Origin of the sequence: Sphingomonas sp., assembly GCF_031372575.1 — a bacterium.
Taxonomy (GTDB): Bacteria; Pseudomonadota; Alphaproteobacteria; order Sphingomonadales; family Sphingomonadaceae; genus Sphingomicrobium.
Map to the genome: position 1 here is coordinate 1 of NZ_JANMLM010000092.1, position 43,708 is coordinate 43,708.

The 43,708-nt window shown below is 63.0% G+C and carries 47 protein-coding genes; 5 read left to right on the top strand and 42 right to left on the bottom strand.

What is annotated here, in order from left to right; translation table 11 throughout:
• From nuoG to RMN73_RS09405, 21 genes are all read right to left on the bottom strand, one after another.
• Positions 1-1,712 (bottom strand): NADH-quinone oxidoreductase subunit NuoG (gene nuoG, locus RMN73_RS09305; RefSeq protein WP_309603045.1); only part of this gene is annotated, 1,712 nt, incomplete at its 3' end.
• The gene (locus RMN73_RS09310) at positions 1,712-1,903 is read right to left on the bottom strand and encodes a hypothetical protein (protein WP_309603046.1); all 192 of its coding nucleotides are present in this window, start codon (positions 1,901-1,903) and stop codon (positions 1,712-1,714) included. The genes RMN73_RS09310 and nuoG, both read right to left, overlap by 1 nt.
• Complete coding sequence (nuoF, locus tag RMN73_RS09315) at positions 1,900-3,204, bottom strand: NADH-quinone oxidoreductase subunit NuoF (RefSeq protein ID WP_309603047.1); 1,305 nt, start codon at positions 3,202-3,204, stop codon at positions 1,900-1,902. The genes RMN73_RS09310 and nuoF overlap by 4 nt, the downstream gene beginning before the upstream one ends.
• On the bottom strand, positions 3,201-3,344 hold the full coding sequence (locus tag RMN73_RS09320) for a hypothetical protein (RefSeq protein ID WP_309603048.1): 144 nt from the start codon (positions 3,342-3,344) through the stop codon (positions 3,201-3,203). The genes nuoF and RMN73_RS09320 overlap by 4 nt, the downstream gene beginning before the upstream one ends.
• Positions 3,341-3,496, bottom strand: coding sequence for a hypothetical protein (locus RMN73_RS09325; RefSeq protein WP_309603049.1), 156 nt, complete (start codon positions 3,494-3,496; stop codon positions 3,341-3,343). Before RMN73_RS09325 ends, RMN73_RS09320 begins: the two co-directional genes overlap by 4 nt.
• Before the next feature lie 151 nt (positions 3,497-3,647).
• Complete coding sequence (locus RMN73_RS09330) at positions 3,648-4,313, bottom strand: NAD(P)H-dependent oxidoreductase subunit E (RefSeq protein ID WP_309603050.1); 666 nt, start codon at positions 4,311-4,313, stop codon at positions 3,648-3,650.
• Positions 4,306-4,602 carry a hypothetical protein gene (locus RMN73_RS09335; RefSeq protein ID WP_309603051.1) on the bottom strand — a complete coding sequence of 99 codons (297 nt, stop codon included), beginning with the start codon at positions 4,600-4,602 and terminating at the stop codon, positions 4,306-4,308. Before RMN73_RS09335 ends, RMN73_RS09330 begins: the two co-directional genes overlap by 8 nt.
• Complete coding sequence (locus tag RMN73_RS09340; RefSeq protein WP_309603087.1) at positions 4,599-5,813, bottom strand: NADH-quinone oxidoreductase subunit D; 1,215 nt, start codon at positions 5,811-5,813, stop codon at positions 4,599-4,601. The genes RMN73_RS09335 and RMN73_RS09340 overlap by 4 nt, the downstream gene beginning before the upstream one ends.
• A gap of 14 nt (positions 5,814-5,827) precedes the next feature.
• Positions 5,828-6,622 carry an NADH-quinone oxidoreductase subunit C gene (locus RMN73_RS09345; protein WP_309603052.1) on the bottom strand — a complete coding sequence of 265 codons (795 nt, stop codon included), beginning with the start codon at positions 6,620-6,622 and terminating at the stop codon, positions 5,828-5,830.
• A 130-nt stretch (positions 6,623-6,752) separates the two neighbouring features.
• A complete protein-coding gene (locus tag RMN73_RS09350) occupies positions 6,753-7,226 on the bottom strand; it encodes a NuoB/complex I 20 kDa subunit family protein (protein WP_405051558.1) in 474 nt (157 codons plus the stop codon).
• A 98-nt stretch (positions 7,227-7,324) separates the two neighbouring features.
• Entirely contained in the window at positions 7,325-7,702 is a 378-nt protein-coding gene (ndhC, locus tag RMN73_RS09355) for an NADH-quinone oxidoreductase subunit A (protein WP_309603054.1), read from the bottom strand.
• A 95-nt stretch (positions 7,703-7,797) separates the two neighbouring features.
• Positions 7,798-8,610, bottom strand: a complete 813-nt coding sequence (locus RMN73_RS09360) for an inositol monophosphatase family protein (RefSeq protein WP_309603055.1) — start codon at positions 8,608-8,610, stop codon at positions 7,798-7,800.
• Entirely contained in the window at positions 8,610-9,173 is a 564-nt protein-coding gene (gene efp, locus RMN73_RS09365) for an elongation factor P (protein ID WP_309603056.1), read from the bottom strand. Before efp ends, RMN73_RS09360 begins: the two co-directional genes overlap by 1 nt.
• A gap of 71 nt (positions 9,174-9,244) precedes the next feature.
• Positions 9,245-9,868 (bottom strand): M23 family metallopeptidase, encoded by a 624-nt coding sequence (locus RMN73_RS09370; protein ID WP_309603057.1) that lies wholly within the window; start codon positions 9,866-9,868, stop codon positions 9,245-9,247.
• Between the two features lie 13 nt (positions 9,869-9,881).
• Entirely contained in the window at positions 9,882-10,790 is a 909-nt protein-coding gene (locus RMN73_RS09375) for a L,D-transpeptidase family protein (RefSeq protein WP_309603058.1), read from the bottom strand.
• 221 nt (positions 10,791-11,011) lie between these two features.
• Positions 11,012-12,364, bottom strand: a complete 1,353-nt coding sequence (locus RMN73_RS09380) for an O-antigen ligase family protein (protein WP_309603059.1) — start codon at positions 12,362-12,364, stop codon at positions 11,012-11,014.
• Positions 12,361-13,542: a hypothetical protein gene (locus RMN73_RS09385; protein ID WP_309603060.1), complete on the bottom strand. Its 1,182-nt coding sequence runs from the start codon at positions 13,540-13,542 to the stop codon at positions 12,361-12,363. Before RMN73_RS09385 ends, RMN73_RS09380 begins: the two co-directional genes overlap by 4 nt.
• Positions 13,543-13,570: 28 nt before the next feature.
• On the bottom strand, positions 13,571-15,769 hold the full coding sequence (locus RMN73_RS09390; RefSeq protein ID WP_309603061.1) for a polysaccharide biosynthesis tyrosine autokinase: 2,199 nt from the start codon (positions 15,767-15,769) through the stop codon (positions 13,571-13,573).
• Between the two features lie 43 nt (positions 15,770-15,812).
• Positions 15,813-16,508, bottom strand: coding sequence for a polysaccharide biosynthesis/export family protein (locus RMN73_RS09395; RefSeq protein ID WP_309603062.1), 696 nt, complete (start codon positions 16,506-16,508; stop codon positions 15,813-15,815).
• Positions 16,509-16,584: 76 nt separating this feature from the next.
• Complete coding sequence (locus RMN73_RS09400; RefSeq protein ID WP_309603063.1) at positions 16,585-17,385, bottom strand: metallophosphoesterase; 801 nt, start codon at positions 17,383-17,385, stop codon at positions 16,585-16,587.
• Positions 17,382-18,518 (bottom strand): glycosyltransferase family 4 protein, encoded by a 1,137-nt coding sequence (locus RMN73_RS09405; RefSeq protein ID WP_309603064.1) that lies wholly within the window; start codon positions 18,516-18,518, stop codon positions 17,382-17,384. Before RMN73_RS09405 ends, RMN73_RS09400 begins: the two co-directional genes overlap by 4 nt.
• 212 nt (positions 18,519-18,730) lie before the next feature.
• On the opposite strand from RMN73_RS09405, the gene RMN73_RS09410 reads away from it, so the two are divergent.
• Positions 18,731-19,150 (top strand): hypothetical protein, encoded by a 420-nt coding sequence (locus tag RMN73_RS09410; protein ID WP_309603065.1) that lies wholly within the window; start codon positions 18,731-18,733, stop codon positions 19,148-19,150.
• Positions 19,151-19,230: 80 nt separating this feature from the next.
• Here RMN73_RS09410 and RMN73_RS09415 read toward each other — a convergent pair whose 3' ends face one another.
• The 4 genes from RMN73_RS09415 to uvrC all read right to left on the bottom strand — a co-directional run bounded on the left by RMN73_RS09415 (position 19,231) and on the right by uvrC (position 22,828).
• On the bottom strand, positions 19,231-19,629 hold the full coding sequence (locus RMN73_RS09415) for a hypothetical protein (protein WP_309603066.1): 399 nt from the start codon (positions 19,627-19,629) through the stop codon (positions 19,231-19,233).
• Positions 19,630-19,719: 90 nt separating this feature from the next.
• Positions 19,720-20,109: a Co2+/Mg2+ efflux protein ApaG gene (gene apaG, locus RMN73_RS09420; protein WP_309603088.1), complete on the bottom strand. Its 390-nt coding sequence runs from the start codon at positions 20,107-20,109 to the stop codon at positions 19,720-19,722.
• A 35-nt stretch (positions 20,110-20,144) separates the two neighbouring features.
• The gene (gene recO / locus RMN73_RS09425; protein ID WP_309603067.1) at positions 20,145-20,882 is read right to left on the bottom strand and encodes a DNA repair protein RecO; all 738 of its coding nucleotides are present in this window, start codon (positions 20,880-20,882) and stop codon (positions 20,145-20,147) included.
• 2 nt (positions 20,883-20,884) lie between these two features.
• A complete protein-coding gene (gene uvrC, locus RMN73_RS09430; RefSeq protein WP_309603068.1) occupies positions 20,885-22,828 on the bottom strand; it encodes an excinuclease ABC subunit UvrC in 1,944 nt (647 codons plus the stop codon).
• 74 nt (positions 22,829-22,902) lie between these two features.
• Here uvrC and RMN73_RS09435 point away from each other — a divergent pair, with 74 nt between their 5' ends.
• A complete protein-coding gene (locus RMN73_RS09435) occupies positions 22,903-23,103 on the top strand; it encodes a DUF6356 family protein (RefSeq protein WP_309603069.1) in 201 nt (66 codons plus the stop codon).
• A gap of 10 nt (positions 23,104-23,113) precedes the next feature.
• Here RMN73_RS09435 and RMN73_RS09440 read toward each other — a convergent pair whose 3' ends face one another.
• The 5 genes from RMN73_RS09440 to RMN73_RS09460 all read right to left on the bottom strand — a co-directional run bounded on the left by RMN73_RS09440 (position 23,114) and on the right by RMN73_RS09460 (position 26,356).
• Complete coding sequence (locus RMN73_RS09440) at positions 23,114-23,365, bottom strand: hypothetical protein (RefSeq protein WP_309603089.1); 252 nt, start codon at positions 23,363-23,365, stop codon at positions 23,114-23,116.
• Positions 23,355-24,077, bottom strand: a complete 723-nt coding sequence (locus RMN73_RS09445) for an amino acid racemase (RefSeq protein WP_309603070.1) — start codon at positions 24,075-24,077, stop codon at positions 23,355-23,357. Before RMN73_RS09445 ends, RMN73_RS09440 begins: the two co-directional genes overlap by 11 nt.
• Before the next feature lie 108 nt (positions 24,078-24,185).
• Positions 24,186-25,598 carry an NAD(P)(+) transhydrogenase (Re/Si-specific) subunit beta gene (locus tag RMN73_RS09450; RefSeq protein ID WP_309603071.1) on the bottom strand — a complete coding sequence of 471 codons (1,413 nt, stop codon included), beginning with the start codon at positions 25,596-25,598 and terminating at the stop codon, positions 24,186-24,188.
• A complete protein-coding gene (locus RMN73_RS09455; RefSeq protein ID WP_309603072.1) occupies positions 25,591-26,073 on the bottom strand; it encodes a DUF417 family protein in 483 nt (160 codons plus the stop codon). Before RMN73_RS09455 ends, RMN73_RS09450 begins: the two co-directional genes overlap by 8 nt.
• Position 26,074: 1 nt before the next feature.
• A complete protein-coding gene (locus tag RMN73_RS09460; protein WP_309603073.1) occupies positions 26,075-26,356 on the bottom strand; it encodes a proton-translocating transhydrogenase family protein in 282 nt (93 codons plus the stop codon).
• 281 nt (positions 26,357-26,637) lie between these two features.
• On the opposite strand from RMN73_RS09460, the gene RMN73_RS09465 reads away from it, so the two are divergent.
• On the top strand, positions 26,638-28,941 hold the full coding sequence (locus tag RMN73_RS09465) for an EAL domain-containing protein (protein WP_309603074.1): 2,304 nt from the start codon (positions 26,638-26,640) through the stop codon (positions 28,939-28,941).
• A gap of 297 nt (positions 28,942-29,238) precedes the next feature.
• Here RMN73_RS09465 and RMN73_RS09470 read toward each other — a convergent pair whose 3' ends face one another.
• Both RMN73_RS09470 and RMN73_RS09475 read right to left on the bottom strand, forming a co-directional pair.
• On the bottom strand, positions 29,239-30,348 hold the full coding sequence (locus RMN73_RS09470; protein WP_309603075.1) for an NAD(P) transhydrogenase subunit alpha: 1,110 nt from the start codon (positions 30,346-30,348) through the stop codon (positions 29,239-29,241).
• Between the two features lie 11 nt (positions 30,349-30,359).
• On the bottom strand, positions 30,360-30,509 hold the full coding sequence (locus RMN73_RS09475) for an aa3-type cytochrome c oxidase subunit IV (RefSeq protein ID WP_309603076.1): 150 nt from the start codon (positions 30,507-30,509) through the stop codon (positions 30,360-30,362).
• A gap of 137 nt (positions 30,510-30,646) precedes the next feature.
• Between RMN73_RS09475 and RMN73_RS09480 the strand changes: the two genes are divergently transcribed.
• Positions 30,647-32,077, top strand: a complete 1,431-nt coding sequence (locus tag RMN73_RS09480) for a sigma-54 dependent transcriptional regulator (protein WP_309603077.1) — start codon at positions 30,647-30,649, stop codon at positions 32,075-32,077.
• Positions 32,078-32,094: 17 nt separating this feature from the next.
• Entirely contained in the window at positions 32,095-32,868 is a 774-nt protein-coding gene (locus RMN73_RS09485) for a phosphodiester glycosidase family protein (RefSeq protein ID WP_309603078.1), read from the top strand.
• Here the strand turns inward: RMN73_RS09485 and folP are convergent.
• The 10 genes from folP to RMN73_RS09535 form a co-directional block, all read right to left on the bottom strand.
• Positions 32,819-33,883, bottom strand: coding sequence for a dihydropteroate synthase (gene folP / locus RMN73_RS09490; protein WP_309603079.1), 1,065 nt, complete (start codon positions 33,881-33,883; stop codon positions 32,819-32,821). The genes RMN73_RS09485 and folP overlap by 50 nt on opposite strands.
• A gap of 104 nt (positions 33,884-33,987) precedes the next feature.
• Positions 33,988-35,067, bottom strand: coding sequence for a site-specific DNA-methyltransferase (locus RMN73_RS09495; protein ID WP_309603090.1), 1,080 nt, complete (start codon positions 35,065-35,067; stop codon positions 33,988-33,990).
• Positions 35,068-35,316: 249 nt separating this feature from the next.
• Entirely contained in the window at positions 35,317-35,898 is a 582-nt protein-coding gene (locus RMN73_RS09500; RefSeq protein WP_309603080.1) for a ribonuclease HII, read from the bottom strand.
• Entirely contained in the window at positions 35,895-37,067 is a 1,173-nt protein-coding gene (gene thiD, locus RMN73_RS09505) for a bifunctional hydroxymethylpyrimidine kinase/phosphomethylpyrimidine kinase (RefSeq protein ID WP_309603081.1), read from the bottom strand. Before thiD ends, RMN73_RS09500 begins: the two co-directional genes overlap by 4 nt.
• Entirely contained in the window at positions 37,064-37,288 is a 225-nt protein-coding gene (locus tag RMN73_RS09510) for a DUF1272 domain-containing protein (protein ID WP_309603082.1), read from the bottom strand. Before RMN73_RS09510 ends, thiD begins: the two co-directional genes overlap by 4 nt.
• Positions 37,288-38,622 (bottom strand): phosphoglucosamine mutase, encoded by a 1,335-nt coding sequence (gene glmM / locus RMN73_RS09515; RefSeq protein ID WP_309603083.1) that lies wholly within the window; start codon positions 38,620-38,622, stop codon positions 37,288-37,290. The genes RMN73_RS09510 and glmM overlap by 1 nt, the downstream gene beginning before the upstream one ends.
• Positions 38,623-38,645: 23 nt before the next feature.
• On the bottom strand, positions 38,646-39,329 hold the full coding sequence (locus tag RMN73_RS09520) for an NnrU family protein (RefSeq protein WP_309603084.1): 684 nt from the start codon (positions 39,327-39,329) through the stop codon (positions 38,646-38,648).
• Complete coding sequence (locus RMN73_RS09525; protein WP_309603085.1) at positions 39,326-40,618, bottom strand: amidohydrolase family protein; 1,293 nt, start codon at positions 40,616-40,618, stop codon at positions 39,326-39,328. Before RMN73_RS09525 ends, RMN73_RS09520 begins: the two co-directional genes overlap by 4 nt.
• Positions 40,615-42,000 carry an amidohydrolase gene (locus RMN73_RS09530; protein ID WP_405051559.1) on the bottom strand — a complete coding sequence of 462 codons (1,386 nt, stop codon included), beginning with the start codon at positions 41,998-42,000 and terminating at the stop codon, positions 40,615-40,617. The genes RMN73_RS09525 and RMN73_RS09530 overlap by 4 nt, the downstream gene beginning before the upstream one ends.
• Positions 41,997-43,708, bottom strand: a 1,712-nt coding sequence (locus RMN73_RS09535) for a peptide MFS transporter (RefSeq protein ID WP_309603086.1), incomplete at its 5' end; no start/stop codon positions are given. The genes RMN73_RS09535 and RMN73_RS09530, both read right to left, overlap by 4 nt.

A 43,708-nucleotide genomic window follows, 5' to 3' on the forward strand; every position in this document is an offset into this window, starting at 1 on the left:
ATGGTCCAATCCTCGCGCGCGTCGCCGGGCGGGAAGGTGGCGCGTTCGGAGCGCTGCACGCGGCCCTCGAGATTGACGTAAATGCCATGCTTCTCGCTGTACGCCGCGCCGGGCAGGACGAGGTCGGCCGAGGCCGCGCCCGCGTCGCCGTGGTGGCCAATGTAGACCGTGAATGCGTCCTTAAACGTACCATCGCGGACCTCATCGGCACCGAGCATGATGACCAGCGACGGCTTGGCCTTGGCGATGTCAGCGATGCCACCCTTTTGCGCGAATCCGAGCATCAGCCCGGCCATGCGCGACGCGGCGGTGTGGAGGAGGTTGAAGCCGTTCCAGCCGGGTTTGACGAACGCGTCGGCAGCGGCGAGCGCGGCCCCCTGCCCGCCCGCAGCCAATGCGCCGGGGCCGACGATCATCACCGGGCGTGTCGCCTTGGCGAAATCGTCAGGCAACTTGGCGAGCAAGGCGAGATCGTCGCCGAGCCATTCGACCTTGTAGGTCAGATCGACCTGTGGCCCGATACCATAGACCTTCGCGCCGCGCCGCACCGCCTTGCGCAGCCGGGTGTTGACCAGCGGCGCTTCCCAGCGCGGGTTGGTGCCGACCAAAAGGATCGCATCGGCGGTTTCGAGATCGGCCAGCGGCGTGTTGAACCGCACTGCACCAAGGCTGGTCACGTCATAATCGAGCCCGGTCTGGCGGCCTTCGAGTAGCGCCGAGCCAGCCCCCGCGAGCAACGCCTTGGCGGCGTACATCGTCTCGGCATCGACCAAATCGCCGGCAATCGCCGCGACCTGCGCGCCGGCCTTTTTGAACTGCTTTGCGAACACATCGAGCGCCTCGCTCCAGGTTGCTTCCTGGAGCTTGCCCTTGACCCGCACCCACGGGCGATCGAGGCGACCCCGGACCAACGCATCGACATGGTGGCGGGTCTTGTCGTGCGCCCATTCCTCATTCACCGCATCATTGATGCGCGGCAGGATGCGCATCACCTGGCGGCCGCGCACGTCCATCCGGATGTTGGTGCCGAGCGCGTCCATCACGTCGATCCCGGGGACCTTGCGCAATTCCCATGGCCGCGCCTCGAAACTGTACGGCTTGGACAGCAAAGCCCCGACCGGGCACAGATCGACCAAATTGCCCGACAATTCGGACTTGAGCGCACCCTCCAGATAGGAGGTAATCTGCGCTTCTTCGCCGCGGAACAGCATGCCCATTTCGGGCGTCCCCGCGACCTCGTCCGAAAAGCGGATGCAGCGCGTGCACTGGATGCAGCGGGTCATCGCGGTCTTGACGATCGGCCCCATATATTTGTCTTCGACGCTGCGCTTGTTCTCGTCGTAGCGGCTGTCCCCGCGGCCATAGGCCATCGCCTGGTCCTGCAAATCGCATTCGCCGCCCTGGTCGCAGATCGGGCAATCGAGCGGGTGATTGATAAGCAGGAATTCCATCACCCCTTCGCGCGCTTTCTTGACCATCGCGGTGTCGGTGCGGATCATCTGGCCATCAGCGGCGGGCAATGCGCACGATGCTTGCGGCTTGGGCGGGCCCGGCGCGACCTCGACCAGGCACATCCGGCAATTGCCCGCGATGCTCAGCCGTTCATGATAGCAGAAGCGCGGAATTTCCTTCCCCGCAAGCTCGCACGCCTGCAGCACGGTCGCGCCCTGCGGAACCTCGATCTCGACGCCATCGACGGTGACTTTAGGCATTAGTCGCACCCTCCGCCGCCGTCGCTGCCGCAATCGGCACTGGACGAACTGGTCACGGTTGCGCTGGTAGAAGCATCGCTCGACCGGCGGGTTTCGATTTGGGTTACGCGCGACCGACCGCGCAACGCGATCACAACGATCAAGAGCAGCACCGCGACGCCCGCTAGCATGGCAATTTGCGAGCCGTTCATTCCGCCGCCTCCTGCATCGTGCCATTTCGCTCCGCCATGCGCCGCTCCATTTCGGGGCGGAAGTGTTTGATCAGGCCCTGGATCGGCCAGGCGGCGGCGTCGCCGAGCGCGCAGATGGTGTGGCCTTCGATCTGCTTGGAGACGTCGTATAGCCGGTCGATCGTGGCCGGGGTGCCGTCGCCTTCGCGCAGCCGCTCCATCGTGCGCCACATCCAGCCGGTGCCCTCGCGGCACGGGGTGCACTGGCCGCAGCTTTCATGCTTGTAGAAATAGCTGATGCGGCTGATCGCGCGAACGATGTCGGTCGATTTGTCCATCACGATGATCGCCGCCGTGCCAAGGCCCGATCCGACCGCCTTCATCCCGTCGAAATCCATCGGCGCGTCGATGATCTGATCGGCCGGCACGAGCGGAACCGATGAGCCGCCGGGGATCACCGCCAGCAGATTGTCCCAGCCGCCGCGAATGCCGCCGGCATGCTTGTCGATCAATTCGCGGAACGGGATGCTCATCGCTTCCTCGACCACGCATGGCTTGTTTACATGACCCGAGATCTGGAACAGCTTGGTACCTTCGTTCTTGGGATTGCCGATCCCCGCGAACCACGGTGCGCCGCGACGAAGGATGGTCGGGACCACCGCGATGCTCTCGACATTGTTGACCGTTGTCGGGCAGCCGTAGAGGCCCGCTCCTGCCGGGAATGGCGGCTTGAGGCGCGGCTGACCCTTCTTGCCCTCCAGGCTTTCGAGCATCGCGGTTTCCTCGCCGCAGATGTACGCGCCCGCACCGCGATGGACGAACAGGTCGAAGTCCCAGCCCGACCCGGCGGCATTCTTGCCGAGCAGCCCGGCGGCATAGGCTTCGGCGACCGCGCGGCGGATCGCCTCGGTCTCGACGATATACTCGCCGCGCACGTAAATGTAGCCGGCGCGGGCACGCATCGCGAAGGCAGCGATCAATGCGCCCTCGACCAGCTTGTGCGGATCATGGCGCAGGATTTCGCGGTCCTTGCAGCTGCCCGGCTCGCTTTCGTCGGCGTTGATGACGAGGAAATTGGGACGGCCCGCGGTCGGTTCCTTGGGCATGAAGCTCCACTTCATCCCGGTCGGGAATCCCGCCCCGCCGCGCCCGCGAAGCCCCGATGCCTTGATCACTTCGATCACTGCGTCCGGGCCAGACTTCATCAAATCGGCGGTCTTGTCCCAATCCCCACGCGCCTGCGCCGCCTTCAGGTCGGGCGACTGATAGCCGTAGAGATTGGTGAAGATGCGATCCTTGTCGGAAAGCGAGGTGATGGTCATCCGCCAAGCCCTCCGTTCATGAGGAAATAGGCGGCGCCGATCACGATCGCCGCGAGCACGACGAACTTCACCATTCCGGCGATGAAGCGGAAGGCGAGGAAGGCCGCGATGATCGCGACGATGATGATGCCGATGCTCATTTGATGCGCTTCGTCCCGCCGCCGCCGCCAAGTTTGTTCTTGGCAATCATCGCCACGCCAACGACGACCGCGACAATCAGCGCGAGCTTGAGCAGCTTGAACACCAGCCCGAGCAGGATAATCGCGATGACAATGATGATGACGATGCCCATTAGAGCAGGCTCCCGATGGTGTTACGAGTAATCCGATTCATCGAGCGAAGACGAGATGTCCCTTCGAGCGAAGACGAGAAGCTGGGCCTCGGCTGCGCTCGGCATAGTCCCTCGACTGCGCTCGGGAATTCGGCGCGGGGCCACGATCGCATCACCACTGGCTCCGGTAATCGTAATTGCGTTCGGCCATTTTCTTTAAGGACGACGGGCCGCCTTCGGGGGCGCTGGTCTGGCGGTCAATCTGGGGGCCGATCCGGGGCTGCTCGCCGCGCGCCAGGGCATCGAGGATCGCGGTCATGCTGTCGGCGGTAAGATCCTCGTAATTGTCATCGTTGATCTGGACCATCGGCGCGTTGGCGCAGGCGCCGAGGCATTCGACCTCAGTCAACGTCCACAGCCCGTCGGCGGTGGTGTGACCCTTCGTCATGCCGCGCTTCTTGCAGGTGGCGAGCACGTCATCCGACCCGCGCAGCATGCATGGCGTCGTCCCGCACACCTGGACGTGGAATTTGCCCACGGGAACGAGGTTGAACATGGTGTAGAAACTGGCGACTTCCATCACCGCGATCGGCGCCATGTCGAGTTCCCGCGCGACAAATTCGATCACCGGTTGCGGCAGCCACCCCTGCGTCCCCGTCATCTCGCCAACCTGCCGCTGGGCAAGATCGAGAAATGGGATCGAGGCCGACATCTGGCGACCCGCCGGATAGCGCGCAACGATCTCCGCCGCGAGCTTGGCGTTGGCCTCTTCCCACGCGAAACCGCTCCACTCGGCGCGGAGTTCGGGCGTGTCAGGGGCGAAATGACGCTCAGCCATTCTGCGCGACCTTCTCAACCTTGAAGCGACCCGCGTCAGATTTCGCCGTGCTGATCATATGAGCAAGCGGAGAGGGAGTAGACTGCATTTTCGAATCTACTTCTACTTCGAACGACACAAGATACTTGAAGGACGCTTTTTCGCCGTTGTCGTTCACAAACACGACGGGCGCCGCGTCTTTCCGCACTTCAATCCGATATTCCCAGATATGCCGATCCTCATAAACCCAAACTTCAAGGTCATCGGTTCCATTATTGAATGAAAACTTCTGGAGTTGATCAGCACTCACCGATCACACTCCCCGAACACGACGTCGATCGCGCTGAGCACGGCCGTCGTGTCGGCGAGCATGTGGCCCTTCATCATGAAGTCCATCGCCTGCAAATGGCTGAATGCGGTCGGGCGGATCTTGCAGCGGTACGGCTTGTTGGTGCCATCGGCGACGAGATAGACGCCGAACTCGCCCTTGGGGCTTTCGGTCGCGACATACACTTCGCCGGCGGGGACGTGATAGCCCTCGGTGTAGAGCTTGAAGTGGTGGATCATCGCTTCCATCGACTGCTTCATCTCGCCCCGCGTCGGCGGGAAGACCTTGCGGTCGTCGGTGCCGATCGGCCCGGCGGGGATGTCGCGCAGGCACTGGCGCATGATCCGCGCCGACTGCCGCACTTCCTCCACCCGGACCATGAAGCGGTCGTAGCAATCGCCCTTGGTCCCGACCGGAATGTCAAACTCCATCCGGTCATAGACTTCGTACGGCTGGCTTCGGCGCAGGTCCCACGGCACGCCCGCGGCGCGGATCATCGGGCCGGAAAAGCCCCAGGCGATGGCGTCTTCCTTGCTAACCGTGCCGATGTCGACATTGCGCTGCTTGAAGATGCGGTTGTCGGCGACCAGCGAAATCGCGTCCTCGAACAACGGCATCCGCTTGTCGAGGAAGGTCGCCATGTCGGCCAGCACCTTCTCCGGAATGTCCTGATGGACCCCGCCGACGCGGAAGTAATTGGCGTGCATCCGCGCGCCCGACACGGCTTCGTACAGCCCCATCGTGTCTTCGCGCACCTCGAACAGCCACAGGTTCGGGGTCATCGCGCCGACGTCCATGACGTGGCTGCCGAGGTTGAGCATGTGATTGGAGATGCGGGTCAATTCCGCCATCAGCACGCGGATATATTGCGCGCGGATCGGCACCTCGAGCCCCATCAATTTCTCGACCGCGAGCACGTAGCTATGCTCCATGCACATTGGCGAGCAGTAATCGAGCCGGTCGAAGTAGGGCAAAGCCTGCGCGTAGGTGCGATATTCGATCAGTTTCTCGGTGCCGCGGTGGAGCAGCCCGATATGCGGATCGACCCGCTCGACGATTTCCCCGTCCAGCTCCATGATCAGCCGCAGCACGCCATGCGCGGCGGGATGCTGCGGGCCGAAGTTGATGGTGAAATTGTTGACGGTCTCGTCGCCGGGGGTCGGCTTGGCGCCGGTCTCGGGCGCGCCGACCATGATGTCCATCGTGGTCATTTCTTCGCCCTCGGCTTGGGGGCGGCCCTGGACTTCTTCTTTGCTTCGACGTTCGCCTTGGCACCAGCGCCGGTTTGCGCAGGCGTGTCGGTGGTCTTGGGCGTCGGCGGCGGCGGGGTGGCGATGACCTTGGTCGGGCCGGTGGCGGCAGGCGCAGGCGACGGTGCGGCGGGGCTCTGACCTTCCGCCTTCTCGTCACCCGGCAAGCGATATTCAGGGCCTTCCCACGGCATCAGGAAGTCGAAGCTGCGGAAGTCCTGCGGCAGGCGTACCGGCTCGTAGACGACGCGCTTCTCGGCTTCGGAGTAACGCAATTCGACATAGCCGGTCTGCGGGAAGTCCTTGCGCAGCGGATGACCTTCAAAGCCGTAATCGGTGAGGATCCGGCGGAGGTCGGGATTCCCCGCGAAGGCGACACCATAGAGGTCGAACACCTCGCGCTCGAGCCAGCCGGCGACCGGCCAGAGTGAGGTGACGCTCGGCACGGCGGTGGCTTCGTCGGTGGTCAGCTTGAGGCGGATGCGGTGGTTCTCGGTGATCGACAGCAGATGATAATTGACCTCGAACCGCTCGGGCCGCTCGGGATAATCCGCGCCCGCGATTTCCATCAATTGCTGATAGCCGAACTGATCGCGCGCGATGCGGCAAGCCTCGACGATGCTGTCGCGCGCGACGGTGAAGCTCGTCTCGCCGACATGGTCCTTGGTGGCGAGCAAGCTCGCGCCGAGTGCCTTGGCGAAAGCGTCGGAAAAGCCGGTGCGCTCCTTGATCCGGGGGAGATGCACGGTCATGCCGCTACCCCCGACTTCCCGAGCGCAGACGAGGGACTCGTTCGAGCGAAGCCGAGAACCAGAAGCCTCGGCTGCGCTCGGCATAGTCCCTCTTCTGCGCTCGGGAATTCGGATGTGTTGCGGAGGACCATCACCGCGTGAGCGTCCCTTCGCGGCGGATTTTACGCTGCAGTTGCATGATTCCGTAGAGCAACGCCTCCGCGGTCGGCGGGCATCCGGGGACGTAAATATCGACCGGCACGATCCGGTCGCAGCCGCGAACGACGCTGTAGCTGTAGTGATAATAACCGCCACCATTGGCGCAGCTGCCCATCGAGATAACGTATTTCGGCTCGCTCATCTGGTCATAGACCTTGCGCAACGCCGGGGCCATCTTGTTGCACAGGGTGCCCGCGACGATCATCACGTCCGACTGGCGGGGGCTGGCGCGCGGGGCAACGCCAAAGCGCTCGAGGTCGTAGCGCGGCATGTTGACGTGGATCATTTCGACCGCACAGCAGGCAAGCCCGAACGTCATCCACCACAGACTGCCGGTCCGCGCCCAGGTGGTGAGGTCGTCGAGACTGGCGACGAGGAAGCCCTTCTGGTCGAGCTGCTTGCGCATGGCGAGGAACTTGGCTTCCTCCTCCGACCCGGCGATCAGGCCCGCATTGCGCGCAATCTCTTCCTCGGTCGGATTGGAATTGGCGGCGGGGTCAAGCATCACTCCCATTCGAGTGCCCCCTTCTTCCACGCATACGCCAGCCCAAGCGCCAATTCGGCAAGGAACACCATCATCGCGCCCCAACCAAGCCAGCCAATGTCCTTCAATGAAACCGCCCACGGGAAGAGGAAGGCAGCTTCGAGGTCGAAGATGATGAACAGGATCGCGACGAGGTAAAAGCGGACGTCGAATTGGGCACGGCTGCCCTCGAACGCGGGGAAGCCGCATTCATATTCGCTGAGCTTTTCGGCGGTCGGATTATGCGTGCCGGTCACGCGGCTGACGAGCATCGGCAGCACGACAAATGCCGTCGACAGCGCAAGCGCAATGCCGATGAACAGCAAGATCGGCAGATATCCGGCGGCAACGCTTGCCAAGGCGAGGACTCCAGGGGGTTGAAACGTTGCGGCTCTCTAGGACGCCGCACCCGCGCGGGCAAGGCGTCGCACCATGAAAAACAGCCTAAAAGGCGCTAGCGAAGCGCCCCCGCGAGAAGTTTGTGGAGCTTGGAGTGAAGCTCGCTATTGGCGGCGAGATATTCGCGGCGGTCGAACATCCGATCCTGGCCGCGATAATCGCTGACGAACCCGCCGGCTTCCTTGACCAGCAACACGCCCGCCGCCGAGTCCCAAATGTCGAGATCGTCCTCCCAGAAGCCGTCGAACCGACCGGCCGCAACCCAGGCAAGATCAAGGCTTGCCGCGCCGTTGCGGCGGATGCCCGACACTTCGGGACCGATCGCGCCGTAGATGCGGCTCCATGCCGGAACGTCGCCGCGCCCGAAATGCGGCAAGCCGGTGCCGATCAGCGCTTCATCGAGATATTTGCGGCCTGAAACGCGGAGGCGGCGATCGTGGAGCCAGGCGCCCCTGCCCTTTTCGGCCCAGAAGCTTTCGTCGGTCAGCGGCTGGTAGACCAGGCCGTGGCTGATCTCGGTGGTGCCGTTGGGCTTGCGATCCTCGACCGCGATCGAGATTGCGAAATGCGGGATTCCGTGAAGGAAGTTGCTGGTCCCGTCGAGCGGGTCGATCACCCAGCGCGGCTTGGTCGGGTCACCCTCGATCTCGCCGACTTCCTCGCTCAGGATCGCCCAGTCGGGGCGCGCGTTGCGGAGCTCCTCGATCAAGGTCGTCTCGGCGCGTTTGTCGGCCATTGACACAAAGTCGGCAGGACCCTTTTTCGAGACCTGCAATTGCTCGACTTCGCCGAAATCGCGGCGAAGCCGCGGCGCGGCCTTGCGAACCGCGCGCGTCATGACGGTGATAAGGCCGGAATGCGAAACCATTAGTCGGCCCGCTTCACATAGGTTTGCTCGTAAACGTCGACCACGATCCGGGTGCCAGCGCCGATATGCGGCGGGACCATTACGCGGACGCCATTATCGAGGATCGCGGGCTTGAACGACGATGAAGCGGTCTGCCCCTTCACCACCGCGTCAGCCTCGACGATCATCGCCTCGATCGTATCGGGCAATTGGACCGAGATCGGGCGCTCGTCATACAGTTCCATGACCACATCCATGCCGTCTTGCAGGAAGGCGGCGGCATCGCCGAGAATGTCGCGGGCCAGGCTGATCTGCTCGTAATTATCCTTGTCCATGAAAGTCAGCATCTCGCCGTCGGCGAACAGGAACTGAAAATCCTTGGTGTCGAGCCGGACGCGCTCGACCGTCTCCGCCGAGCGGAAGCGGACATTGTTCTTGCGCCCGTCGATGAGGTTTTTCATCTCGACCTGCATATAGGCCCCGCCCTTGCCCGGCTGGGTGTGCTGAATCTTTACCGCGCGCCAGATGCCGCCTTCATATTCGATGATGTTGCCGGGACGAATGGTGACGGCGTTGATCTTCATGGGAAACCTATGGATGTGAAAAATAGCCGAAAGCCGACCTCGCTTAGGCGGGGCCGGTGCTGGCGGGTGCCCTAGCGGCTTGCGGGCTCTCCAGCAAGCAAGGGGTAGGGATTGATTGGCGTACCCTGATGCCATTTCTCCCCCGGCTGCATCGCATTGATCGCGAAATGGAGGTGCGGGCTGCCAGGCGAGGCATTGCCGGTATAACCGACGTAGCCGATCAGGGCGCCGCGCGGCACGGCCTGACCCTCGCGCATGCCGGGGGCATAGTCGCGGAGATGGGCGTAATAATAGATCCAGCGCCGATCATTGGAGCGGATGTAGGCGGATATGCCCCCACCCCCGGCCGAAAAGAACAGTTTCTCGACCATTCCCGGCGCTGCGGCGAGCACGGCGGTGCCCTCCGGTGCCATGATGTCGATCGCGTCATGCACCCGCGCGCCGCCCGCGCGCGCCTGGGTGAAAGTATCGACCAGCTGGCCAGCCTTCACGCCCGCGACCGGAATCGCGAGCCCGCTGGGACCGACCACTACGCCATTGGCCATTGTAATGCGCCCGTTGGCATCGGTGCGCACCACTTGCTTGTCGCCAGCCGCATCGACGCCGCCGCCATTGCCGATCATGTTATAGGCAATAATCCAGAAGGCGCTGACCAGCACCGCAGTAACAATATTGCTTGCAACTGTGCGGATCATGCGCCCTCCACGATCAAGCTTGGAAAATCGCCGTAAAGCCGGGCTTTAGCATTCGCGAGAGACGCACGACATCCCAGTTCGTCATCCGGATACAGCCGCTCGATTCCGCGCGACCGATGGTCTGCGGCTCGTTCGTGCCGTGGATTCCGTAATGCTCCTTGGTCAGGTCGAGCCACGCCACCCCGACCGGGCCATTGGGACCCGGCGGAAGCGTGACATCCTTGTCGGTCTTGGCATTCTGGAGCAGGTCGGGCTGATAGAGGAACGGCGGCAAATAGGCGTAGGTAGTCGCTTTCCAACGCCCGATCGGAAGCGGATATTTCTTGGACCCCATCGTCACCGGAAACGCCGCGACCAATTTACCATTATCGCCGCCGGGTTCCCCTTCATAGACCTTGAGCACGCCATCACTTTTGTCGACCACGACATAATTACCCTGCGGCTGCTGGGCATCGACGTTGAGCAGGTTGAACAGGCTGGGACCATTGCCGGGGACGCCGGCATAATCGCGCGAGGTCGGGATGACGTTTGGCAGTCGCAATGTCTGCCCGTCGCCAATCAACTTAGCGGGGCCGTTGAGCGCAACGATTGTGTCGGGGGTGGTGTGATAACGCTCGGCGACCTTTTCGAGCATGTTGCGATAGCCCATGAACTTGAGCTCGGCCTGTAGTTCGGGATCCTTGGGCATCGGCATGACATATTGGCTGCGAATGTCGTCGGGGCCGAGCCGGATCATCACGGTTGAGGGTCGATCGGCCGTCATCAGCGCAGCACGCGTAGCCACATCGAGCTTGCCATTTACCGGAAGACCGCGCGCTTCCTGAAAACTCCGAAGCGCGAGCTTGAATGACTCGCCCGCCTTGCCGTCGATCACACCGGGCGAAAATCCCTGCGCCGACATCAGCACTTGCGCATGGAACATCGCCCCGTCGATCGGCGAACCAGGCCTGCCAGGCTGGACGAATGGCTTATCAGCTTTTGCGGAAGGGGTCGGCGACGCCTGTTGCGCGACTGCTACGGCAGTGCCTCCCACCATCAAACCGGCAACCATCATGCTTTTCAAAATCGACGCCACAAACTCACTCCTCAATCCGTTTCCCTGCCATAACGACAAGCGAGCCGGGGAGTTGCGTCGGCGGTAACCTAAAGCGACAAATGCCGCGTTGGCCTGATATCCGCCCTGCTTGCCTTGTGTCGATGCCGCGCGGGATCGGCCATCAGCGCCACCGCTACCGCCATACAGGTCGCGATCGCCGCTGTGCGAAGCGGGTAATCGACCAGCGAGTGGAGCAGGATTGCGGCCGACGCAATGCACGCGGCGCGCGCCATCTCCGCCGCGTCGGGGGAGCGCCAGATGGCAAAGGCGCGCCGGCCCCACCAGGCAAGAAAGGCGAACATCAAGACAACGCCCGGGATTCCGGCTTCGAGTGCAAGCTCGATATAATCATTATGCGCATGGTTGGTGTAGGTGCGCTCGACCACCGCCGGATCCTCGGTCAGCGGGTACAAAGTCGGAAACGTCCCGATACCAGCGCCGGTCACGCCGTAATCGGCAAGCGCGCGGCTGCTATGGGCCCAGATGTCGGCGCGAATGGTAACGGATGTCTGGTTCGACGTGCTCATCCCGGCAAACAGCATGATCGCCAGCGCCGCAGTCGCGCCGAGGAATAACAGTCCGAGCATTGCTGCCAGCCGCCCGAGCCGGACCCGGCCCGCTGGAATCAATTGCAAAGCAGCAGCGCCGATCACTGGAGCGCCGATGATCAGCAAGGCAAAAGATTGGTTCATCGCCACCCCGGCAGCCACCACGACCGCCATTCCTCCGGCCACGATTGCCGTCAACAGGCGATCGTTGGGCTTGGGTTCCTGGCGCCATCGGCGAGCCGCCAGCGCGACAAGGAACGGGATGCTGACCAGCAGCAACGTCGCTTGGTGATTGCCATTGGCGAACAGGCCAGCAGCCGTTCCCCAGCTGCTATAGGGATAGAAATAATGGTTCATCCCATCGCCCCGGATCTGCAGGAAGCCGAAGGCGACGGAGATGCCGGTCGCGAATAACAAGGCGTACACCAGCCAATCGTCACGATAGGCGCCGAGCTTCAGGATCAGCGCCAGCATCGCCAGCGGGGGAAGCAAAGCCATGGCGGTCGCGATCGTATCCGTCGGCGACAGCGACAACGGCATCCACGGCAACGGTTGGCCCAGCAAGCGATATCCATCGACCGCAAATTGGCGCCCGGGAAAATGCGTCCAGATTGCCGGCGGCAGCGGAATTAGCTGGAGCAGCGCCAGCAGGACGGCAAGCGCGACGATCCAGCCCAAGGAGCGAGCGGCGCGACTATCCCTGGGGGTCGTTCGCGATAGCCACGCCCAGCTCAGGATAATCAACCCCGTCAGTTGCAGGAACAGGTTGGACGAAATGCCCTGCGCGCTTCCCCCCAGCGCAATGCACGCGAAAAAATAGAGCGGCGCGATCGCCTGGCGGACGACGCTCATGATCCCGCCCCAAGCGGTTCCAGCCGAAGCGAGGAAATCGTCGCCTCTGCGGTGTCGCTGGTGTCACCGGGTCGTCCGCGAAGCTCAATCCACTGCACGTCGCAAGCGCTGGCCGGAACCGCGAAATTGCCTGCAATCACGCCATTTCGGGCACCATTGAGCGGCAGCCGAAGCAGGGGTTTTTGCCGGTCGTTGACGCAAGCGACACTCCACGCGAGACCATCGGCACTGACCGGCGCGTCAACGCGCATCGCGAGCCGGTAGGTGCCAGGCGCAAGGCGGATCATCTGTGTCGCCAGCCCAACGTCGTCGCGCCCATAATAAATTACATTGAGCCCGCCGTTACCCGAAGCTTCGGCCAATCCCCCCCCGCCCGCAATGAACTGCCAGTTGAACGGCGGCGACGCCGACCGATCCCGAAATTGGGGGTCGTAAAGCAGGCCGCGATGCTTGGTGCCGTTGATCTGCCGCCAGACGTGGTCGGCACCCGCATAATCACCCGCCGCGACCAGCGAATTGACCAGCCTTTCCGGCCAGTTGGGCGGTGGCGACTGACGGCCTGGAAGTGGCGGGGCCAAGGCCATAATGACGTCAGCATTGGCGGCATTATCGGCGAGGGTGGTAAGAGTCCGATCGCGAATGGCGGGCGATCCGGCAAAGAATTGCCGTAGCTGTGGAATTGCGCCCGGGCTGCGGGCGTAAGCGGCCAATGCCGGAGCAAGCGGTGCCGATGCCTTTTCGGCAATGGCGGTGAGCGCCGCCATCTCAACCAGACCAGCGGCGATACGGTTGGTCCGAAGATAGCGATCGGCGAGGAAATAACGCGCCGCCGGCGCTCGCGGGTCGCGCAATCGAGCGGCCAGGAACAGCGCTTCGGCGCGCTGGCCGCTGCCGTCCATCTGGGCATTGGTACCCGCGACGAGGAAGGGTACCGGCGACAGCGGTTTTCGGATTGCGACTGCGACCATCGCCCGGCGCGCTGAAGCGGGAATGACGCCGCCCTTCGCCGCTGCGCTCCCAATTTCGCGCATTGCCTGATCGGTCAATTGGTCGGGATGCGCGGCGAACAACCGCTCTAGCGAACGTACGGGATGGCCAGTGGGCGCCTCGAAAACCATCGCCCGAACCGCAAGTATCCCAACCAGCAATGCGACTGGAATCACGATCAGCTGCCGCATTATGGACATTGCCGCCACGTAGACGGCGTCATCCCGCGTCAGACTGATGCGAAATCAGGATGAGCTCGTCGCTGCGCTGCTGGATTGCTCCATATTTGTAGCGATTATACCCGTAGGCCCCCACTTCCTCGACCGACTTGGTAAGCACGGCACCAAGAACATGCGCCCCGCCAAGCCGGAGCCGTTCGAGGGCGTCGCGCGCGGAGCGGGTGCGGGTCTTGCCCGATTCGACGATCATCACCACGCTTCCAACCACGGTCGCGAGCAGGGTGGCGTCGGCCAGGCCGAGCACTGGCGGCCCGTCTATAATGACCCGGTCGAACTGTTGCGCTGCTTCACGAAGAACGGCCTCAAAGCGTGGCGTGGCCAGCAAGTCGGCCGGATTCGGCGGAGTCGGCCCGCACGGCAACAGATAGAGGTTATCATATTGCGTATCGAGCACGTGCAAGCGGATCGATTCGCTATTGGTCAGCAATTTGGTCAGACCGTGACGGTTGGACTGCGCCTTGAACACCGGACGGCGCAAATCGGCGTCGATCAGCAATACCCGCTCACCACGCCGCGCATAGTTCTGCGCCAGCGCCAGCGCCGAGGATGACTTGCCCTCCGAGGCCATCGTGCTGGTTAGCAGCAACGTCTTGGGCGCGCCCTGTTCGGTGCTAAAGCGCAGCGCCGCCAGAACCGCCGAATAGGCCTCGGTCGCAACCGAACTGACATCCTTCAACTCCTCGACGATCGGCTGTCCGGCATTGCTCTTGGGAATGACCCCGAGGCACGCCAGCATCAGCTTGGAGCGAACATCGTCGCGGGTCTTGATCGTATCGTGGATGAACTCCATCGCCAGCGCGATACCAAGACCGGCGACCAGGCCGATGATCAGTCCAGCCAAGAGGTTGAACTGGAGGTTCGGTTTATACGGGCCGCCGGGCACTTCGGCGCGATCGACGATCGACACTGGCGACGTGCCGACGCCCGCGGCCACGCCGACCTGCTTATAGCGTTGCAGCAACGCGTCGTAGAGGCCGCGATTGGTATCAACATCCCGCTGGAGGATGTTGTACTGGATGCTTCGTCCACGCAGGTCGAGCACCGATCCGCGCAATTGGCCGACCTGGCTGCGAAGCGAATTCTCGGTCGCCGCAGCTGCCCGATAGTCCGCCAGCAAGTTCGTTGCCTTGCCGCTGGCGACGCGCGATTGCTCGCTTCCAATCTGACGGTTGAGCTCATCAATTCGCGAGCGCAACGCGATCATGTCCGGATGGTCGGGCTTGAGCAGCGTCAATTTGTCCTGATAATCTGCCTCCAGCGCCGCCTTGGATCCGCGCAATCCAGAGGCACTCGCAGTGACTTCGGCAGAGCCGCCAGCAAGTCGCGCCTGGCGATAGGCTCCCTCGGCCATAACCCGGCGAGCGGTCGCTTCGGCAAGCGCGCCGTTAAGCGCAATCAGCGAGCCACCCTGCAATGACGAGGCATCGGTGGTCGTCGATCCAGCTTCGCCCGAACCGGTGTTGATGATCCCTTGAGCCTGGGCATACGTAACCAGCTGGCGCTCCGATTTTTCCAATTCTCCGCGGGTCTTGTTGATCTGCTGAAGGAGGAAATTGCGGGCATAATTCGACGCATCGAACCGGCGCTGCAAGCTCGAGTTGATGAAGCTGTCGGCAATCCCATTGGCGACCTTTGCCGCCAGTTCAGGGTTGGTTGAAACATAGGAATAGCGAATGAGCTGGCCGTCTTCGGGCAATTCCGCCGTGAGGCCGCCCGCAACGATTCCGGTCGCCGTACGAAGGCGGGTCGCGGGGTCGCCTCCTTTGCCCACTAGCGACTCGTCGCCGGCCAGGTTGAGTTCCTGCGCAACACGTTCGGCAAGGGTCCTGCTACGCAACAACCCAACCTGCGTCGCGATAAAGTCCCAGCTGGTTGCGGTCGGCGCCTCGCCGCCGTCTTTCTCGTTCAAAATCTCGACCTTGGGCGGGTTGACCTCAAGCGTGACATCCGCCCGATACATTTTGGGCGTCAGCAAGGTGATGATCAGCCCACCAATCAGCCCGGCAATGGCTGCGGCCAGGATCAGCTTTCGATTTTCCTTGAAGACCCGCAGCAGCGATTGGACATCTAGTCCGCCGCCGCTGTCGCGATCCTCCAGATGAAGCCCATGGCTGCGCACCGGACCAAATGGCTCGGGCAGCGATTGGCGGTCGCCCGGGTGCACAATGTCATTTCCCACCGATTACTCGCCCTCATTCAAATTGGTAATTGCAAAATTCGTCTCAAAACGGCCTGAAAATCGATAGCATTCCAATCGAATCCAACACCCTTTTTTGAAGTGCCTTGATTGCTGAACCATCGACGATGATGATGTCGCCCGGATAGACTGCTGGATCAGGTGCCTCACCGCGTCGGATCGAGGTCAGATCAAACGCCGCCGCTTGTCGCTGACCACTGATTTGCCGGAATACCGCGACCCGCCGCGGGTTCGCATCCGCGGTCGGCCCGCCTGCCTGCGCCACTGCCTGAAGCAGGGTCATCGGACCATTGACTCCGAATGTGCCGATCTTGTTGACCGCCCCATCTACTGTCACATTGCGACGCGTCGATGATTTGACGCCGACGCTGACGTCCGGATTCTGCAGGTATTTCTCGCCCAGCTTCGCGGTCAGTCGATCGTCAAGTTCGGCCGTGGTCATGTCGACCGCGCGGACGCTGCCGATCAGCGGCACAGAGATTTGACCGGTCAGATCGACTTCATAATCGCCGGACAAATCAGGCAATTTGAACACTTTGACCGACAACGTATCGAGGGGTGCGATGCGATAGCCTTGCTCGAGTGGGACGACCATCGGCGCATCCGGCGCCCCGAAAGTCTTGACGTCATAGGGAATGGGACCCCCGCGCCGCTCGGCACACCCACCGAGAGCAGGCAATGCAAGCATTGCGATCAGACATTGGATTGATCGTGAGGTCATTAAGGCCACTGCAACGCTCCCAAAACGGGTACACTCAACTTCGAAACGGCGACTTAGCAACCTGACGCGTTGCTGGCTACCGCGCGAGACCTTCCTTGGCGAGCGCCTGACGGCTGGCCTGCAAATACCAACGTTGATCGCGTTCCAGCGCGATTGCAGTCAATCTTCCATGGACATACGCACCAGTGTCGATACCGATCCGACCAATGCCTTCATCGACGTCCATGCTGATGGTGTGGCCGTGAACAATCATCGCCTCGTGGCGCCCTGGATGATCGAGGAACGGGCCGCGAATCCAGCGCAAGTCAGCCTGGGATTGCTCGGCCAGCGGCACCCCCGGACGAATGCCAGCGTGGACGAACAGATAGTCGCCCGCCCGGAATGTGTCGGCGAAGCTCGCGATAAACGCCTGATGCTCGGGCGGGATGGCCGTGCGAAGCTTCGCAATCACCTGATCGCCATCCAGCTTCCCTAGGCTGGACACGCTCAAGCCGTAACTTCGCGCACATTGCGCGCCGCCGAACCGCAGCCAGTCACGAATCAAATGCCCCTCGCCATTGAGAATCCGAAGCAATACTTCCTCATGGTTGCCGGCCAGAAATTCCAGCCGAGTACCGATCGGGCGGTAGGTACGAAGTCGTTCGACCACCTGCGCCGAACTGGGACCGCGATCGATGATGTCGCCGAGGAACACCAGGGTCACCTGGGCCATTCCCCGCGCGACCGTGTCGGCTTCGATCTGGCCGAGCAAATCGACCAACAGATCGTCCTGTCCATGGACGTCGCCAATCGCATAAATGCGATGCCCGTCAGGGACTGCAGGCGCGGAATCCCAGCGTCTCGGCGCTTTTTGCCAGAAAGACAGCAATCCGCTCACCGGCCAATTTCCGAAAGATAAGCCGCCGCAACCAACCTCTGGTCAAATTCGGATTCGACCTTGCGTCGCCCGGCACCACCCATCGCTTTCCGCTCGCTTGGCGTTATGGCGATCATTTGCTCCATCGCATCGGCGAGCGATGCTGCCGAGCGGACCTCGCACAGCAAGCCGGTCACTTTGTGGTCAATCACGTCGTGGCAACCGGGGACGTCGCTGGCGATCAACGGGCGGGCCATTGCGGCACCTTCGAGCAAGCTGCGCGGAAGTCCCTCGCGGTAGGAAGGCAAGACGATGCAATGCGCGGCGGCAATATAGGGTCGGACATCTTCGCTTGCACCGAGCAACTCCACGATCGATTCTTCGGACCAACGATCAAGCGCGGCTTGCGGTACCGCGCTCGGGTTGTCGCCGCCGCCCGCACCCAGCAATTGGAAGCGCGTGCCCGGATGACGCGCCCGGATTGACCGCGCGGCTTCGACAAACTCGGCAATCCCCTTGTCGAGCAACAGGCGGGCGATCAACAGGAAACAAATTTGCCCGTTGTCCGGCAGGGGGGTGGGCGCAAAGTGGGTCAGGTCGATGCCTGATCCGGCAACTAGCCGCGCTTGGCCGGGGCGAACGATCTTGCGCGCGATGAACAGGTCGCGATCGGTTGGGTTCTGGAATATCACCGCCCTCGCGCGCGCCAATGCCACCCGGTAAAGCCCCATTAAGGTTCGGCCGAGAACTCCTCCCTTGAGAAACGCCGAGCCAAGCCCGCTGATTGTCGCCATTACGGGAATACCGGTCAGGCGCGCGGCGAGCGAGCCGTAAATATTAGGCTTGGCAGTGAAGCCCAGGAACATGGCCGGGCGCTCGGCTCGTAGCAGCCTGAGGTAATCGAGCAACAGTCGTATATCTTCGGTCGGTGAGGTGCCCGATCCGCTCATCCGTAACGGACGGAATGTCGCCCCCATCGCGACCAAGGCATGTTCGTTCCCATCGGCGGGCGCGGCGGCGACGACGTCATATCCAGCGGCCACCAACGCCTCGATGATTGGTTTACGAAAATTCGCAAGGTTCCAGGCGCTGTTCGACGAAATCAAGATTTTTGTGCGTTTTTCAGGCTTTACGGGCGACGTCATGCCACGCATTTGAACGAGCGGAGGAGCAGAGCGGCGGGCTGGCATTGGCACCACATCAGGGCCTTGCACGGCGGTTGCAAGCCCATCGTCACGAACATGTCCAAAAGCCTTAACCCAATCGGAAACTATTCCCGTCTAGGGGAGTTAAGAATCTCCAGAACAAACCTTAACATGATGAATCTTTTCATCTATGGCCGTGGATATCAATGAGGAGTGTAGTCATGCTCGGTGGCGTGCCCGGTAAAATCACTGCGTTTTGCGCGGCCGTCGCCTTGTGCGCGGGTCCGTCGTTCGCGTCGGCATCGACTGTTTCGGCCGGTCAGCAGCAGATCAGCCCGATGGTTGCCCTGAGCATTTTTGGGTCGCAGGCTTCGGCCTCCGCATTATGTGGTGCGGCGGTAACGAGCTCCGCTTCTGCAGCGGCCACGGCGCAGGCGCCGGTCGGTGGCTGTGTGCTTCCCGTTGTAGATGCGCCGCCGCCGCTCCCGGTTGCTGAAGCTGCGCCGATTGCGCCGTTGCCAGCAGCGGGCGTTGGCATTACGCCAATCCTGCTCGGACTGGCCGGTATCGCTATTCTTGCGGCCCTGATTGCCAGCCAGGGAAGTGGTAATGATAATAATCCCCCGGTCAGCGTAAACTGACCGGCGCGATCGCCGATTGACGGTCGACAAAAAAGCCCCGCGAAAGCGGGGCTTTTCTTTTGGGTTGACCGGGAAGCGGCTTAGCCGCGCTCACCCATGTTCTGGGCCTGAACCGGCTGCTGGTTGACGCCGTTGGGCGACCAGCTCGAAACCGCCTGGCAATTGCTGGTCAGCGTGACCCGCTGACCGGCCTGGAACGCTTGCGCATAAGGCCAGCATTCCGACGCTGCACCTGAGTTCAGGCACAGATTACGGTTGGCGGCGGTCCAGCTGGCGTTGACCACCCGGCCCGACGGACTGATGATCCGCGCTGCGCCCCCGGCATCGAAATAGACGGTGTTGGCGACGCCATTGGTCTCGACCACGATCGACTGGCCGACGATTTCGCTTCCCGGAACCCATTCCTGGGCAACTGCTGCGGCGGGCATGGCGACCATCGTCGCAATCATGAGCTTGGTGGCAATCAAACGCTTCGACATCATACCCTCCGAAAATCGGGACAATCCGGTGGTAACACCGAAACAGTTTAAAAATAACCCATTTTGCGCAGGAAAGTTGCGGCGAACGGCTTAAACCGGGCTGAGCAAGGAGAAGTGTGGGATTTCGACATCAAATCCGGCGCCGTCTTCGTCGACCATCCGGTAACTTCCGCGCATCGACCCGCTGGCGCTGTCGAGTGGACAGCCCGAGACATAATCGAAGCTCCCGCCAGCAGGGATCAGTGGCATTTCGCCGACCACGCCTTCGCCTTTGACTTCATGCGCCACGCCGCGTCCGTCGACGATGATCCAGTGTCGCGACAGCAATTGCACGGGCTTGTCGCCGGCATTTTCGATTCGCACATGATAAGACCAGAACCAGCGGCCGGCATTCGGCGCGCTCTGTTCGGCGAGATAGGAGACCGCGACCCGAACGTGGATCCGCCCTGTCGTCGCGACATGGGGGAACAGCATCGCCATCACATCAAAGGCAGGAGTCTCGGCCATGGCCGACGCTAGGCCAGCCCAGCGGCCCGGTGCAAGCGTTCGACCAAGCGGTGGCGCGATTCTGCCACCGGGGTCGATCGATCGCTGATCACGTCGCGCAGCAGGAAGTGGCCGGTCAGCGCCAGGCCATCGACAATATCGGGCCAGCCGGCGGTGCCGCCCTCACGCACGAATGTCGGCAGTGGCAGCAGCTGACCGAGATACGGTTCTGCCTCGGCCGCACTGACCGCCTTGCCCGATCGCGGGCTGACAGCAACCAAGCCATCATGGTCGCCGGTCACCACGCACTGGTCGAGATCGAGCCCGAAACCGAGTTCGGCCAGCATCAGCAATTCGTACCGCACCAGCGCCGCCCCCCACCCACTCGCCGCTGGCGCCGCCTCGACTGCTGCCAGCAACCCATCGAGCGCGGCGTGAAGGCGCGGATATGGCTGACCTTCGGGCAAGGCAGTGGCGGTCAATGCGGTCGCCCAGTCAATCGCCGCAGCGGGCAATGGCTCGGCCAGCAACGGCCCGCGACTATGAAGCAATTCAACTGTCGCTTGCGGAAGCTGACCCTCGGTCCGTGCTGACAATTCGGCCTCGACCTCATTGCCAGCCATCAGCACCGGCCGAAGCCGCCGCCCCCGCGCGCCGCGAACATAAGCTGCCTGAAGCCCATGATCGGGAGTCATCATCCGCACGATCGCACCATGCTCGCCATGGATCCGGAGCGACAGGATGATCGCGGGCGTGGTGAAGCGCATTCCTATCCCCGCGGGTGGAAATAGTCGTAGATTTGCGCCGCCATCGCCTTGCTGATCCCCGGGCTCCGCTCAAGATCGTCGAGCGCCGCACCCTTGACTGCCCGCGCCGTCCCGAAGTGCATCAGCAAGGCGCGCTTGCGGTTGGGGCCGATGCCGGGGACATCGTCGAGCGTGCTGGTGGTTAGGCTCTTGGCGCGCTTCGCCCGGTGGGTGCCGATGGCAAAGCGATGCGCCTCGTCGCGCAGCCGCTGGAGGAAGAACAGCAACGGCGCATTGGGCGGAAGCGTCAGTTTGCGGCCACCGGGAAAGTGAAACACCTCGCGCCCCTCGCGGCCGTGGTGCGGGCCCTTGGCGACGCCGACGACCGGGACATCGCTGACCCCCGCTTCCTCCATGATCGCCATCACCGCCGACAGCTGCCCCTTGCCGCCGTCGATCAGCAGCAGATCGGGCCATTCGCCCTCCTTGCGGTCGGGGTCCTCTTTCTCAAGCCGAGCAAAGCGCCGCTCGAGCACTTCCTTCATCATCGCGAAATCGTCGTCGGTCTGCGCCGTCTTGATGTTGAACTTGCGATAGGCGTTCTTGCGGAAGCCCTCTGGTCCGGCGACGATCATCGCGCCGGTCGCATTGGTTCCCATGATGTGGCTGTTGTCATAGACCTCGATCCGCTGCGGCGGCTCGGGCAGGTCGAAAGTCTCGGCCAGCTCGCGGAGCAATTTTCCCTGCGTGGTGCTTTCCGCCAGCCGCCGCTCGAGCGCCTCGACCGCATTGCGCTGCGCCTGGTCGATCAGTTTCTTGCGCGCGCCGCGCTGCGGCTGGTCGATTTCGACTTTGGTCGTCGCGCGTTCGGACAAGGCCTCGGCCACCAACTCGGCCTCGGGCAAGGCGCGGTCGAGCAGGATCCGGCGCGGCGGCGGCACTTCCTCGTAAAATTGCATCAGGAAGTCGGTCAGCACCTCATCCTCGGGCACATCCTGAGTGTGCGCGGGGAAGAAGCTGCGATGCCCCCAATTCTGCCCGCCGCGGATAAAGAATGCCTGGATGCACATCTGCCCGGCATTGCTGGCGAGCGCGAAGATGTCCCCATCGCCAAGCCCCTCGGCATGAACCGTCTGCGATCCCTGGACATAGGTCAGCGCGCGCAGCCGGTCGCGATAGACGGCGGCCAGTTCGTAATCCTGCTTCTCCGCCGCCTCGGCCATCGACTTGCCGAGCCGCGCCTGCACCCCAGTCGACTTGCCCGCGAGGAACGCCTTGGCATCCTCGACCAGCACCGCATAATCCGCCTCGTCGATCCGCCCGACGCAGGGCGCCGAGCAACGGCGGATTTGGTAGAGCAGGCAGGGCCGGGTGCGGTTGGCGAAGAAGCTGTCCGAGCAGCTGCGGAGCAGGAACAGTTTCTGCAGCGCGTTGAGCGTCGAGGTGACCGAACCGGCACTTGCGAACGGCCCGAAATATTGCCCCTTGGAGCGCCGCGCGCCGCGATGCTTGCGTACCTGCGGGAAGGGATGATCGTCACGCAGCAGGATGAAGGGGAAGCTTTTGTCGTCGCGCAGCAGCACGTTGTAGGGCGGGCGGAAACGCTTGATCAATTGCGCCTCCAGCAGCAGCGCCTCGGCCTCGGTCCGGGTGGTGACGATCGTCATGCTGCGGGTCTGGCTGACCATACGCTGCAACCGCCGAGGAAGCTTGGTCACCTGTGTGTAGCTGGTCACCCTATTCTTGAGTGCTTTGGCCTTGCCGACATACAAGACATCGCCCTTCGCATCCTGCATCCGGTAAACTCCGGGTCGCGCGGGGAGCGTCTTGAGAACATTGCGGATCGCCGCCACCCCGGCGTCGAGGTCAGGCGCCTCGCTGCCGCGCACGGAATAAGTCGCCGCCTCCTCATTGAAGCGCGCCGCGGCATTGGGCTGATCGGGCCGGTCGGCGGGTGTGCGGTCCATCCGGGCGATGTAGGCGCGGGCCCCGAAGGACGCTAGAGCAGAGCCCGAGCAGCCTGGCGCTTCGGGAGGAAAACATGATCGGCGCATCGAAACGGCATCTGGGTGAAGCAGGCGAAGGCTATGTCGAGCATCTGCGCTTTGCCACCAAGGTCGGCGCGGTGGCGATTGGGTGCGGGCTGGCCTGCTTTGCCCATGCTCTTGTTCCGGCGATCTTCCCGACTACCGGCAGCCGGGCAATTGCGCGCCTCAATCAATTGCTGGACGAGCGCCACTGACGGGAATCGGCTAGTCCCGAGTAACTCCGACCACCTCGAACACATAGTGCTTCCACCCGCGCTGCCGCGCGGCATCGTTGGTGGCGGTGCGCTTCTTGGTCGCTTCGGCGAGCGACTTGGTGTGGCCCCAGAAGACTTCGGTCTTGCCGCCCTCCAGCGTCGCGACGATCCGCCAATAATGGGTATAGGCGATCGATGTCGGACCGATCGTTTTCACGTACCCGTCGGGCAGGGTCGCGGTCAGGAGATGCTTACGCGGCAGCCCGTTCCTCGCGCTGGTCGGTTTCGCTCAGCATCCAGTCGACCGCGGCACGCGCGTGGATCGCGGTGGTGTCATAGACCGGGAGCACATTGGCGCGGACATCGACCGCCATTGCCAGCTCGGTGCAACCAAGCACGATCGCCTGGACCTTCTGCTTGGCGAGCTCGGTGATCAAGGTCTTCAACTTGCGCTGGCTGTCGCGGACCACGCGGCCGGCGGCGAGTTCGTCATAGATGATGCGGTCGACTTCGACGATCCAGCTGGCCTCGACCGGCGCGAAAGCAATGCCGCGCGCACCGATCCGGTCGCGGATGAACGGTTCGGTCATGACAAAGCGCGTGCCGAGCATCGCGACATTGGTGCGACCGTCGGCCACGAGCCGATCGGCGGTGACATCGGCGATGTGGAGGATCGGCAGCCCGGTCTCCGCTGCTGCCGCGCCCTCGACCTTGTGCGAGGTGTTCGACGCCAGCAACAAGGCTTCGGCGCCGCTCGCCTTCAGCCGTCGCGCGGCCTCGACCACCGCATTGGCGACCCCGTCCCAATCGCCCGACTGTTGCATCGCCGCGAAGGGCGCGAGGTCGAGGCTTTCAATCACCAGTTTCGCGCTGTGCAGCCCGCCGAGCCGCTGCGCGACCAAACGGTTGATATGCTCATAATAAAGCGCGGTCGACGACCAGCTCGTCCCGCCGATGATGCCCAGCTTCTTCACGTCAGACCCCTTCCCGCAACCGTTGCGCGATTGGCCGGAGCGTAAGGGGATTTTCATGTTAACCCAAGGCGTTAACGGTGCGACTTGTGAACTTTTTTGGGACGCTTTTCAGCCCAGCGCCTTGACGATTTCTTCAACCATCTTCTTGGCGTCGGACAGCAGCATCATCGTGTTGTCGCGGTAGAACAGCTCGTTATCGACTCCCGCATAACCAGCACCGCCCATGCTGCGCTTGATGAACAAGACGGTGCGCGCTTTCTCGACGTCGAGCACCGGCATGCCGTAAATCGGCGAGGTCTTGTCGGTCTTGGCGGCAGGGTTAGTGACATCGTTGGCGCCGATCACGAAGGCGACATCGGCCTGCGCGAACTCGCTGTTGATATCTTCCAGCTCGAACACTTCGTCATAGGGCACATTGGCCTCGGCCAGCAGGACGTTCATGTGCCCCGGCATCCGACCGGCGACGGGGTGGATGGCATATTTGACCTCGACCCCCTGCTTCTTGAGCATGTCGCCCATTTCGCGAAGCGTATGCTGCGCCTGTGCCACTGCCATGCCGTAGCCGGGAACGATGATCACCTTGTCGGCCTGTTGCATCAGGAAGGCGGCGTCCTCGGCCGAGCCGCGCTTGTAGGGGCGGTCGATCGCTTCCGCCGCGCCGCTGCTGGCGACCGCGCCGAAGCCTCCGGCGATAACCGAGATGAAACTGCGGTTCATCGCGCGGCACATGATGTAACTGAGGATCGCGCCCGACGAGCCAACCAAAGCGCCGGTGATGATCATCGCGCTATTGTGCAATGTGAAGCCCATCGCTGCAGCAGCCCAGCCCGAGTAGCTGTTGAGCATCGACACTACGACCGGCATGTCCGCCCCGCCGATCGGGATGATCAGCAGGAAGCCGATCGCGAAGCTGAGCGCGACGATGGTGAAGAACACCCACGGTGCCTGATCCTGCGTGAAATAGCCGATCAGCCCCAGGATCGCGACCAGGGTACCAAGATTGAGCACATGGCGCAGCGGCAGCAGGATCGGCGAGCCCGACATATTGCCGTTGAGCTTGAGGAAGGCGATGACGGAACCGGAGAAGGTGATTGCACCGATGGCGACGCCGAGGCCGAGTTCAATGCGACTGGCCTGATGGATCAGGCCGTCGGGATCGGTGATCCCAAATGCCTGCGGGTTGAGATACGCGGCAACGCCGACCAGCACGGCGGCCATGCCGACAAGCGAATGAAACGCCGCGACCAATTGCGGCATGGCGGTCATCTGGATCCGCCGCGCGGTGACCAGCCCGACCGCGCCACCGATGGCGATGGCGGCGGCAATCTCGATCAACCCGGCGACCTGGTGGACGAACAAGGTGGTGCCGACCGCGATTCCCATGCCGATCATGCCGAAGCGGTTGCCGCGCTGGCTCGAGACCGGGCTCGACAGGCCGCGCAAGGCGACGATGAAACAGATTCCGGCGATGAGGTAGGCGATCAGGACCCAAGCCGGGGTCGCGACGGCGGCCTCATCCATGAGAGACGCGCCCCGCCTGATAGCGCCGCCAGCCATCGCGGGCGAGCATCGCGCATGCCGCCAATAGCACCACGTCCTTCATCAGGAATTGCCCGCTCGAACCAAGCGCGGGAAAGCCATAACCCTCTTGCCAGGCGGTTGGCGCGGTCAGCATGAAACTGAGCGTGATCAGGAAGGTCGCGACCCCCATCAGTCCGCCGAGCAGTGAGGCCAGCGCGACCCGCTGGCCAAGCGCGATCATCACACCCGCCGTTAGTTCGATGACCCCAATCACCGCGCTCGCCCCCGCTACGCCGACCAGCGGGTAAAGCCAGCCGAATGCCCAGTAATTCTGTGCGATCCCGGCGACGCCTTCGGCTTCGTAGGCCGCAAATTTCATCCCGCCGAACCAGAAGAAAATGAGGACAATCGACCAGCGCACCAGCGAGATGCCTAGATCGTCGCGCGAACCGGCACCGGATATTTGGGTGGCCATTCTAGCGTTCCTTCTTCTTGTACATCGCGAGCATCCGCGCGGTGACCGCGAAGCCGCCGAAGATGTTGACGCTGGCCAAGGCCACCGCGATCAGGCCGAGCCATTTCGAGGTCGTGCTCCCCGCCGCCGCCGCGGCGATCAAGGCGCCGACAATGATCACGCTGGAAATCGCGTTGGTCACCGCCATCAGCGGGGTGTGGAGCGCCGGGGTGACCGACCAGACGACGAAATAGCCGACGAAGCAGGCCAGAACGAAGATCGACAGGATCGAAATGAAGTCCATCAGTAGCGCCCCCTCACGCTTAATGCCCCAAAGGTCGCAAAAGACTAAGGGTGAACGACCATTTTTCCAACAGCCCTCGCCCGCCGCGATTGTCCAGCCTGATCCGGGATGTTGCGCGGCGTTCCATTGCGGCGGAGCATGGCACAGGTGCGGGGGTGTAGGACAGCGGCTTTTCGCTTGCGCTCGCCAACCGCGCCGACGCGCCGTTAATCGGCTAAATTTAATACAAGGTTTCCGATTTAATAACCTTTCTCGCGCATGACGGCGATGAAAGGACGACTGTGCCGGCAAATGCGCCAATCGCGACCGAATCGCCCCGCCAGCGTCTGAAGCTGCTGGTCTGGCCGTTGCTGCTCGCTTTGTTATTCGGATTCGCAGCGATCGGGGAGCCGATTGAGGATACTTTGCGAATCTCGCGCAACGGCATCAATCAGCATTCAGCCAGTGGCGACATCGTACTTATCGCAGTAGACGAAAAGAGCCTTCGCGAGATCGACAATTGGCCTTGGCCCCGCGCCAAACAAGCCGCGATTATCACCCAGCTCGACTGGCTCGGCGCCGACAAGATCGTCTTCGACATTCTGTACACCGGGCCCAGTGGTCGAGCGGATGACCTTGCACTGGCGGAGGCGATCAAACGATCGGGAAAAGTAATCCTGGCAGCGCAAACCCGGCTCGGCGAACAGGATGGTAAAGAGAATAAGGGCCTGCCGTTGGCGGAATTTGCCGATCATGCGTCGGTCGCCTCGATCGCATGGTTGTATAATTGGCAGGGCGAGGTCTGGCGGATCAACTATGCGACCGCGTTCGAGGGTAGGATACTGCCAACGTTGTCGCGGGCAATCGCCGGGGATCAAACTGAGCTTGGCGCAGCGCTGGGCAAAGCCGACCACGCCTTTCGAGTTGATTACAGCTTGGACGTTGGCAGCATACCCGTAATCAGTGCGGCCGACCTTCTTAATGGTCGGGTCGACCGCCGCCAAATCGAGGGCAAGACCGCCGTGATCGGCACCACTGCCAATCAGCTAGGCGATCAATATAGCATCCCCGGTCGCGGCAAGCGCAGCGGCGTGTTCATCCACATCATCGGCGCGGAGACACTCAAGGGCGGCATACCGATCGACATGGGCTGGTGGCCCGCGTTTGCAGTGGCGCTGATCGCGAGCATCTTGTGCCTTCTTTCACGCCGCAAGAGTTTACTTGCGGGCGGCGCTGCGGTCTTGCTGTTGCTCCCGATCCTGCTCGAATCCTTGCTCATCTTCGTCGATGTAACCGCCGGGCTAACCCTCATCGCGATCGTTGCCGGACGCCTTGTCTGGGCGAAGTCCAAATCACGCGGCCTTGTCCATGCGCTGACCGGGCTGCCAAATCTGGTTGCCTTGGCCGAGGACCGACGCGGGCGCGACCTGCCGTTGATCGCGGTGCGGGTGCATAATTATGCCGAAATAGCTTCGACTCTTGACCTTGCCGGCGAAAAGCAATTTGGCGAACAATTGGTCGCCAGGCTCGGGCTTGGCGACCGCCAGCGGGTGATCTTTCAGGGCGACGAAGGCATTTTTGCCTGGTTTGCCGACAAGGGCACCCCCTTCGCCAATCACCTCGAGGCGCTGCACGCTTTGTTCCGCTCGCCGATCCGCGTGACCGGGATCAATTATGATGTCGCCTTGAGTTTCGGGATCGAAATTGGCAGCAGCCGCTCGGTCTCCAGCCGGTTGGGCAGCGCCTTGGTTGCCGCCGACGAGGCCGACCGCGAAAATCTGAAATGGAAATTCCACGATCCGGCGCGGCTTCAAGAAGTGCCGTGGCGACTGTCCCTTCTGTCGCAACTCGACACCGCGATCGACGATGGCCAGGTGTGGATTGCGTATCAGCCGAAGCTCGACCTCAAGACCCGGCGCACGGTTGGTGCCGAAGCATTGGCGCGCTGGACCCATCCCGAAAAAGGACCGATCAGCCCGACCGAATTCGTCACCGCGGCCGAACAAAGCGACCGGATCGAGAAACTGACCGACTTTGTGCTCGACCAGGCGATCGGCGCGGCGGCCGAGCTGGCGCGCAAGGGCTATGACTTCGGAATTGCGGTCAACCTTTCGGCGCGGATGCTCAATGACCGGCAATTGCCAGAGCGGGTTGCCGCAGTGCTCGGCCGCCACGGCCTGCCCGCCGACAAGTTAACCCTCGAACTGACCGAGACGGCGGCAATTTCAGGCAGCGGCAATGGCATCGACCTGCTCGCACGGTTGCGCGAGTTGGGCGTGCGGATCGCGATCGACGATTACGGCACCGGTCTGTCGACGCTCGACTATCTCAAGAAAATGCCGGCGAGCGAAATCAAGATCGACCAGAGCTTCATCAAGACGATGCGCGACAATCGGTCGGACCTGATCATGGTCCAGTCGACCATCGCGCTGGCCCATTCGCTTGGTCGGACCGTGGTCGCCGAGGGCGTCGAGGATCCCCACAGCCTCGAGCAATTGCGGACGATGGACTGTGACATTGCGCAGGGATTCATCGTCGGGCGGCCGATGAGTTTCGATGAAATGCTCCGCCGATTGAAGGGCGAAAGGAAGCGCAGCGCCGCCTAAATCTTCACCAACTTCCTTAATCGTTTGATAACCATATCAATTAGGGTTAATACTGCTCCTGTGCCGATGCGAATCGCATCAACATGACAGGGGTTTGATATGACCAAGCGTCCGAACGGTAAGGGTTTCTGGGGTTGGCTTCTCGGTCAAGGCTGGGCCGGCGGCGGAAGCGGTGGCTGATTTAGCCTAACCAACTGAAACAACTACAGAAAGACCGGGAAGCGAAAGCTTCGCCGGTCTTTTTTGTGCGCGTCACAGATAGGCGTTACCGGATCGGGTTTTGCGCCCTGCCGCGGGTCAGGAAATGGCAACGCGACTCGGCGCGACTCGCAGTGCGATGACGATCTCATCATCATCGGGAAGCACCACCTGGCCCGATTCCTTGTCCCAGAAGGCGCTGAGGAAGTTGAACAGGTTGTGGGCGTAGAGGGCCGAAGAATCGGCCGCGAGGCTGCGCGCCAGTTGCACCGCGCCGACAATTGTGACGCCATGCCGGACGACATTCTCGCCCGCGACGCAGCCCTCGACATTGCCGCCGGCTTCCGCCGCGAGATCGACCACGATGCTGCCCGACCGCATGGTGGCGAGTTGCCCATCGCTGATCAGTCGCGGCGCGGCGCGGCCGGGGATCAGCGCGGTGGTGATGACGATGTCCTGCTTGGCGATATGGTTCGATACCAGTTCGGCCTGCGCCGCCTGATATTCGGGGGACATTTCGCCGGCGTAACCGCCTGCCCCCTCACCTTCGATCCCGGCGACATTCTCGACGAAGATCGGTTTCGCACCGAGCGACATGATCTGTTCCCGAGTCGCCGAGCGGACGTCGGTTGCGCTGACCTGCGCGCCGAGCCGTTTGGCGGTGGCGATCGCCTGCAGTCCGGCGACTCCGACCCCCATCACGAACACCTTGGCCGGGCTGACGGTGCCGGCCGCAGTCATCATCATCGGATAAGCGCGGCCATAAAGGCTCGCGGCGTCGACCACGGCCTTGTAGCCCGAGAGATTGGATTGCGAGGAAAGGATGTCCATCGACTGGGCGCGGGTGATGCGCGGCATTTTCTCCATCGCCATGGGCACGAGCCCGGCCTTGGCATAAGCGGCGATATCGTCGCCACGCCGCGCCGGATCGAGCGCACCAACCAGCAGCGCGCCCTTGGCAGCACCGCCGACGCTCGCGGGATCGGGCCCGGCGACGACCAGGATGATGCCGGCGTCCTTGAGCGCACCGGCGCGGTCGGCGATGGTCGCCCCAGCGGCTTCATAGTCGGGGTCGGCAATCTTGGCGGCCTCGCCAGCGCCGTGCTCGACGCAGACAGCCGCGCCAAGCGCGATGAATTTCTTGACCGTCTCGGGGATGGCCGCGACCCGCGTTTCGGGCGAACCCTCCTTCAGGACCGCGATCTTCACCCCGTCAACGCTCAATTGCTGATGACGTAGATGACGATTGCAGCGACAATCGCGACCGCAACCGTCGCCCACTTCAGCATATTGATGAACTTGGAATAATCCTTGGTGTGGGTGCGGATGTGCGTTTCGGTGCCCGTCTTCCCATTGGTATCGGCCGCCATGTCATTTCCCTCGACAGTGATTGGTTGGTTGACCCCGGTCTTATCAACCGCAACGCCCGGCCCCAAGCGCTTTTCTCGATCGCCTTAAGGGCGCCTTTACCCCTCATCCTTAGAATGAGCCCTCGAAAGGTCCCTTGATGCGCGAAGACATTCTTCGATCTTTATTGCTGATCGACAGCGACCCCGCCGAACGGCGGCTGGTCGCCGCAACCGCGTCGCGCGCGGGGTGGAGCCTTGCCAACACCGCAGCGCAAGGCGCGCTGGATCTGCTCAAGGGGCCGCATGGCCGCGAAGTGCGCGCCGCTTTGCTGTCGGGCTGGGACCCGCAATCCGGCCCCGGCTTGATCCAGTCGCTGAAAAAGGCCCGCCGCGACCTGCCGGTCATCGTGCTGGCCGAAAGCGGGTCGATCGCCGGTGCGGTCGATGCGATGCGCGCCGGGGCGGATGATTTCCTGGTCAAGCCGGTCGCGCCAGAGCGGCTGGTCGAGGCGCTTAGCGCGCACCGCGATCGCCGCCGTGCGGCAGGCGAGCTGGCACCGCTGGCGGAAAAGCTCGTCCCGGTCCTGCCGCTCGAGGAACTGGTCGGCGCGGCGCCTGATTTCCGCGCTGCGCTGGCGGTCGCGGCCAAGGCGGCGCGCAATCGCCTGCCGATCCTGGTCATTGGCGAGCCTGGCGCAGGCAAGGAGACGTTTGCACGGGCGATCCATTCGGCAAGCCTCCGCGCCAAGGGGCCGCTGGTGCAAGTCGATTGCAAGGCGGTTGCGGCCAACATCATCGATTCGACCCTGTTCGGCCATGCCGCAGGAGCCTTTCCGGGGGCATTCTCCGAAAAGATCGGCAAGATCCTCGAGGCTGACGGCGGTACCTTGTTGCTCGACGACATTGGCGCGCTTCCGCTCGAGACGCAGGTCGCGCTCGACCGGATGCTGGCCACCGGCGAAGTCCGCCCGGTCGGCTGCAACGGCTCCAACTCGGTCGATATTCGCCTGATCGCCACTGCCAGCGCGCCGCTTGGTCCTGACTTCGACCCCAAGCTCAAGGATCGGGTCGAGGCAACCAGCGTCACCGTCCCCCCCTTGCGCGACCGCAGCAGCGACATTCCGGCGCTGACCCGCCACTTGCTCGGGCGGCTCGCCGAACAGCATGGCGGCCGCGCGCTGTCGATCGGCAATGACGCGCTTGCGGTACTGATGCGCTACGGTTGGCCGGGCAATGTCCGCCAGCTCGCCGGGGTTTTGTTCCGCGCCTCGGTCCAATGCGACGACAACTCGCTTACCGCCGACCATTTCCCGCATATCGCGATCCAGTCGCGTTTCTCGGGCCGCAAGAGCGACCGTGCCAGCGAATTCATCCAGATGAGTCCTGACGCAGCGATGGGCGGGCCGCAGCTGACCCTACTCAAGCCAGACGGCCATTTGCGCAGCATGGAGGAGATTGAAGCCGATCTCATCCGCCTCGCCATCGGCCATTATCGCGGCCGCATGACCGAAGTCGCGCGCCGGCTGGGAATCGGCCGTTCGACGCTGTACCGAAAACTCGCCGAACTCGGGATCGACACCACGTCCTGAGCGATTAGGATCGCGTGGTGCGCTTGATCCCCCTCGCCTTCCTGCTGCTGACCGCCTGCGGCACCGCCGCGACCGCGCCAAAATGGCCGGCGTCGCCATGTCGACAAACATTGTTCGAAGCGACTCGGTTTACAGTGTGCAATCCGGGCCGAGGCAAGCTCCAGCTCATCGCGGCAAGCAAGAGCGAGGCGCCCTTGCGCACCTTCGCCGAAGTGGCGACGCTTATCCCTAGCGAGCGGGTCGCCTTTGCGATGAATGCCGGGATGTTCGACGAGGACGGGCGGCCGATCGGGCTGGCGGTGGTCGACGGGGTGCAGAAGCACGCGATCAACCTGCGTGATGGCGGGGGCAATTTCCACTTGAAACCCAACGGCGTGTTCATGGTGCGCAAGAATGGCGCGGCGAGCATCGTCGTCAGCGAGGCGTATAAGCCGTCCGCCGACATCGCCTTCGCTACGCAATCGGGGCCAATGCTGGTGATCGACGGCGCAATCCATCCGAAATTCGATTCCGACGGCGAATCGCGTTTTATTCGCAATGGGGTCGGGATCGGGCCGGGCGGCATGCCGTTGTTCGTGATCAGCAACGAAGTCGTCTCGTTCGGCAAGCTCGCGCGCTTCTTCCGCGACGCGCTGCACGCGAAAAACGCACTCTATTTCGACGGATCGGTCAGTTCGCTGTGGGACCCGGCGTCGGGTCGGCAGGACGCCGGCGTCCCGCTCGGCCCGATGGTAGCGGCGCTTAAACCCGGGGCGTCAGCGCTTGGTCGCGCAAGCCCCGCCAGACCTTGAGCGCCTGGACCGTCTCGGGAACGTCGTGGACGCGGATGATCTGCGCGCCTTGCTCGGCGGCCTTGAGCGCGAGCGTGAGGCTGCCCGCGAGCCGCTGATCGGCAAGGGCTTCATTCGACAACGCGCCGATCATCCGCTTGCGGCTCGCGCCGATGACGATTGGGCAGCCGAGCCCGTGGAACAGCGCCAGCCCGTTCAACAGCTCAAGATTGTGCGCGACGGTCTTGCCGAAGCCGATGCCCGGATCGACCAATATATTGGCCCGGGCGATGCCCGCCGCTTCGGCCGCCACGATCCGTTCCCCGAGCCAGCGATAGACCTCGACCAGCACGTCGCCATAGCGCGGATTGTCCTGCATTACTTGCGGGTCGCCCTGGTGATGCATCAGCACGATCGGAACCTTGGCCGCCGCGACGACTTCTGCCGCGCGCTCGTCATGGGTCAGCGCCGAGACATCGTTGACCAGTCCCGCCCCCGCCCCAAGCGCGGCTTCCATCACCGCCGCCTTGCGAGTGTCGATCGACACCGCGGTGCCGCCCGCAGCAAGCTGCTGCACCACGGTCAAGATGCGCTCGATCTCGTCGACCTCCCACACATCCTTCGCGCCGGGCCGGGTCGATTCGCCGCCGACATCGATCAGCGCCGCCCCGGATGCGGTCATGTTTGCCCCCGCCTCGGCCGCAGCGCGCGAGTCGGCATAGGTGCCGCCGTCGGAGAAACTGTCGGGGGTGGCGTTGATGATCCCCATCACCTGCGGCTGGTCGAGGCGGATGGTCCGCTGCCCCAGCTGCAATGGCGCGCGCGGTGCGGTGAGATATGCCCAGGCGGCGGCCATGTCCGCGTCGAAACGCGCCTCGAGCCCCTCGACGCAGTGCAATTCGCGGGTGCCGTCGGCATGGATCAGCTCGACCGACGCAAACCAGTTCAGCCCCCCCGCCAACCGCGCGACCTTGCCGTCATGGCCGAACGGGGAATCGACGAAGCCGGTGGGGCGGATGAGGGTCGTGTGAGCCATAATTTTCCGTTCGTCCTGAGCTTGTCGAAGGACCGTTCTTGTCTGACATTGGCTTCAAAAAGGACAGCCCTTCGACAAGCTCAGGGCGAACGGAATTATTTTGGCTATGAGCCCTGAAGATGCTTTTGGCGAAGCGCGTCGATCGGCTCGGCGCGGCCGTTCACCTCGACATGCCAGAAGGTCCAGCCGTTGCAGCTCGGCGCACCCTGCAAGGCCGCGCCGACCTTGTGGATCGATCCCATGTGGCCGTCGCAGGCGATCGATCCGTCGGCGCCGACCGTCGCACTCCACCGGCGCTTGCTATCGCTTAGCAATGATCCCGGCGGGACCATCCCGCTCTCGACCAGCAAACCGAACGCGACACGCGGTGCGGCGCGCTTGTCGACCATCATCGTCATCGCGCTTTCGTCGAGCGGCAGCGTCGCGTCGATCCGCGCCCGCGCCACCTTGGCATAGGCCGGCTCGCGCTCGATCCCGATCCACCGCCGCCCCAGTCGCCGCGCCACCGCGCCGGTCGTGCCCGTGCCGAAGAACGGGTCGAGCACGATGTCGCCCGGCTTGGTGCACGACAGAAGCACGCGATACAGCAGGCTCTCGGGTTTCTGCGTCGGATGCGCCTTGTCGCCGTTATTGTCCTTGGCGCGCTCACCGCCCGAGCAGATCGGAAGCACCCAGTCACTGCGCATCTGGAGGTCGTCGTTGAGCGCTTTCATCGCGCGATAATTGAAGGTGTAGCGCGCTTTCTCGTCCTTGGCGCACCACAGCAAGGTCTCGTGCGCGTTGGTGAAGCGGGTGCCGCGGAAGTTGGGCATCGGGTTGGCTTTGCGCCAGATGATGTCGTTCAAGATCCAGAAGTCGGCTTCCTGCAGCAAGGTGCCGACGCGGTAGATGTTATGATAGCTGCCGATCACCCAGATGGTGCCATCGTCCTTGAGGATGCGCCGCGCCTCGGCGAGCCATTCGCGGGTGAAGTCGTCATAAGTGGCGAGGCTGTCGAACTTGTCCCACTCATCGTCGCAAGCGTCGACTTTGCCACCCTCGGGACGAAGCAAATCGCCGCCGAGCTGGAGGTTGTAGGGCGGGTCGGCGAAGATCATGTCGACCGACTTGTCGGGCAAGCGCGCCATCTCCGCTATGCAGTCGCCAAGGATGATCTGGTCGAGCGGCAACTCGCGCATCGGCATGACATTGGACCGGGCGCGGGCGCGTCGACTGGTCTCGGTAATCGGCACGATCATGTTCACGGCGGCAGTCCCCCTCGTCTCGCCTCAAGGGTGAGTCAGGCCGGACTCGCGGTCAAGCGATCAAGTGTTAACGAGGGGCGACAACGTGCGGAGAACAAAAGGAATCCGTTTGGCCTCAGCCACTATATCTTGAGTGCATCATGGTGTTGCGACTCAATCCCTAGTGGTGTGACTCGAAGGACTCATCGATCAGAAAAGGGCCATTTGCGCCACCGGTGCAAAGCTTCGGCGGTGCAGCGGGCTCGGGCCGTGGGTCCGCAAGGCGGCTAGATGCTCGGGGGTGCCATAGCCCTTGTGGCGGCAGAAACCGTAGGCCGGATGGCACTCATGCTCGGCCAGCATCAGCGCATCGCGATGCTGTTTGGCGACGATCGAGGCGGCCGAAATGCAGCGCTCGGTGGCATCCCCGCCGACGATCGCGCGCGCCGGCCAGCGCCATTCGGGCCGCCGACCGAGCGGGGTGAGATTGCCATCGATCAGCGCCTCGACCGGATCGCAGCCGATCACCGCGCATAACGCCTCCATCGCGCGGGTCATGGCCAGCATGGTCGCCTGGAAGATATTGATCGAGTCGATTTCCGCGACGCTGGCGAGTCCTATCCCGACATGGCAACGGGCATGAATTCGCGTCGCCAAAATCGCGCGCTTGTCCGCCTTGAGCACTTTGCTGTCGGCCAGCCCGCGAATGTCCTTGCCGCACAGGATCACTGCCGCCGCCACCACCGGCCCCGCCAAGGGCCCCCGGCCCGCCTCGTCCACACCCGCGATCATTCGGCGATCCGCCACGGCGGGAAGCGGCGATTTTCGCCCGCTTTGTAGAGGAAGATCGTATTGCCTGACGGATCGCGCAGCCGCGCCTCGCGCCACATCCATGGCTGGTTGCGTGGGCCATGCTCGAACGGCACGCCCAATCGCGCCAGCCGGTCGACCTCGGCATCGATATCGTCGCATTCAAGATAGATTGCGGTGGTCGGCGAGATGGTCTCGTCGGGATCGGCCTGGATCGACAGGGTCGCGCCGCCCCCGGTTTCGAACCGCGCATAGGCATTTTCCGGACTGTCGACGATCTGCCGCAACCCGAGCGTGCGGTAGAATATGACCGACTTGGCATATTCCTTCACCGTCATCGTCACCTGGTTCATCCGCGGCATCGACCCCGGGCCGACATCGAGCCGAACCGCGGCATGCCCGAGCGGCCCTGCCCCGCCGCCAAGCCCCGGCGCGGCATGCAGCGCGACCCGCACGAACTCGCGCGCCCGGCCGACCGCCTGGGTCAGGCTATGCCCCTCGGCCAGGAACATCGCGATTGCCGACGCCAGCGTGCAGCCGGTGCCGTGGGTGCTTGTCGTGGCGATGCGCTGGCCCTGCCAGCTGGTGATATTATCCTCCTCGATCAGCGCGTCGGCGAGCGCGTCACCTTCCTCATGCCCACCCTTGATCAGCACCGCGCAGCGATGCGCCGAGACCAAAGCAAGCGCGGCGTTGACCTCGTCGCCCTCGCTCGACAGACGCTTCAATTCGGGCAGGTTGGGCGTGACGATCGTCGCGACATCCATCAGCCGGCCGAACGCGGCGATGGTGGCATCGTCGGCGAGCGGTGCGCCGCTGGTCGCGACCATCACCGGGTCGAACACGATCGGAATGCCCTCGAACCGCGCCAGCCGGTCGGCGATGACTTCGGCGGAAAACGCGCTGCCGATCATCCCGATCTTGATCGCGTCAACCCCGATGTCGTCGGCCACCGCATCGATCTGCGCTAGGATCGTCTCCGCCGGCACCGGATGAACCGCAGTCACGCCAAGCGTGTTCTGCGCGGTGATGGCGGTGATCGCGGTCATCGCATGGCCGCCGAGCATGGTGACGGTCTTGATGTCGGCTTGGATCCCCGCTCCGCCGCCGCTGTCCGACCCGGCGATGATCAGGATTCGCGCGATAGTCATGCTGCAAACTTGCGCGTCGTCGAGGCCGGATGCTCGCGTAAATTCTTGCCGCTGCGCACCGGGCGATCGGTCATTTCGCCACCGCAATTGGGGCAGCGCTCGTCCATTTCCTCTGTGCACGTCGCGCAAAAGGTGCATTCGAACGAACAGACAAACGCGCCATGCTGGTCAGCTGGCAAGTCCGCCCCGCAGCGTTCGCAATCGGGCCGCATGTCGAGCATCAGGCGGCGGCGACTGCGGCGCAGATATCGTCGACGATCGCTTCGACCTCGGCCATGTCGTCGCCCTCGGCCATCACCCGGATCAGCGGCTCGGTGCCCGACTTGCGGATCACCAGCCGGCCGCGCCCGTCGAGTGCCTTCTCGGCCGCGGCGATGCGCTTGATCACCTTGGCATCGTCGAGCGGCTCGCCCTTGTCGTAGCGGACATTCTTGAGCAATTGCGGCACCGGTTCGAACTGGTCGAGCAATTCGCTCGCTTTCTTCCCGCTGTCGATCATCGACGCCAATATCTGCAGCCCCGCGACCAGCCCGTCGCCGGTGGTCGAATGATCGGTCAGGATGATATGCCCCGATTGCTCGCCACCGACATTCGCACCTCGGCTGCGCATTTCCTCGAGCACATAGCGGTCGCCTACCTTGGTCCGCACCAATTCGATCCGATTCTTGTGCAAATGGCGTTCAAGCCCGAGGTTGGACATCACCGTCGCCACCACCGCCTTGGCCTTCAATGACCCGCGGCGCTTCTGGTCAATCGCGATCAGCGCCATCAACTGGTCGCCATCGATCACCCTGCCGGTTTCGTCGACCACGATCAGCCGGTCGGCATCGCCGTCGAGCGCGAGCCCGATATGCGCCTGGTTGGCGACCACCGCATCGCGCAACGCCTGCGGGTGGGTCGATCCGCAATTGTCGTTGATGTTGGTGCCGTTGGGCGACACGCCGAGCGCGATCACGTCGGCGCCAAGCTCCCACAAGGCATCGGGCGCGACGTGGTAGGCCGCGCCATTGGCACAATCGATGACGATCTTGAGCCCGTCGAGCCGCATGTGATCAGGCAAGGTCGACTTGGCGAAATGGACATAGCGCCCGCGCGCATCGTCGATCCGCTTGGCGCGCCCGACCATTTCCGCCTTGGCCAGCTTCGGCTCCTTGCTCAGTCGCCGCTCGATCGACCGTTTGTCCTCGTTGCTCAACTTATAGCCATCGGGGCCGAACAATTTGATCCCGTTATCGACGAACGCATTGTGGCTCGCCGAAATCATCACGCCAAGGTCGGCGCGCATCGAGCGGGTCAGCATCGCCACCGCCGGGGTCGGCATCGGCCCGAGCAGGACGACGTCCATCCCGACCGAGGTGAAGCCCGCGACCATTGCCGATTCCATCATGTAACCCGACAGGCGCGTATCCTTGCCGATTACCACGCGGTGGCGATGATCGCCGCGAAGGAAGTGCGCGCCCGCCGCCTGGCCGACCCGCATCGCAATTTCGGCGGTCATCGGCGCATCGTTGACGCGCCCGCGAATCCCGTCGGTACCGAAGAATTTCCTGCCCATGAAAGGCTAATGCCTGAAAAGGGTTAAGCGAAAAAGGCCCAGATGCCGGCGGGGCGATAACCGAGCGCGCCGTGGGCATAGCTCGCAGCCAGCCACAGCAAAGTGCCGCCGGCGAGGGCGAAGCCACCGGCCGATGCGACACCGCGACCGTACGGCACGAAACTGGTCCGTGCTTCCCAATCGTGCCACGGCTCGCCGATCAGTTTTTCCTTCTTGCGGTCCTGCCCCGCTGCGCCGCCCAAAGCGAGGATCGCGATCGCCGCGCTGACCACCAGCGAGGCTGGGGTCGGATTGACGATTACATGGACCAACGCCCATATCGCAAAGCCCCACATCATCGGATGGCGGGTGATGGCGAACACGCCGCGTGCCGCGCCAATCTCGGTCACCGGTTTGCCGCCGGTCGGGAACGCCGGATTGCTCTTGACCGAACCGACGAACAGCACCGACCCGATCCACATCAGGATCGTGCCGACGATCCACCCGATCGAGCCTGCATCCCACAAGACGGCGGGCGAATCGGCAAACGCGCCATGATAATAATGAACCATCAAATAGAGCGTCGCGAACGACACCACGACATAGACCAGCCCAAAGACCTTCTCGCCCAGCGCGCTGACCATCGGCGCGCGCATCGGGTGCGACATCGCGAAATGCGTGCCCACGAACGCGACCGACCCGAGGATCAGGCCCGTCATCGCACTCATCGCCGGTACGCCTCGGGAAGCGCTTGCCGGTCGAGCGTCTTATAGCGGTCGCGAAGCTTGGTCTGGCGGCTTTCGAGTGGCTGGCTAACGCCATCGATCCACACCATCTGTGCCTCGCTTCCCACCTCGAGCGGATCGCCCGACCAGATCACCACGTCGCCCTGTCGCCCGCGTACCAGGCTGCCGATCTGGTCGCCCATGCCGATCACTTCGGCCGGCTTGGACGTGATCATCGCCAGTGCGTCGCCCCAGCTGACCCCGGTCGCACCCGGCACCTTGCCCAGCGCGACAAGGTTGGCGGCATATTGGCGCTGGTTGAACAAATAGCGCGAATCATTGTCGTCAATCATCCCGATCGCGACCTTGACCCCGGCGTTGCGCATCCGCCCGATGTTCGATTGCGTCGCGGCAAGTTGCTCAAAGCTTGCCGGAAGATCGTTGACCGCCGAGGCAATCACCGGGATTCCCGAGGCCGCGATCCGGTCGGCGACGGTCCAGCCTTCGGTCACCCCGACCAGCACCATCTTGAGCGCGGGGAAATCGCGCTTGAGCGCGATCGCCTGGAGGATATCATTGGCCTGTTCGACATGGACCAGCAGATATTGCCGCCCTTGCAGCACCGGCACCAGCGCCGCCGCGTCGAACCGGGTCAGCATGACGTCGTCCGGGCGCTGAGCATTGCGGCCCAACTCGCCGGCCTCGCGCAATGCATTGCGGAACATCAGATGCGCCGACGCGCGCGATCCGCCAGCGGTTTCCGCGCCACTTTCGCCAAGCTCGACAAACTGGAATTTGCGCGCGGCGGTGATCGCGTCGCGGTCGGCACCGAGGTCGATCACCGCCCCCTGCCCGGCGAAGATGCTGCGCGCGGTGTTGGGCGCGACAATTGCCCGAGTTACCCCGTCGGCGCGGTTGACGGAGATGGTCGATCCCATCGGGTTGACCGCCGGTGCGACATCGATTGCGGCGCTGAACGGCCCGCTCGGCGCGCGGTCGTCGGTGGTGCCATCGGCCGACAGGTCGACTTCGCTCAGCCCCAGCCGCGAGAAGCCACCGACGATCCCCGGCGTGACCCACTTGCCGCGGGCATCAACAATCTCCGCCCCGCGCGGGATCGGCACACCCACGCCAGCAGCCAATATCTTGCCGTTTTGGATGACGACGGTCGCCCCGACAATCGGGTTCGATCCGTCACCCAGCGCCACGGTGCCGCCGGTAATCGCAATGGTCTGGGCGGCAAGTGGGGTGGCGCTGGCGAGCAACGCGGCGGCGATCAGCAGGCGCTTCACTTGGTGTCTCCTTCGCCTGGCTGGCCAAGCTCGAAGTCGCTTACCGGGCGCAGGCGCGGGTTGGCGCTATCGTACATCATTGCCCCGTCGATCCACACTTTTTCGGGCCGCGTGTAGGTGCTGAACGGATTGCCGTTCCACAGCACAATGTCGGCCATCTTGCCCGGCTTGAGGCTTCCGACGCGGCTTTCGAGGCCGAGCGCCTTGGCCGGATTAAAGCTCAGCCAGCGCCACGCCGATTCGTCACTGACGTTGACCCCGGCGCGGCGACCGTCGGCGAGCGCCTTGGCTGCTTCCTGGTTCAAGCGCTGGATTCCGTTGGCATCATCCGAATGGACGATGGCACATGCTCCGGCGCGGTCGACGAACGGAATATTCTCCTTGATCCCGTCATAGCTTTCCATCTTGAAGCCATACCAGTCAGCCCACATCGCCGAGCAAATCCCCTCACGCGCGAGCAGATCGGCCACCTTGTAGCTCTCGACCGCATGGTGAAAGGTGCTGATCTTGTAGCCAAATTCGTGGCTCATATCGATCATGATCGCCATTTCGTCGGCGCGGTAGCAATGATTGTGAATGCGGATCTTGCCGTCGAGTACGCCGCGCAAGGTGTCCATCGCAAGATCGCGGCCGGGCATGTCCCCGCCGACCTTCTCATATTTGTCCCACTTGCGGTCATAGTCCTGGGCCTTGAGCCACGTCGCGCGGGTGACGGCGACATTGCCCATCCGCGTGCCGGGGCCGCCCTTGTTGCCGTAAACGCGCTTGGGATTCTCGCCGCACGCCATCTTCAGCCCGTAAGGCGCACCAGGAAATTTCATGCCCTGCGAGGTGCGCGCCGGGACATTCTTGAGCACCACCGATCGTCCGCCGAACAAATTGGCCGAACCGGGCAGAATCTGCAGCGAGGTCACCCCGCCATTGGCCAGCGCACGCGAAAAACCGGGGTCCTGCGGCCACACGCTATGCTCGGCCCACACCTCGGGCCGCGAGGCGCCGGTCGCTTCATTGCCGTCGCTGTTTCCTTCGACACCAGGTGACGGATAGTCGCCAAGGTGGCTGTGGACGTCGATGATCCCCGGGGTCACGAACTTGCCCGCCCCGTTTATCTCGATCGCCCCCGCAGGGCTGGCCAGCGACGCATCACCGGTTGCGACCACCGCGCCGTCGGCGAAGATCACTGTGCCATCGTTGATCCGCCCGCCTTCGCCGTCGAAGATCGTCGCCCCGCGGATTACCGTCGGCGCGCCGGGATAGCGGGCGTAGGTCGACGGATAGGGATCCTCGTTGATGCGGATCGGTGGCGCCTTGAGTGGCGGGGTCGCCGCACACCCCCCAAGCATTGCTGCGACAAGGGCGGCGGCGACGACGCTGCGCATCAGGCCTTCACCTCACCATCGAGGTTGGTTCCCGCAGCCTGCGGTTCGCCAAGCTCGCGATCGCCGGCGAGCGGACCATCCTCAAGCGTGTCGAGATGCATCCATCGCTTGACGATTGGCGAGACGAGCAAAACCGCGACGCCGATGCCGATCGTTACCCAGCCGAACATCGAATAAATGTCGAGCAGGCCCTGCTTGGTCATTTCGCCGCCTTCGCCGCCGGTTGCCTCGCCGATCTTGCCGGCGACGAAATTGCCGACCGCGGTCATGTAGAACCAAGCGCCCATGATCAGCGACGCCATGAAGCTCGGCGCAAGCCGGTTCATCGCGCTTAGGCCGACCGGCGAGAGGCACAATTCAGCGGTCGTCGCGAACAGATAATAAGCGAACACGAAAAGCACCGGCACCATCACGTCGATCCCGACCGCCATCGCGCCCCACACCAGCACCAGATTGGCAAAACCCATCTGCAACAAGGCAATGCCGAACTTGGCCGGTGCCGACGGCTCGAGGCCGCGTCGCCCGAGCGTCACCCACAATCCCGCGAACAACGGTGCTAACAAGATGATGATGATCGGGTTGATCGACTGGAAGATCGACGCCGGGACGCCGGCCCGGTCGACGAACCGGTCGGTGAACAGGTTCATCGACCCGCCCGCCTGCTCGAACAGGCCCCAGAAGATCGGGTTGAGCGCGATCAGGAACAGAATTGCATAGATACGATCACGCGGCTGATTTTCGATCCGAAACTTCTCGATCGCTAAGCCCAAAAGAATGACCACAAAGCCAGCCAAGCAAATCATATTTGCGATCGAGAGGCTGCCCATCGTCGCGTTAGAGGTCGGCAATTTGAGCACGTCGGACACGGCTTGGAATAGCATCAGCGCCATGCCACCGAAAACCATCCCGCGACTGTCGGCTGGCGCCTTGCCAATCGCTCCGTATGGCAATTGCAAAGCCGCGACCGCCGCGACATATCCGAGCAATACTGTTCCAGACACTATCAGTAGAGTCTGGATGACATCCTGATATTGGACCAGCGCCCAGATCACCGCGACGGCGGCGACGCCGACACCATAGACCGACATTTCCTTGCTCTTGCTAAGCACGACGGGGGATTCGCCCGCGCCGTTGAGCGCCTTCTTGCCGAGCACGAACACGATCAGGCCGACAATCATGCCGATACCGGCCAGGCCGAAGCCATAGCCCCAGCCGATCGTCTCGCCGAGATAGCCGACCAGGATCGTACCGATCGCCGCGCCGACGTTAATCCCCATGTAGAAGATGGTGTAGGCACCATCGCGGCGAATGTCGGTCAGCTTGTACAGCTGCCCGACCATCACCGAGATGTTGGCTTTGAGGAAACCCGAGCCGACGATGATGAACGCCAACGCGAGCCAGAAGACATTGATCGTCGGATCGGACTGGCCGCCGACGCCTTCGACCGCCATCAGGCTATGGCCGAAGGCGAGCAGCAGTCCGCCGAACAACACCGCCTTGCGCTGCCCCAAATAACGATCGGCGATATAACCGCCGAGTACCGGGGTGATGTACACTAGGCTGGTATAAGCGCCGTAAATCAGGTTCGCCTTGTCGTCGGCGAACAGCCAATGCTTGGTCAGGTAGAAAATCAGCAGCGCGCGCATGCCGTAGTAAGAGAATCGCTCCCACATTTCGGCGAAGAACAGCATGTACAGGCCCTTGGGATGAC

Excerpts from the sequence above, each read along its gene's own strand:
- RMN73_RS09310 (WP_309603046.1), bottom strand. The coding sequence starts at position 1,903 with ATGAACGGCTCGCAAATTGCCATGCTAGCGGGCGTCGCGGTGCTGCTC.
- nuoF (WP_309603047.1), bottom strand. The coding sequence starts at position 3,204 with ATGACCATCACCTCGCTTTCCGACAAGGATCGCATCTTCACCAATCTC.
- RMN73_RS09320 (WP_309603048.1), bottom strand. The coding sequence starts at position 3,344 with ATGAGCATCGGCATCATCATCGTCGCGATCATCGCGGCCTTCCTCGCC.
- RMN73_RS09325 (WP_309603049.1), bottom strand. The coding sequence starts at position 3,496 with ATGGGCATCGTCATCATCATTGTCATCGCGATTATCCTGCTCGGGCTG.
- RMN73_RS09330 (WP_309603050.1), bottom strand. The coding sequence starts at position 4,313 with ATGGCTGAGCGTCATTTCGCCCCTGACACGCCCGAACTCCGCGCCGAG.
- RMN73_RS09340 (WP_309603087.1), bottom strand. The coding sequence starts at position 5,813 with ATGGTCGGCGCGCCCGAGACCGGCGCCAAGCCGACCCCCGGCGACGAG.
- RMN73_RS09345 (WP_309603052.1), bottom strand. The coding sequence starts at position 6,622 with ATGACCGTGCATCTCCCCCGGATCAAGGAGCGCACCGGCTTTTCCGAC.
- RMN73_RS09350 (WP_405051558.1), bottom strand. The coding sequence starts at position 7,226 with ATGCGCAAGCAGCTCGACCAGAAGGGCTTCCTCGTCGCCAGTCTCGAC.
- RMN73_RS09360 (WP_309603055.1), bottom strand. The coding sequence starts at position 8,610 with ATGGTTTCGCATTCCGGCCTTATCACCGTCATGACGCGCGCGGTTCGC.
- efp (WP_309603056.1), bottom strand. The coding sequence starts at position 9,173 with ATGAAGATCAACGCCGTCACCATTCGTCCCGGCAACATCATCGAATAT.
- RMN73_RS09370 (WP_309603057.1), bottom strand. The coding sequence starts at position 9,868 with ATGATCCGCACAGTTGCAAGCAATATTGTTACTGCGGTGCTGGTCAGC.
- RMN73_RS09375 (WP_309603058.1), bottom strand. The coding sequence starts at position 10,790 with ATGTTCCATGCGCAAGTGCTGATGTCGGCGCAGGGATTTTCGCCCGGT.
- RMN73_RS09380 (WP_309603059.1), bottom strand. The coding sequence starts at position 12,364 with ATGAGCGTCGTCCGCCAGGCGATCGCGCCGCTCTATTTTTTCGCGTGC.
- RMN73_RS09385 (WP_309603060.1), bottom strand. The coding sequence starts at position 13,542 with ATGCGGCAGCTGATCGTGATTCCAGTCGCATTGCTGGTTGGGATACTT.
- RMN73_RS09395 (WP_309603062.1), bottom strand. The coding sequence starts at position 16,508 with ATGACCTCACGATCAATCCAATGTCTGATCGCAATGCTTGCATTGCCT.
- RMN73_RS09405 (WP_309603064.1), bottom strand. The coding sequence starts at position 18,518 with ATGCGTGGCATGACGTCGCCCGTAAAGCCTGAAAAACGCACAAAAATC.
- RMN73_RS09410 (WP_309603065.1), top strand. The coding sequence starts at position 18,731 with ATGCTCGGTGGCGTGCCCGGTAAAATCACTGCGTTTTGCGCGGCCGTC.
- RMN73_RS09415 (WP_309603066.1), bottom strand. The coding sequence starts at position 19,629 with ATGTCGAAGCGTTTGATTGCCACCAAGCTCATGATTGCGACGATGGTC.
- apaG (WP_309603088.1), bottom strand. The coding sequence starts at position 20,109 with ATGGCGATGCTGTTCCCCCATGTCGCGACGACAGGGCGGATCCACGTT.
- recO (WP_309603067.1), bottom strand. The coding sequence starts at position 20,882 with ATGCGCTTCACCACGCCCGCGATCATCCTGTCGCTCCGGATCCATGGC.
- uvrC (WP_309603068.1), bottom strand. The coding sequence starts at position 22,828 with ATGGACCGCACACCCGCCGACCGGCCCGATCAGCCCAATGCCGCGGCG.
- RMN73_RS09435 (WP_309603069.1), top strand. The coding sequence starts at position 22,903 with ATGATCGGCGCATCGAAACGGCATCTGGGTGAAGCAGGCGAAGGCTAT.
- RMN73_RS09450 (WP_309603071.1), bottom strand. The coding sequence starts at position 25,598 with ATGGATGAGGCCGCCGTCGCGACCCCGGCTTGGGTCCTGATCGCCTAC.
- RMN73_RS09455 (WP_309603072.1), bottom strand. The coding sequence starts at position 26,073 with ATGGCCACCCAAATATCCGGTGCCGGTTCGCGCGACGATCTAGGCATC.
- RMN73_RS09460 (WP_309603073.1), bottom strand. The coding sequence starts at position 26,356 with ATGGACTTCATTTCGATCCTGTCGATCTTCGTTCTGGCCTGCTTCGTC.
- RMN73_RS09475 (WP_309603076.1), bottom strand. The coding sequence starts at position 30,509 with ATGGCGGCCGATACCAATGGGAAGACGGGCACCGAAACGCACATCCGC.
- RMN73_RS09480 (WP_309603077.1), top strand. The coding sequence starts at position 30,647 with ATGCGCGAAGACATTCTTCGATCTTTATTGCTGATCGACAGCGACCCC.
- folP (WP_309603079.1), bottom strand. The coding sequence starts at position 33,883 with ATGGCTCACACGACCCTCATCCGCCCCACCGGCTTCGTCGATTCCCCG.
- RMN73_RS09495 (WP_309603090.1), bottom strand. The coding sequence starts at position 35,067 with ATGCCGATGCGCGAGTTGCCGCTCGACCAGATCATCCTTGGCGACTGC.
- RMN73_RS09500 (WP_309603080.1), bottom strand. The coding sequence starts at position 35,898 with ATGATCGCGGGTGTGGACGAGGCGGGCCGGGGGCCCTTGGCGGGGCCG.
- thiD (WP_309603081.1), bottom strand. The coding sequence starts at position 37,067 with ATGACTATCGCGCGAATCCTGATCATCGCCGGGTCGGACAGCGGCGGC.
- RMN73_RS09510 (WP_309603082.1), bottom strand. The coding sequence starts at position 37,288 with ATGCTCGACATGCGGCCCGATTGCGAACGCTGCGGGGCGGACTTGCCA.
- glmM (WP_309603083.1), bottom strand. The coding sequence starts at position 38,622 with ATGGGCAGGAAATTCTTCGGTACCGACGGGATTCGCGGGCGCGTCAAC.
- RMN73_RS09520 (WP_309603084.1), bottom strand. The coding sequence starts at position 39,329 with ATGAGTGCGATGACGGGCCTGATCCTCGGGTCGGTCGCGTTCGTGGGC.